Origin of the sequence: Mycobacterium sp. 852002-40037_SCH5390672 (genome assembly GCF_001665875.1) — a bacterium.
Taxonomy (GTDB): domain Bacteria; phylum Actinomycetota; class Actinomycetes; order Mycobacteriales; family Mycobacteriaceae; genus Mycobacterium.
This window is the reverse complement of sequence record NZ_LZTA01000047.1, coordinates 1-57,138: the sequence shown is the minus strand read 5'-3', so window position 1 is coordinate 57,138 and position 57,138 is coordinate 1. Positions and strand designations below refer to the sequence as shown.

Here is a 57,138-nt window from a genome sequence, read left to right as displayed (position 1 = left end):
TGGCCGGTGAGTGCCTCCGCACCGGCCAGCACCAGCGCGAATATTAGCCAAAGCACCGCGGCGTGCATGCGGCAAGAATACGCGTGATCCGCCTTTGCCGGGCAAAACAACTACACTGCGTGATCGTGTGGTGTCCCAGTGTTTCGCTGTCCGTGTGGGCCAATGCCTGGCTCGCCGGAAAGGCCGCGCCCGACGACGTCTTGGACGCGTTATCCGTTTGGGCGCCAAAGCAATCGGTGACCGCGTATGATGCCGTCGCCGCGGGGCACACGGGGCTGCCCTGGCCCGATGTCCATGACGCCGGAACGGTCACACTGCTACAGACATTGCGTGCCGCGATTGGGCGGACGACGCCGACGTCCGGTGGGACCGGCTTGATGCGCGGGACGATCAACGTGATTTTGCCGGTACCCGGCGATGTGCGCGGGCTGGCCCCCGGAACGCAGTTCGAGCGGGACGCCCTGGCCGCCGGTGAGGCGGTCATCATCGCAAATCCCCGCAACTCCGCCAGTGCCGTCGGCCTGGTGCCCGAATTCTCCTATCAGGACGACGAGGATGGGCCCGAGGACTACGAGACACGGCTGGCGGAGTTGTGCGCGCTGACGTGGACGGTGTACTCGCTGCCCGGCGCACCGGTGCTGGACCATCACGAGCTCGGCGATGCCGAATACACGCTGCGGTCGGCCGTGCGCTCGGCCGCCGACGCACTGGGCGCCATCGGGCTGGGAGCCGCGGCGGCCGACGTGGACGACCCGCGTGGACTGGTCGAGCAACTCCTGGAATCCGCACGGCAACATCGCATTCCCGACCACGCGCCGACGCGCGCGCTGCGGGTGCTGGAGAACGCCGCGCACGTCGACGCGATCATCGCGGTCAGCGCGGGGCTGAGTCGATCCGACTCTCCGGACCGTTTCACCGCGCCCGTCGCCGCCGGCCTGGAACCGCTGGGAACGCAATCATCCTCGGAGGCCCGCATCGCCAGCGATGCGCTGCGACCACTGACCGCCGTGGTGCGTTCGGCGCGGATGGCGGCCGTGACCGCGATCCTGCATTCGGCCTGGGGCGACTAATCCTGTTGGCGGCCCGCCGCGCAGTGCGGTGGCACGCATGGCGCACCGTTGACGCTGGCAAGGCAACCGGGCACGGGATCGGTTCCGGCCACCCGATCGGGCGTCCGGCCGTATCGCAGCTCGTCGATCAGGTCGGCGGCCAACTGCGCGAAATGCGGATGGGCGTTGGGCGTCGAGGCCCGCACCATTGCCACGCCCGCCGCCTCGGCCTGGGATGCCAACTCGTTGTCGAGATCCCACACCACCTCGATGTGATCGGCCACAAACCCGATCGGGCAGACGATGACGGCCTTGGTGCCGGCCTCGGCCAGGGTGGCCAAGTGGTCGGCAACGTCGGGCTGTAGCCACGGAACCTGGGGCGGTCCCGAGCGGGACTGCCACGTCAGGTCGTAGTCGGAGTACCCGGCGGCGGTCGCCACAAGGCTTGCGGCATAGGCGACTTGGCGGCTGTACAGCCGGGGCCCCAGACGGTCGTCGGCGGCCGCGGGGATGGAATGCGCGGTGAACACCAGACGCGCACCGGCTTGCTGCTCGGCGGTCAGGGCGCCCGAGGCCGCGCCGATGGTGTCGGCGAAAATCTGCACGAACCGCGGATGGTCGAAATAGGGCCGCAGCTTGACCAATTCGGACGCATCCGGTCCGGCCGCCTCGCGCGCCCGGGCGATATCCTCGACGTACTGCGTGCAGCTGGAATAGCCGCTCCACGCCGACGTGGTGAATACCGCTGCCCGACGAATTCCGTTGTCCCGCATCGTGGCGACGGTGTCTTCGACGTAGGGCTCCCAGTTGCGGTTGCCGAAATAGACCGGGAGGCCCAGGCCGCGGCCTTCGAGCTCGGCGCGCAACTGCTCAATCAGCGCCAGGTTGATCCGGTTGATTGGTGACACCCCACCGAAATGCAGGTAGTGCTCGGCGACGTCATCGAGTCGTTCCGGCGGCACGTTACGGCCCCGCGTGACGTTCTCCAAGAATGGCCGAACCTGCTCGGGGCCTTCCGGCCCACCGAAGGACAGCAGCAGGACGGCGTCGAATTCCATTGCCGTTTACAGCAATTGGGTGCTTGCGCCGCCGTCGGCGTAGATGATGGTCCCCGTCGTCGCCGGCAGCCAATCCGAGAGCAGCGCGCACACCGTCTTGGCGACCGGCGTCGGGTCCTTCATGTTCCAGCCGATGGGGGCGCGCTGGTCCCAGCCCTCTTCGAGCAGCTGCATCTGCGCGCCGGCCTCTTCGCCGAGCGCACCGCCCACGATGGCGCTCATGGCCAGCGTGCGGATAGGGCCCGCGGCAACGAGATTGGAGCGTACGCCGAACTTGCCCGCCTCGCGCGCCACGAAACGGTTGACCGATTCCAGCGCGCTCTTGGCCACCGTCATCCAGTTGTAGGCCGGCATGGCCCGGCTGGGGTCGAAGTCCATGCCCACGATGGAGCCGCCGGGATTCATGATCGGCAGCGTCGCCTTGGCCAGCGAGGCATACGAGTACGCCGAGATGTGAATGCCTTTGGAGACATCCTCATACGGCGCGTCGAAGAACGGGTTGATGCCCATCCCCGTCTGCGGCATGAAGCCGATCGAGTGCACCACACCGTCGAGCTTGTTGCCCTCGCCGATCTCGGCCGTCACCCGCTCGGCGAGTGAGTCCAGGTGCTTTTCGTTCTGCACGTCGAGTTCGATCAGCGGCGCCTTCTCCGGCAACCGGTCGGCGATGCGCTGAATCAGGCGCAACCGGTCGAACCCGGTCAGCACCAGCTGCGCACCCGCCTCCTGGGCCGCCTTGGCGATGTGAAACGCAATCGACGAATCGGTGATGATCCCCGAGATCAGAATCCGTTTGCCGTCGAGCAGTCCTGCCATGTCCGTCCTTAAGTCTGGTTGAAGTCCTTGTGTCCTGGTTGAAGTCAGTGACCCATGCCCATGCCGCCGTCGACCGGGATGACCGCACCGGAGATGTAACTCGCATCCTCGGACGCCAGGAAGCTGACCACCCCGGCGACCTCGGCGGCCGTGCCGACCCGCTTCGCGGGGATGAACTCCAGTGCGCCCTCCTGGATCCGCTCATCCAGCGCGCGGGTCATGTCGGTGTCGATGTAGCCGGGGGCGACCACATTGGCGGTCACGTTGGCCTTGGACAGCTCCCGGGCGATCGAGCGGGCCATGCCGATCACCCCGGCCTTGGAGGCAGCGTAGTTGGCCTGGTTGCCGATACCCCAGGTGCCCGACACCGAACCGATGAAGATCAACCGGCCGAACCGCTTTCGCTGCATGCTGCGCGAAGCGCGCTGGACCACCCGGAATGCCCCGGTGAGGTTGGCGTCGATGACCTTCTCGAATCTCTCCTCGGTCATCCGGATGAGAAACGCGTCCGCGGAGACGCCGGCGTTGGACACCACCACCTCGACCGGGCCCTGGTGCTCTTCGACCGCTTTGAAGGCACGGTCAACGGCGTCGCTGTCGGTGACGTCACACTCGACGCCGAACAACCCCTCGGGCGCCCCCGATCCGCGGTGCGTGACGGCGACCTTGTGGCCGTCGGCGGCCAGCCGCTGCGCGATCGCCAGCCCGATGCCCCGGTTTCCGCCCGTGACCAGGACTGAACGGGATACGAATGCCGGTTTGCCGCCGTTGGTGGCGGGCTCGGAGATGTTCTCGGTGGCTGCGTCAGTCACCCGGCCAACTTATCGCCTCGGCCCGCAACGGCCGAAACCTCCCCCGTTTAGCGCCGCGAGCGTAACCAGGAGGCGATTTCCGGACCGCATTTCCGCAGCGGGCTTACGCTCGCGGGCCCTGTCGGTGTGGGTTTGCACACTCTCCTCATGACGGACCCCTTCTTAGGCAGTGAAGCCCTGGCCGTCGGCGCTTTGACTCCATATGAGCTGCGCAGTCGATATGCAGCGCTGCACAAAGACGTATACGTGCGCAGAGACCTCGAGTTGACAGCGGTATTGCGGGCGAAGGCCTGCTGGCTGCGGTCTCGACGCCGCGGCATACTTGCCGGCTTTTCCGCCTCAGCGCTGCACGGCTCGAAATGGATCGACCCGACGCTGCCCGCCGCGATCATCGACACCAACCGGTGCCCCACGGCGGGCGTGCAAGTCTGGGAAGAGCGCATCGAGTCCGACGAGATTACGGTCGTCGACGGCATGCGAGTCACCACACCGGCCCGAACGGCGCTCGATTTGTCCAGGCGATGCCAGCGGGGTGCCGCGGTCGCTGCGATCGACGCCCTCGTGCAGGCAACCGATCTGAAAATGGCTGACGTCGAATTGTTGGCCGAGCGATATCGGGGGCGCCGGGGCATGAAGAATTCTCGCGCCGCTCTCGAACTAGTTGACGATGGAGCGCAATCTCCCAAGGAGACCTGGCTGCGCCTGCTGTTGATTACAGCGGGCTTTCCGCCTCCCCAGACACAGATCGCGGTGCGCAACGAATGGGGTTGGGCCGAAGCATATTTGGACATGGGCTGGAAGGACATCAAGGTAGCCGTCGAGTATGACGGCGACCATCATCGGGCCAGTCGTGCCCAGTATGTCAAAGACATCCGCCGGCTCGAGATGCTCGAGCGTTACGGCTGGATCGTCGTCCGGGTCATCGCCGAGGACCGTCCCGACGACATCATCCGCCGAGTGCGCGAGGCACGCGCTTCGCGAGCGTAAGTGCACTGCGAAACTTCGGGCCGAAATTCGCAGTGTGCTTACGCTCGCGGGCGATAGCGGGGCCTAGGTCGGCAAGCGCCGGTTGATCAGCAACGCCGCCAGTGCCGCCAGCGCCAACACCAGCGCACCCAGCCGCACCCATCCCACGCTGGCGTCGCCCTTGATCGTCTCGTATCCGATCTGCTGCTGCAGCGTCGCGTACACCGACTTCAGTTCCTGCAATGACGCTGCGCTGTAGGCGTTCCCACCGGAAAGCTGGGCCACCTTCTTCAGCGTCTCGTCGTCGACGGGCACCGGCTGGCGCTGGTCGTTGATCTCCACGAAGCCGTACGGGGTGCCGAACGAGATGGTCGAGATCGGCACGCCCTGGTCCTTGGCGGTGCGCGCGGCGGTGAAGGCGCCCTTCGGGTTGTCCGGATTGGTCGGCATCGTCTCCTTGCCGTCGGAGAACAACACGATGCGCGCCGGCGGCGGTTTGTCGCCGCCGCCGATCACCGCGCCGACCGTCGCGATGGCCTGCAGGGCGGTGAAGATGCCCTCCCCGGTGGCGGTGCGGTCGGCGAACTGCAGCTTGTCCAGCGCGGCCTTGGTCGACTCCCGGCTGGTCGTCGGGGATACCAACACCGTCGCGGTCCCCGCGTAGGCGATCAGCCCGAGATTGATGCCCGGGGTGAGTTCGTCGGCGAACTGCTTTGCGGCGTCCTGCGCCGCCGCCATCCGGTTGGGCGCGACATCGGTGGCCCGCATGGACTGCGAGACGTCGATGACGAGCATCACCACCGCGCGGTTGCGGGGAATCCGGACGTCGTTGGTCGGGCCGGCCATCGCGATGGTGAACAGCACCAGCGAGGCCACGAGCAGGATCGCCGGGACGTGACGCCAGGTCGAAGGCCGTTTGGGGGCCACGCTTTCCAGCAGCTCCATGTTGGCGAACCGCAGCATGCGCCGCTGGCGCGCCAACTGCATCAGGATGTAGAGCGCGGCCAGCCCGAAGACGACTAGCAAGAACAGGAAGAACCACGAATGTTCGAAGCCCGACAACGACATTGGGCCCAGTAGGGGCAGTGTCACTGCCGCCCTGCCAATGCACCGCGCCGACGGGATTCCACAAACCGCACGATGTCGGCGATCCAGTCACGGTCGGTGCGCAGCGTCAGTATCGGGGCCCCGCAGCTGCGGATGGTGCGCGCCACATCGGCGCGGTGCGCCGCGGCGGCCTTGGCGAAATCGTCACGCAGCTGGGCGTCGATGGTGAACTCGCGGGTGACGCCGGACTCGGCGTCCTGCAGCACCACGTCGCCGATATCGGGCAGCTCCACGTCGCGCGGGTCGAGCACCTCGATGGCCAGCACCTCGTGCCGGGCGGCGACCGCCCGCAGCGGACGCATCCAGTTGATCGGCCCCAGGAAGTCGCTGATGATCACCGCCATGCCGCGGCGGCGTTCCGGCCGGCGCAGGGCGTCGATCGCCGTGGCCAGATCACCGCGCACCCCGACCGGGGCGCGGGGCGTGGTGGCGATGGTGCGCAACAGCGTCTGCTCGTGCTGACGCCCGGAGCGGGCCGGCACTCGCGTGATGTTGGCGCCGGTGGAGACGACCGCCCCCAGCCGGTTGCCGCCCCCGCTGTTGAGGAAGGTGATCGCGGCCGCGGCCGCCACCGCCAGGTCCCGTTTCTCGCAGCCCACGGTCCCGAAGTCCAGGCTGGCCGACATGTCGACCACCAGCCAGGTTTCCAGCTCGCGGTCGGCGATCATCTGCCGCACGTGCGGGTGCGTGGTGCGCGCGGTGACGGCCCAGTCCATCCGACGGACGTCGTCGCCGGGCTGATATTCGCGCGACTCCCCCGGCTCTGAGCCCGGCCCCGGAATCAGGCCGAGGTGATCGCCGTGCAGGACACCGTCGAGCTTGCGTTTGACGGTGAGCTCGAGGGTGCGCAGCGCCGCCGACAGCTTCGGGTCATCGATCTGACCCCGCTGCATCGATGGCGGATGAACAGAAGCCGCGCGCCGCCCGGCGGGGTTTGTGTCGGTCACCGACCGCTGGCCGCGCCGGCGGGCTGCATCACCGGGGGCACCGAATGACCTTGCTGCGGAACGGCATTCACCTGAGGCAGGGCCACCGTCTGCAGCACCCGGTTGATGACGATTTCCGGCGAGATCTCGTCGGCCAGGGCGTCGTAGGTGAGCACCAGCCGGTGGCGCAGCACGTCGGGGATGACGTCCACGACGTCTTGCGGGATCACATAGTCACGGCCGCGGACCAGCGCCAGCGACCGGGACGCGGCGATGATGCCCAGCGACGCGCGCGGCGAGGCCCCGAACGAGATCCACGTCTTGACGTCGTTCATGCCGAGCTGCTCGGGATGGCGGGTGGCGGTCACCACGCGCACCACGTAGTCGACCAGAGCGTGGTGGACGAAGCCGTTGGCCGCGATGTCCTGCAGCCGCAGCAGGTCGCCGGTGTTCAGGATCTGCTTGGGCTCCGGCGGGCGCACGCCCATCCGGTAGATGATCTCCCGCTCCTCCTCCGGTGACGGGTAGCCGACGTTGATCTTGAACAGGAAGCGGTCGCGCTGGGCTTCGGGCAGCGGGTACACACCCTCGTGCTCGATCGGGTTCTGCGTCGCCATCACCAGGAACGGGTTGGGCAGCGGGAACCTCTTGCCGCCGATCGAGACCTGGCGTTCCTGCATGACCTCCAGCAGCGCCGACTGCACCTTGGCCGGCGCACGGTTGATCTCGTCAGCGAGCAGGAAATTGGCGACCACCGGGCCGAGCTCGGTGTCGAACTCTTCCTTGCCCTGGCGGTAGATGCGGGTACCGATGATGTCGGTGGGCACCAGGTCGGGGGTGAACTGGATACGCGCGAACGTCCCGCCGACCACCTTGGCGAACGTCTCGACGGCCAGCGTCTTGGCCACACCGGGCACACCCTCGAGCAGCACGTGTCCCTTGGACAGCAGGCCGACCAGCATGCGCTCCACGAGCTGGTCCTGGCCGACGATGATCCGCTTGACCTCGAAGATGGCCCGTTCCAGGGTCTGAACCTCGGCGGCCAGTCCATTACCGCCGCCGGCCGGCGCTTCGTGAGCCGGGCCGGATTGGCCGCCCGGGCCGGAGTAACCGCTGGCGCCTGGCGGCGGCCCACCTACTGCTGTCATGAACTGCTACCTTCCACCGCTCAACGGACAAAGCTCAATCGGACACGACTGCTGACACGACCGATGTCGTGGGCCAGCGACGCGCCCGCGTCCAACTATTCCAGGCCCGCCGAATTACGTCGACGCTGGTGCACCCGCCGTGGGGGCCCGACCGTCCGGACGCACCCGGAGTCAGTACTCGATGATCCTGGTCAGGAACGGCGTCATGCCGGGCTTTCGAACCGGGCTGACCGTCACCTTGGCGGCGCTGCCCGATGCCTCCAGCATCTGGCCGTTGCCCAGGTACATGGTGACGTGCTGGCTACCGCCCGGGCCGTAGAAGATCAGGTCGCCGCGCCTGGCCTGATCCGGCGGGATGTGGCGCCCGGCGTTGTATTGGTCACCGGAGAACCGCGGGATCAGCACGCCGACCCCGGCGAAGCCGTAGCGCATCAGGCCCGAGCAGTCGAAGCCGTTGATGTTGGCGCCGTCGCCGACGCCCTTGCTGGGGCCGTCCAGCGAGCCGCCGCCCCACGAATAAGGCACTCCCATCTGGGAGCCCATCCGGCGAATCACGTACTCGATGGCCTGCCGGCCGTTTGCCCGCGGAATCTTGCCGCCGGGGTTGCTAGGAGAGCTCGCCGCGGCGGGAGGATCGCCACCGAGGTTGATCCCGAGCCCGCTCAAGAATTGCTTGCCCAGGTCCATCGTGGTCTGGGTGGCCTGGGCGGTGGCCTGCAGCGAGGCGTTGGCGACGGCGAGCGGGTCTCCCGGGGCGCCGGCACTGATCTGGGCCGGCAGGGTGGGGTCCCACTGGCCGGGGTCGGCCCCGGCAAGGGGAGCCGGCGCGGCCACAGAAAACATCAGCCCGGACACCACAGCGGTGATCCAGGCGAGGTTGATGAGGCGAAACCGATTGCGGCGCATGGCTGTCCGTTCAGTACTCACTCGATCACCATTCGATGTACCGGATCACGTAGGGCGTCATGCCGCTGGTTCGTACCGGGGCGACGCGAACCTTCAACCCGATGTCGGGAGCCTCGAGCATCTGGCCGTCGCCGAGGTAGATCGTCACGTGCTGGCTGCCGCCCGGGCCGTAGAAGATGACGTCGCCGCGCCGCATCTGGGAGGACGGGATCTTGCGACCCAGGTTGTACTGCGAACCCGAGTAGTGCGGCAGCTTGATGCCGACCCCGGCGAACGAATACAGGACCAGACCCGAACAGTCGAAGCCGGTGATGCCGGCCCCGGAGTCGATTCCCTTACTCGGCCCGGCCGCGTTGCCGCCACCCCAGGAGTAGGGCACACCGATCTGCGACATGCCGCGCCGGATCACGTACTCGGTGGCTTGGCGCCCGTAGACCCGGGGAATCCGTCCCCCGACCCCGCCGGAGCCCGCGTTGGTGATGCCGGTGTCGTCGGGCTTGAGGATCCCCATCTGCTGTAGGAAGTTGCGGCCCAGGCCGGCGGTCACCTGGGTCGAGGTGGCCGAGATGCCCAGCACCTGGTTGATCACCGCGATCGGGTCGCCGGGAACGTTGGCGCTGGGGATCATCGGCAACGTGGGGTCCCAGGCGCCGTCCCATTGCCGCCCCCCGGCCGACGGGACCGGGGCGCCCGGCGATCCGGTCTCCCACCGATCACCCGACGCCGATGCTCCGGACCCACCCGCACCCGTGGACCATTGGCGCGCGGCTTCGCGCTTGGCCGCCTCGAGCTTGACCTGAGCCTGGTCCCGTTCGGTGGCAAGGCGAATGATGTCTTCGCGTTGCTGATCGAACTTCTGCTTGGAGTTGGTCAGCGCCGCCACGGCGGTGTCCTGGCTGGACTTGGCGTCGGCGGCGGCCTTGTCGGCGTTCTGCTTGGCCAGCCGCGCCGCCGATTCCTTGTTCACCTGCTCGGTGCGGGCCTGCTGCAGCTTGGCCATCACGGTCTGCGAACTCGTGGTCAGGTTCTTGGCGGCGGCCTCGGTGGCGATGATGTCGTCGGGGCTGCTCGCCGTCAGGTAGCTGTTCGACGGCCCATTCATGTATGTGGCCGCGGCGAATGTGTCGAAGCGGTGCTGCGCCCCGGCGATGGCGATGTTGGCGTCTTTGACCGCCTGCTGGCTGGCGTCCAGATCGTGTTGGGCGGTGGCCGCGTTGTCCCGTGCGGTCTCCACGTCGACCAGGGCCTTGTTGACGCTTTCTTGCTCGGTCTGGATTTCGGCGCTCAGGTTCTGCAGCCGCTGGTTGGCCTTGGCGACGTTGGCGATGAGTGCGGCCAGGTTGTCGGCGGTGGGATCGGCCTCCGCGAGGCCGGGGGTTGCTATCAGAAAGGCGAGGCTCAAAACGGATGGGATGACGGGCCGCACCAGCCTTGCGACCGGTCGCGCAGAAGACCCCCAGCGTGTGCGTCTCATTCGACTCAGGTCTCCTACGGCTCAACACGACGGGTGGCGCCAGCCACAGATAGCCCGAAAGGCGCCAAAGACAACACCAGCATCGTTTGCACCGTACGTCACACGTGTGGGCGTGCAAACGCTCCACCGAAATCGCACTCTCTACGTGCGTTTAATGTGACCGAACGGTGACCTGGCCGGTTTGCCGCGAGAGGTCGTGACCGTTCCCCGGTGGAACCCGAAGGAACGAATGCCCGTGGTTAGACGGCGGTATTGGAGTCGCCGGCGGGGGTCGTTGCGCTGTCATCCGATGTTGCTGAGGGCTTACTACGCAACTGCAACCAGCGGGTGCCGACGGCCGCGGCGAAGACCGCGATCAACAGGAAAATCGTCAGGCCGGTCCACGGAAACTCGGGCGTGTCCAACTCATGCAAGAAATGCTGTGCGGAGACCACGGGGTTGCCCGTCTTGGCGATGTCCTCGCCGGCCTCGAGCGTGACGCGGGGGAATTGCGTGCTGTACGACCCGACGTAGCTCGGGCTGAGCGTCAGAACCGTCGCGTCGTGATAGTCCGCACCGACCACCGTCGAGATGTCGCGCAGCGGGGTGTCGTTCGGCGGGTTGTGGTCGAGCAGCACGATCTTGAGGTTGATGCCCTCGGCGTGCGCCTGGTTGACCACGTCGAGCAGTCCCGGCATCGCGTCCGGCGGGGCGCTGACTCCGGTGGCGGCGACCTGAGCCTTCACCACGGTCATGTCGACGTCGACCGGAATGTAGGCGGGCAGAAAAGGAACCGTTTGTGGCAGCGGTCCGACGAAAGAATCTTGCCCGGTCATTGTTTCCCTCCTGCGGCGGCGCGTCCCTCCTGCGGTGGTGCTAGAGGCACCGTACGCGATCGGCCCGCGCGCAGCGCTCGGTCATGGCGGCGCCGCCTGGCCGTGCGTTGTGTCTCGACGCGGATTGGTGCGCCAGTGGGGTTTAAAGCGGCGGCCGCGGCGACAAGACTGAAATCAGGAGTGCCTTCGTAATGCAGGACAAGCGTACTGTTAAAGTTGGCACCGCACCGCCGACACGGCCCGTCGCGGTGGGAGAACTAAAGACTCTGGGAGTTGAAGTGACTGATTCTGTGAATTCGTTCGGAGCCCGCGACAGCCTCGAGGTGGGCGACCAGAGTTACCAGATCTATCGTCTCGACGCCGTCCCCAACACCGAGAAACTGCCCTACAGCCTCAAAGTGCTGGCCGAGAACCTGCTGCGCAACGAGGACGGCAGCAATATCACCAAGGACCACATCGAGGCCATCGCGAACTGGGATCCCAAGGCGGAACCCAGCATTGAGATCCAGTACACGCCGGCGCGCGTCGTCATGCAGGACTTCACCGGCGTGCCGTGCATCGTCGACCTGGCCACCATGCGCGAGGCCATCGGCGACCTCGGCGGCAAGTCGGAAAAGGTCAACCCGCTCGCTCTCGCCGACCTGGTGATCGATCACTCGGTGATCGCCGACCTGTTCGGCACCGCAGACGCATTCGAGCGCAACGTCGAGATCGAGTACCAGCGCAACGGGGAGCGCTACCAATTCCTGCGCTGGGGCCAGGGCGCTTTCCAGGACTTCAAGGTGGTGCCCCCGGGCACCGGCATCGTGCACCAGGTCAACATCGAGTACCTGGCGCGCGTTGTGATGACCCGAGCGGATGACGCGGGAAATATGACCGCCTACCCCGACACCTGTGTGGGCACCGACTCGCACACCACGATGGTCAACGGCCTCGGGGTGCTCGGCTGGGGCGTCGGCGGCATCGAGGCCGAAGCCGCGATGCTGGGCCAGCCGGTGTCGATGCTGATTCCACGGGTCGTCGGCTTCAAGCTGACCGGTGAGATTCAGGCGGGTGTCACCGCCACCGACGTCGTGCTGACCGTCACCGAGATGCTGCGCAAGCACGGCGTCGTCGGTAAGTTCGTCGAGTTCTACGGCGAGGGCGTGGCCGAGGTGCCGTTGGCCAACCGCGCCACCCTGGGCAACATGAGTCCCGAATTCGGTTCCACCGCAGCCATTTTCCCGATCGACGAGGAGACCATCTCCTATCTGCGGTTCACCGGGCGCAACGAGGAGCAACTGGCGCTCGTGGAGGCCTACGCCAAAGAGCAAGGGCTGTGGCACAACCCGGAACACGAGCCCGCGTTCTCCGAGTACCTCGAGCTCGACCTCTCCACGGTGGTGCCCTCGATCGCCGGACCCAAGCGCCCGCAAGACCGGATCGCCTTGACGGCCGCCAAGTCCACCTTCCGTGAGCAGATCCTGAGCTACGTCGACGGCGACAAGGACGGCCAGCAGGGCTACTCGAAACTCGACGAGTCGGTCGAGGAGACCTTCCCGGCCAGCGATCCGGGCGCGGTGTCGAACGGACACGCTGACGACGCTCCCGAGGTGCATTCGGCGGCCGCGCATGCCAAGGGCCGCCCCAGCAGCCCGGTGACGGTGAAGTCCGACGAGCGTGGCGAGTTCGTGCTCGACCACGGCGCGGTGGTGATCGCCGCAATCACGTCGTGCACCAACACCTCCAACCCCGAGGTGATGCTCGGTGCGGCGCTGTTGGCCCGCAACGCCGTCGACAAGGGGTTGACGTCCAAGCCGTGGGTGAAGACCACGATGGCGCCCGGCTCCCAGGTGGTCAACGACTACTACGACAAGGCCGGCCTGTGGCCGTATTTGGAGAAGCTGGGCTTCTACCTGGTCGGCTACGGCTGCACCACCTGCATCGGCAACTCTGGCCCGCTGCCCGACGAGATCTCGAAGGCCATCAACGACAACGACCTATCGGTGACCGCCGTCCTTTCGGGTAACCGGAACTTCGAGGGCCGCATCAACCCCGACGTCAAGATGAACTACCTGGCGTCGCCACCGCTGGTGGTGGCCTACGCACTGGCCGGCACCATGGACTTCGATTTCGAAAAGCAGCCGCTCGGCAAGGACAAGGAAGGCAACGAGGTCTTCCTGAAAGACATTTGGCCGTCGCAGAAGGACGTCTCCGACACCATCGCGTCGGCGATCAACTCCGAGATGTTCACCAAGAACTACGCCGACGTGTTCAAGGGTGACGAGCGCTGGCGCAACCTACCAACGCCGAGCGGCAACACCTTTGAGTGGAACCCGGATTCGACCTATGTCCGCAAGCCCCCGTACTTCGAGGGCATGCCGGCCGAGCCGGAGCCGGTCTCCGACATCACCGGCGCCCGGGTGCTGGCGCTGCTGGGCGATTCGGTGACCACCGACCACATCTCCCCCGCCAGCAGCATCAAGCCGGGCACGCCGGCGGCGCAGTACCTCGACGAGCACGGCGTGGCGCGCAAGGACTACAACTCCTTCGGCTCCCGGCGTGGCAACCACGAGGTGATGATCCGCGGCACGTTCGCCAACATCCGGCTGCGCAACCAGCTGCTCGACGACGTCGCCGGCGGCTACACTCGCGACTTCACCCAGGAGGGCGGACCGCAGGCGTTCATCTACGACGCGGCGCAAAACTATGCGGCACAAGACATTCCGCTGGTGGTACTGGGTGGCAAGGAATACGGGTCGGGCTCGTCACGAGACTGGGCCGCCAAGGGCACGCGGCTGCTGGGCGTTCGCGCGGTGATCGCCGAGTCGTTCGAACGTATCCACCGCTCCAACCTGATCGGCATGGGCGTGATCCCGTTGCAGTTCCCGGACGGAAAATCGGCCACGGATCTGGGTCTCGACGGCACCGAGGTGTTCGACATCACCGGGATCGAAGAGCTCAACGACGGCAAGACGCCGAAGACGGTGCACGTTAAGGCAAGCAAGGATTCCGGCGGGGATGGCGGCAACGCAGTGGAGTTCGACGCGGTGGTACGCATCGACACCCCCGGTGAGGCCGACTACTACCGCAACGGCGGCATCCTGCAGTACGTGCTGCGCAACATGCTCAAATCGGGCTAACCCGAACCGATCCGATCACCCATGCCAAAGGTCAGCGAGGACCATCTGGCGGCGCGCCGCCGCCAGATCCTCGACGGCGCCCGCCGTTGCTTTGCCGAATACGGTTACGACAAAGCCACGGTGCGCCGGTTGGAAAAGGCGATCGGGATGTCGCGCGGCGCGATCTTCCACCACTACCGGGACAAGGACGCGCTGTTTTTCGCCCTCGCCCACGAGGACGCCGAGCGGATGGCCGACGTGGCTTCCCGCGAGGGACTGATCCAGGTGATGCGTGACATGCTGGCCGCGCCGGACCAATTCGACTGGCTGGCCACCAGATTGGAGATCGCGCGCAAGCTGCGCAACGATCCCGCGTTCAGCCGGGGATGGGCGGAGCGTTCCGCCGAGCTGGCGGCCGCGACCACCGACCGGCTGCGCCGGCAGAAGGAGGCACACCGAGTGCGCGACGACGTGCCCGGGGATGTACTGCAGTGCTATCTGGAATTGGTGCTCGACGGCCTGGTGGCGCGGTCGGCATCGGGCGAGGATCCGCAGCGCCTATCCGCGGTCCTTGACCTGGTGGAAAACTCGGTGCGCCGCAACGATTCTGAGAAGCGATCGTAACGTCACTGCGAACAAGGGGACGTGATTTCGCAGTGACGCTACGCCCGCGCGGCTTTGGCGGTCCGATTGGGGCCGCCGCGGCTGCGCATCGTGGTACCCGACTCCCGCAGCAGGCTGTGAATCGACCCATACGACCTGCCGGTCGTGGCCACCAGGCTGCGGATGCTGGCGCCGCCTTCGTAGGCGTGGCGCAGTTCGTCCAACAACTGGTCGCGTGCCTTGGCCGACCTTTGCAGTGTTCTTTTCATGGCTCCTCCGACGCCGGGACACGATCGCAAGCACCCAGAGTAAGAAGCCGCTGTCGGCCGCGGGCCGCTTTCGTCAAATCGCTTGCAGCGAAGTCAGGCGAGCTCGATGAGATCCCGGTATTCGTCGGACCAGAAGTCCTCGGTGCCGTCGGGCAACAGCACCACCCGCTGCGGGTCGAGGGCCTCGGCGGCACCGGGGTCGTGCGTCACCAAGACCACCGCCCCCTGGTAACTGCGCAGCGCGTCGAGCACCTGTTCGCGCGAGGCCGGGTCGAGGTTGTTCGTCGGCTCGTCGAGCAACAGCACGTTGGCGGTCGACGCCACCAAACCGGCCAGCGCGAGCCGCGTCTTCTCACCGCCGGAGAGCGTGCCCGCCGGCTGGTCGAGCTGAGGACCGCTGAACATGAACGCGCCCAGCAGGCCGCGCAGATCCTGTTCGCCGGAATCCGGTGCGGCGTGGCGGATGTTCTCCCACACGGTCGCATCGTTGTCGAGGGTGTCGTGTTCCTGGGCGAAGTAGCCGATCCGCAACCCGTGCCCCGGCTCGAGACCTCCGGTGTCGGGGGCCTCGGTGCCGGCCAGAATCCTCAGCAGGGTGGTCTTGCCGGCGCCGTTGAGGCCCAGCACCACCACCCGCGAGCCGCGGTCGATCGCCAGATCGACACCGGTGAACACTTCCAGCGATCCGTAGGACTTGCCCAGCCCGGTGGCCACCAGCGGGGTGCGCCCACACGGGGCAGGATTGGGGAACTTGATGCGGGCCACCTTGTCCGCCACCCGCTCGTCGTCGAGTGCGGCCATCATCCGGTCCGCGCGTCGCAACATGTTTTGGGCGGCAACGGCTTTGGTGGCTTTCGCGCCGAGCTTGGCGGCCTGTGAGCGCAGCGCGACGGCCTTGCGTTCGGCGTTCGCGCGTTCCCGGCGGCGGCGCTGCTCATCGGTGGCCCGCGCGTCGAGATACTTCTGCCAGGTCATGTTGTAGACGTCGACCTCACCGCGCACCGCGTCCAGGAACCACACCCGGTTCACGACGTCGGCGAGCAATTCGACGTTGTGGCTGATGATCACCAACCCGCCGGTGTGCCCGCGCAGGAAATCCCGCAGCCAGCCGATCGAGTCCGCGTCCAGGTGGTTGGTCGGCTCGTCGAGCAGCAGCGTGGTCGACGAACCCGACATTCCGGCGCCGCCCTCCGACGCGGCGAACAGGATGCGGGCCAATTCCACCCGGCGGCGCTGCCCGCCGGACAGGGTGCGCAGCTTCTGCGTCAGCACCCGTTCCGGCAGGCCGAGACTGGCGCAGATGCGGCTGGCTTCGCTTTCCGCACCGTAGCCGCCCAGGGCCACGAAACGCTCCTCCAGCTGCCCATACCGGCGGATCGCGCGGTCGCGGGCGTCGTCGTCGGCGACCTCGGCCATCAACGCCTGCTGCTTTTCCAGATCGGTCAGCAACACGTCGAGCCCGCGGGCCGACAGGACCCTGTCGCGGGCCAGCACATCGAGGTCGCCCTCTTTGGGATCCTGTGGCAGATAACCGATTTCACCGACGCGGTTGATCGCGCCGGCATAGGGTTCGGTCTCCCCCGCCAAGATGCGCAGGGTGGTGGTCTTACCGGCGCCGTTGCGGCCCACCAGCCCGATGCGGTCGCCGGGCTGCACGCGCAGGTCGGGACCGTCGGGTGAGAGCAGGATGCGCGCACCAGCGCGGACCTCGAGGTCCGTGGCCGTGATCACGATCGCTCTCCTTGTTGAAAAGACGCCTATTTGTCGTCGGTGAACACCGCTGGTCGTCGTTCTGCGCGCGCGGCAACCGCTTCTTCGAAGTTGGCGGTGAGCAGGCGGACGAATAGCTGTCCCAAGCCTTCGGCTTGCATGTGCCCTTCCAGGCTACCGGCGTCTAGTCCACTCCACAGCGTGCGCTTGGTCAACTCGATGCCCGGCCGCGAGAAGGCCGCCATCCGCGCGGCGATGGCGTAGCAGGTGTCCAGCAGCTGCTCGTCGGGCACCTGGCAGGACACCAGGCCGATGCGCTCGGCCTCCTCCGCGGTGACGTCGCGACCGGTCAGCATGATCTCGAACGCGCGTGACGATCCGATGGCCCGCGGCAGCAGATAGGACAGGCCCAGTTCGCTGGCGGTCAGCCCGTTGTTGATGCCGGCGGCGCGGAAGTACGCGCCGGTCGAGGCCACCCGGATGTCGGCGGCCAGGGCCAGGCACAACCCGCCGCCGATGGCGGGGCCGTTGACCGCGGCGATCACCGGTTGGTGCAACCGGCGCAGCGCCAGGATGACGTCGTCGAGGATCTCCATGGAGCGCAGCGCATAGGTGGGGCGGGTCAGCCCCTCGACGTGGGGCACCGAGCCCGCGGACTTGTGATCAGCGCCGGAGGAAAAACCCCGACCGGCCCCGGTCAGCACGACCACCCGCACCGAATTGTCGTAGGTGACCTTCTCCAGAGCCTCTTTCAGCGGAAGCATGACGTCGAACGCCATGGAGTTCATCCGCTCGGGCCGATTCAGGGTTATCAGTGCGACGCCGGGCCGCGGGTGATCTACCAATACCAAACTCACCCAAGCAACCTAGCGCGTGGCTAACTGTGGGTTCTGCGCGCAGCGCGGTGTGGGGCCTATTCGGCCGGGCCGGCCTCGGCCGCGTCGAGGTCGAATGCGCGGACTTGCTGCACCAGGTCCTCCAAGGCGGCCGGTGGCAGGGCGCCGGGCTGGTTGAACAGCAGTTTGCCCTTCTTGAAGGCCATCAGCGTGGGGATGGACCGGATCTGGGCGGCCGCCGCCAGCTGTTGTTCGGCCTCGGTGTCGACTTTGGCGTGCACGATGTCGGGGTGCTTCTCCGACGACGCCTGGAAAGTGGGACCGAACTGGCGGCACGGACCGCACCAGGACGCCCAGAAGTCGACGAGCACGATGTCGTTGCCCTCGATGATTTCGTTGAACTTCTCAGCGGTGAGATCAAGTGTTGTCACGTTTGCTGTAACGCCCGGTGCTGACGTGATGTTCCCCGATGCGCCGGGAGTTCGGAATACGGCTGTCGGCACACGGGATCACCACCGCTGCGCGGCGCCCGTCGCGGGGCGTCGCTGGTTACGGTTGCGTACGTTTTCCCGCGTCCGACAGACTGTGCCTGACGATCCATCGCCTCGAGGACCAGTGAGGGAATCGCGTTGGGCCACTACATCGCTAACGTCCGTGACCTCGAGTTCAACCTGTTTGAAGTTCTCGATGTCGGCGCTGTCCTGGGCACCGGCGGCTACAGCGACCTCGACGAGGACACGGTCCGAACGATATTGGCCGAAGCCGCTCGCCTTGCCGAAGGTCCGGTGGCCGATTCCTTCGCCTTCGCCGACCGCAATCCGCCGGTATTCGACCCGGCCGAGCACAAAATCAGCGTGCCCGACGAGTTGGCCAAGACGGTGGCGGCGCTCAAAAAGGCCGGCTGGTGGCGGCTGGGCATGGCCGAAGAGATCGGCGGCATGCCCGCACCGCCGCCGCTGGCGTGGGCGGTCAACGAAATGCTCATCTGCGCCAACCCTTCGGCGAATTTCTTTTGTCTGGGCCCGTTCATGTCGCAGGCGTTATACGTCGAGGGCAACGAGCGGCAGCGGCAGTGGGCCGCCGAAGGCGTGGAGCGGGGCTGGGCGGCCACCAGGGTTCTCACCGAACCCGACGCGGGCTCCGACGTCGGCGCCGGCCGCGCCAAGGCCGTCGAACAACCCGACGGCACTTGGCACATCGAGGGCGTGAAGCGCTTCATCTCCGGCGGCGACGTGGGCGATACCGCCGAGAACATCTTCCATTTGGTGCTCGCCCGCCCCGAGGGCGCCGGCCCGGGCACCAAGGGGCTGAGTCTGTTCTACGTGCCCAAATTCCTGTTCGACCCGGACACCTTCGAGCTCGGCCCCCGCAACGGTGTTTACGTCACCGGGGTGGAGCACAAGATGGGCATCAAGTCCTCCCCCACGTGCGAATTGACTTTTGGTGCAACGGATGTGCCCGCCGTCGGGTACTTGGTCGGCGATGTGCACCGGGGGATCGCGCAGATGTTCACCGTAATCGAGCAGGCGCGCATGACGATTGGCGTCAAAGCCGCCGGCACGCTGTCCACGGGTTACCTGAACGCGCTGGCCTTCGCCAAGGAGCGGGTGCAGGGTGCGGACCTGACGCAGATGTCCGACAAGACCGCGCCGCGGGTCACGATCATCCATCATCCCGACGTGCGTCGCAGTCTGATGACCCAGAAGGCGTACGCGGAGGGGCTGCGCGCGCTCTACATGTATGCCGCCGCTCATCAGGATGATGCAGTGGCCCAACATGTTTCGGGTGCCGATCACGAAATGGCGCACCGAATCGACGATCTGCTGCTACCGATCGTCAAAGGGGTGAGCTCCGAACGGGCCTACGAGGTGCTGACCGAGTCGCTGCAGACGCTGGGCGGTTCCGGATTCCTGGCCGACTATCCGCTCGAGCAGTACATCCGCGATTCCAAGATCGACTCGCTCTATGAGGGCACCACCGCCATCCAGGCTCTCGACTTCTTCTTCCGCAAGATCGTGCGCGACCGGGGTCAGGCCCTTCAGTTCTTGACGACTCAGATCACGGCGACTATCGACGACTGTGACGAGGCGCTCAAGCCGACCGCCCAGCTGGTGCAGACCGCGTACGACGACGTGACGGCGATGACGGCTGCGTTGACGGGCTACCTGATGTCAGCGGCGCAGCACGCAGGCGAGATTTACAAGGTGGGCCTGGGATCGGTGCGTTATCTGCTCGCGGTCGGCGATCTGCTGATCGGCTGGCGACTGTTGGCGCAGGCCGACATCGCGCAGCGCGCGCTGGCGGACGGCGCGGGAAACGACGAATCGTTCTATCGGGGCAAGGTCGCGACCGCGGGATTCTTCGCCAAGAACATGCTGCCGAGGCTGACCGCGCTGCGCGGGGTCATCGAGACCCTCGACGACGACATCATGAAGATGGCCGAAGAAGCCTTCTGAGCGCCGCTAAATACACAGGTTGGACACAGGTTAAACGGGTAATCCATGACGTTGGCTTTAACCGACGAATGGAGAAAACGTTGATGTCTGCCAGCTGTCACATGCCCCGGCTCACTCGCTTCGCGGTATTCGCCGTCGCGGGAGCCACCGCATTGTCCCTGTCCGCCTGCGGCTCCTCGAACAAATCCGGCCCCCCGTCAACCTCGACCTCAACCTCGACGTCAACCGTCACGTCGACGGCCACCTCGTCCACCCCCAACGCCGAAGCGCGGGTCAGCGGTCTGATCGCCTCGGTGGCGGGCAACTCCATTCAGGTCACCAAAGAAGACAACGCGACCGCCTCAGTGAACTTCACCTCGACCACCAAGATCACCGAGGCCGTCCCGGCCGGGCTGCCGGACGTCACCCCCGGCAGCTGCGTCAGCGTGAAGCCGGCGGAGGGATCGGCGCCCGGGCAGTCGGTCACCGCCGCGTCGGTGAAGATCAGCGAGTCCGTCAACGGCGCCTGCCCGAAGCCGCCGCAGTCAGCACCCGGCGGTTCCACCACCACGCCGCCCTCACTGCCACCGTCGCAGGCCCCCGCGAAGCCGGCCTGGGTCCGGGGCTCGGTGGCGTCGGTTTCCGGTAACACCATCAATCTCACCAACACCGATCCCAGCGGCAACACCACGCAAACGACCGTTACGGTCGACGAGAAGACCAAATACAGCAAGCAGTCGTCCGCGAACACCGACGCGATCACGCCGGGCAAATGCCTGGCCGCGCGCGGAACCCAGGACAACGGTGGCGCGCTGCAAGCGACGAGCATCAATCTACGACAGGCCGTCGACGGCAAATGCGGCAAGCCCAAGCAGCCTGGCCAGGGTCACTGACCCCGGCTCCGCTGACTGAGATTGTCGCCACTCCCGCCGGCGCGGCGTGAAAACCGCGCCCGGCGGGGGTATTTGCTCAGGACGGCGAAACGTTTGATCGGAGATGAGTTCTGTGCCTGCCCTATCGTTGAAGACCAGGCGGACGCAGATCGCGCTCGGCGCAGTCATTGCTTTCGTCGCGGTGTGCGTTGCCATGTGCGGCCCGTCGCACGACGCGTCGAACAGCAGCGCGCCACGTGCCGTCACGGCCGTCCCGCCCAGCGCGGCACCCAACGCGGTGCCACCCGCACCACCAGGGCCTCCGCCGCCACCGGTCGGCAAGGACTACGTCGAGGGCATGGTGCAGTCGAATTCGGGTGGCACGGTAGCGCTTCGGACGCGGACCGGCTCGGCGACGGTGGACTACACGCCGCAGACCAGGGTCGTCGATGTCACCCCGGCGAAGCTGACCGATGTGACGCCCGGCAGTTGCGTGAACGTCCGCGCGACCCCGCAGAGCGCGCCGCCCCCCGCTGCGATCACCGCGCAGGCGGTGACGGTCACCCAGTCCGCCGACGGCAAGTGCCCGCCCCCCGCCGGGTTTTACGGGACGGTCGCCTCGGTCACGGGCAACACCATCGCCGTCAACGGTCTGGGCCCCGGCGGCCCGGGCGCCTCCACCAACGTGACCGTCGCCGACTCGACCTCATACCAGCGGCAGACGCCGTCGGACACCCAGGCGATCACGAACGGTAAATGCATTGGGGCGCAGGGAATTCAAGACGGTGGCGTGCTGCACGCGACGATGATCAGTGTGGAGACATGCCCACCGATGGGGCACCCGCACCACCACCTGCACCTGCCTCACCTCCCCTTCCACCTCTAGTGGCGATCGCCAGCGCGGCGAAGCCGGGCGCAGCGGGTCGCCACCATCTGATCTAGTGGCGATCGCCAGCGCGGCGAAGCCGGGCGCAGCGGGTCGCCACCTGTTTTGCGAAACGAAAATTGTTAGCTATCGATCTGAAACCAGCACCGATTTCGGGCCGCGGCGCGTATCCTGACCAGTATGGTCAAGACCAAGACCTGTGTGCATTGCGGCCACACGTTCGATCCGACCGCCCGACGGCGTGACCTATCCGATCCGGACTGGCTTCCGGCCGCAACGGCCTACTGTTCACATGAATGCAGTGACCGCTTCCATTGCGATATTGGGCATTGCTGCTCGACCCACGTCAAAGAGAAGGCTCAGCGCGAAGCCGCCATGGCGGCGCCGCACGAAACGTAGACCGGTCGCCATCAGGTCTCTTTGCTGAGCCGTTCCTCCTCCCAGTTCAATTCGCCCCGCGTTCTGGCCAAAGCCGGCAACCTTCGGCGCAATAGCGGGCACCGACGTGTACTACATAATCCGCAGTCGGCGGCGCGTACTGTGCCGGATGCTACGTCTGCGGATCCCGCGGGGCCTCGTGCCGGGGCTGATACAGCAGTGCACGAACCAGCGGGCGCGGACCGACGGACCGAAGCATCTGGCTGGCCGGACGGACCCGTACCCGCTTCGGCCACCAGAACCAGCGTCCCATCACCGTCATGATCGACGGCGTGATGAGCGATCGGACGACGAAGGTGTCGAACAACAGGCCAATGCCGATCGTCGTGCCGAATTGGCCGATCGCCCGCAGATCGCTGGTGATCATCGTGCCCATGGTGACGGCGAACACGACACCGGCGGCAGTAACCACCGGGCCGGTAACACCCATGCCTCGGATGAGTCCTGTTTTCAGGCCGGCTCCGATCTCCTCCTCGATTCGGGACACCAGCATCAGGTTGTAATCAGATCCCACCGCCAAGAGCACGATCAACGCGAATTCAGTTGCTACCCAGTGCAACTGGAAATTACCAAGGTGCTGCCAGATCAGGGTCGAGAACCCGAAGGCGGCCCCTAGCGACATCACGATGGTGCCGACGATGACACCCGCTGCGACCAAAGCTCGGGTGACGATCACCATGATGATGAAGATGAGCACGATCGAGGCCACCCCGGCGATCATCAGGTCGTACTTGGCGCCGTTGGCGATGTCGTAAAACGTCGCGGCCGTGCCGCCCATGTAGATGTCGGCGTTCTCCAACGAGGTGAGTTTCAGCGCCTCCTTGGCCGCTTGGCGTTCCTGATCGACGGACGCGATTCCCTTCGTCGTCGCCGGGTCCACGGCGTGGGTGATGATGAAGCGAGCGGCTTTGCCGTCCGGCGACACCATCAAGCTCAACCCCAGCTGGAAGTCCGGGTTCTGGAAGATCTCGGGTGGCAGGTAAAAGAGGCTTTCCACCTGAGAGTCGTTGAAGGACTTGCCCATCACGGCGTTCGTGTCGGTCAGCCGGTCGAACTGATCGATCAGACTGTCGAACGAACTGTAGATGGTCAGCGTCGTATCCCGGATCGACTTCGAGACCGCGATATTCTCGGGAATAATCGCCAGCAATTCGCGCGTGGCCGCAGCCGTGTTGGTGAGATCGTGGGTGAGATGGTGGAACTTTTCGGCCAGCTGATCGAACCCGTCCAGCGCGTCGAAGAGCGATCGTAGCGACCAGCAGATCGGGATGTCGAAGCAGTGCTTCTCCCAATAGAAGTAACTGCGAATCGGTCTCCAGAAGTCGTCGAAATCCGCGATGTGGTCCCGGATCTCGTCCGTGATGGCCGCCGTCTCCCCCGTGGTTTTCGAGCTGTCGTCCGCAGCGTTCGCGAGCTTCTGGGTCACCGCGTACTGGCGCTCCAACAGGGCGATCTGGGTGTCAAGGAAACCGGTGATCTTCTTGATGTCGCCGACACGGGCCTTCAGGTAATCGAGGTTGCTGCGGATCGGCGCGCTTTGCACACTGAGCTGGAACGGAATGGATCCGTCTTGAATTGGCGGGCCGAGAGGTCTGGTGATGCTCTGTACCCGTTCGATGCCGGGCACCCGGAAAATGGCGCCGGCAATCTTGTCCAGGACCAGCATGTCTCGGGGATTGCGCAGATCGTGGTCCGATTCGATCATCAGAAGGTCAGGGTTCATACGGGCCTGGGTGAAGTGCTGATCGGCCGCGGTGTAGGCCTTCACCGACGCAGCGCTCTCCGGCAGGTAGTACAGGTCGTTGTAGCGCGGAGTGAAGCCCATCAGGCCCAGGGCGCCGACGATCGCCAGGATGACGGAGGTCGCGAGGATGGGCGCCGGCCACCGCACGATGGCCGTTGCCAGACGGCGCCACCGGGTGTAGTTGAACTCGCGTTTCGGGTCGAAAAGGCCGAAGCCGCTTGCGAAGACGATCAGCGCCGGCGTCAGCGTGACCCCGGCGGCCACCACCACCAACAGACCCACGGCGCACGGAAACGCCAGCGAACTGAAGTACGGCAGCCGGGTGAATTTCAGACAGGCCAACGCCCCGACGATCGTCAAACCTGAGCCCAGCACCACCTTGGTGACACCGGCGAAGGTGTCGTAGTAGGCGGCTTCGCGGTCCAGCCCCCGTTCGCGGCCCTCCTGGTAGCGGCCGACCATGAAGATCGCATAGTCGGTGCCCGCCGCGATGGCCAGTGCCGTCAGCAAGTTGACGGCGAAGGTCGAGAGCCCCATGATGCCGGTTTCGCCCAGCAGCGCGACTACGCCGCGGCCAGTGGCCAGTCCGACGAACAGGATGACCATCGTCAGCAGCACCGTGCCGATGGATCGGTAGACGAACATCAGCATGATCGCGATGATGATGATGGTGATGATCGTCATCTTGGCCAGGCTCGCGTCGCCGACGACGATCGTGTCGGCGGTCAAGGCTCCCTGACCGGCGACGTAGGCCTTCACTCCGGCCGGCGGCTTGGAGTCCGCGACTATTTTGCGAACCGCGGCAACCGATTTGTCGCCGACGGCTCCGCCCTGGTCACCGCGCAGGTTGACCTGGACATAGGCGGCCTTGTGGTCGTAGCTCTCGACACCCGAGGACGTGAATCGCTGTCCCCAGAAATTCAGCGCATGCTCGACGTGTTCGTGGTCCTGCTGCAGCTTCTTGACCAGATCGTCGTAATACCGGTGCGCGTCCTGCCCGAGTGGTTTGTCACCGACCAGGGTCACCAGGACGAGGTTGTCGGAGTCGTACTCCTTGAATTTCTCCCCGATGTGCTTCATCCCGGTCACCGAAGGCGCATCGGATGGCGACAGCGGCACCGAGACCTCCTCGGCGACCTTCTCCAACTGCGGGACGAAGACGTTGACGCCGATCGCGATCAGCAGCCAGACCACGACGATCGGCAGCGCCAGGACGCGGATGGTGCGGGCCAGACGCGGTTTGCGCTCAACTTCGGTGCGCTGCGCGACGGGGATCTTGTCGGTGTCGCTCGTATCGTCGGTCACGCGGATTTGTCCAAGCAGGAAACCTGCGCGTCGCGGGTGTTGACCTGTTGTTGATCGACCAACTTGCCGTCGACGGTGATGCGGCAGCCGATGGAGGGACTGTCACCTTGGGCGACGACGTAGGCGAAGATGCCGGGCATCTCGGCGACGATCGTCTTCGACCACGGCAATGTGGTGAAGCTGGCCTTCTGCGGTAGTGACTCCGCATCCATCCAGTTGACGACGCCGGTAGTCCCGGGCGGTCCCAGGATTTCGTAGATGGCGGTCTTGGCCGCATACGGCGGGGTCGCATCCCGGGGATCGGGCTTGGACAGGCCGGGTCCTGGGAAAACGCCATTGAGTCGGATCACTGCAACGCCGCCGATGATCAGCGCCACGGCCACAACCAGCGGAACCCATGCCCGCTTGAGAAGTGTCAACACCGTGCCCCCCGATCAGGAATGCTCGACGGGCTGATATTAAGGCATCTCTTCGCATGCGCCACGGCTAGCCGAACGCCATAGCGGTCGAGTTGATTCCCGGGATGGCCACCAGATCGACGCTGCTGCAGCAGCAGCCAGACATCCTCATCTTTGCTGTGATGGTGTCGCTGCGCTTCATTCACCGCGACAACCTCGAATCCGAAGGCTACGGACGGTACCTGAGTCTGTTCACGAGTGCGGGTCCGGCGCGGCGCGAGGGGGAAATCGTCAGCGAGCACCAGTCATGGCATCCCACGACAAGATGGCGGTTCCCAGCGGGTGGAGACCTTTCGGGCATGCGGGATGGAAATTGCTGCATTGCAACGTCTTTCGTGGCGGCATAGAAAGACTCTGCACGCGAACCGCGATGGATCAGTGCCGTTGGTGCATCTGCCGCACCGCCCATTCGACATCTAGTGGCGCGCGCAGCGCGAAAAGCCTGACTCAGACGGTGAACCCGAGGGCGCGCAGCTGCTCGCGGCCGTCCTCGGTGATCTTGTCCGGACCCCACGGCGGGTTCCACACCCAGTTGATCCGCAGGTCGTCGACCAGACCGGCGCCCACCAGCGCGCTGCGTGACTGGTCTTCGATGACATCGGTCAGCGGGCAGGCCGCCGACGTCAGCGTCATGTCGATCAGGGCGACGGTTCCGTCGTCGCCCGCCTCGACGTTCAGCCCGTAGACGAGTCCCAGATCGACGACGTTGATGCCGAGTTCGGGGTCGACGACGTCACGCATCGCCTCCTCGAGGTCGGCAAGGAATTCGTCACCCTGTGCGGTGGCTTCGCTCATCTGTAACCTCCTGAAAGTCTGCTTCTTCGCCCGAATAAGCCTTGGCCAAAGCATCCTTGAACGCCATCCACCCCAACAGCGCACATTTCACGCGCGCAGGGTATTTGGCCACACCGGCGAAGGCGATCCCGTCACCCAGCACGTCCTCGTCACCCTCGACGGTGCCACGCGAGGACACCATCTCGGTGAACGCGGTGATGGTCTTGAGCGCCTCGCCGACGCTTTGACCGATCACCTGTTGGGTGAGCACCGAGGTCGCCGCCTGGCTGATCGAACAGCCCTGCCCGTCATAGGACACGTCGGCGACGGTGTCGCCGTCCTCGGACAGCGTGACCCGCAGGGTGACCTCGTCACCGCAGACGGGGTTGACGTGGAACACCTCGGCGCCGAATGGCTCCCGCAGCCCGCGGTGCTGCGGGTGCTTGTAGTGATCCAGGATCACGTCCTGGTACATCTGCTCGAGACGCAATGTCAGCCTCTCCCAAAGAAATCCAGAGCGCGGCGCACACCGGTGACCAAACGCTCGACCTCCTCGGTGGTGTTGTACACCCCGAAGGACGCCCGGGCGGTGGCCGCCAGGCCGAACCGGCGGTGCAGCGGCATGGCGCAGTGGTGACCGACCCGCACCGCGACACCCTCGTCGTCGAGCACCTGCCCGACGTCGTGTGCGTGGACGCCTTCGACGACGAAAGACACCGGCGAGGCGCGGTTCTCCGTGGATGCCGGGCCGACGATGCGCACGGCGTCGATACCGGACAGCCCGTCGATGGCGGCGGCGACCAGTTGATGTTCGTGGGCCTGCACGGCCTCCATGCCGATGGCGCCGAGATAGCGGGTGGCCGCACCCAAGCCGACCACCTGCGATGTCATCGGAGTGCCGGCCTCGAACCGCTGCGGGACAGGCGCGTAGGTGGACGCTTCCATGGTCACGGTCTCGATCATCGAGCCGCCGGTCAAAAACGGCGGCAACGCCGAGAGCACCTCGCGGCGCCCGTACAGGACACCGATACCGTTGGGGCCCAACATTTTATGCCCCGAGAACGCGGCGAAGTCGACGTCGAGCGCGTGGAAGTCGACGGGCTGGTGCGGCACCGACTGGCAGGCGTCCAGCACGGTCAGCGCGCCTACGGCCCTTGCCCGGCTGACTAGTTCGGCCACTGGGGCCACCGCGCCGGTGACATTCGAATGATGGGTGAAGGCGACGACTTTGACGCGTTCGTCGAGTTCCAGGGAGTCGAGGTCGATGCGCCCGTCGTCGGTGACGCCGTACCAGCGCAGGGTGGCGCCGGTGCGTCGCGAGAGTTCCTGCCACGGAACCAGATTGGCGTGGTGCTCGAGCTCGGTGGTGACGATGACGTCACCCGGTCCGACGGCACGCCCGAAACGCTTGTCTCCCAGCACATATGAGACCAGGTTGAGCGCCTCGGTGGCGTTCTTGGTGAACACCAGCTCTTGCGCGTCGGCACCCACGAATGCCGCGATGTCGGTACGCCCCTGCTCGTAGGCGTCGGTGGCCTCTTCCATCAGCTGGTGCGCGCCGCGGTGCACGGCGCCGTTGGACGTCAGCAAGAACTCCCGCTCGGCGTCGAGTACCTGCAGCGGCCGCTGCGACGTCGCGCCGGAATCCAGGTAGGCCAGCGGGTTTCCGCTGCGCATGACCCGCTTGAGGATCGGGAAGTCGGCACGGATGGCCGCGACATCCAGGGGTGAAACCGCCGCCGAAGGTGTAGCCATGTCAGGCCCCGGTTGCCGCCGCTTGGGTGAAGCGGACGTAGCCGTTCTGCTCGAGTTCGTCGGCCAGCTCAGGACCGCCGGACTCCGCGATGCGCCCGCCGACGAACACGTGCACGTATTCGGGGTGGATGTAGCGCAGGATGCGGGTGTAGTGCGTGATCAGCAGGACGCCGCCCCGCACCGGCTGGCCGGTGCCGTCGTCCCAGCCGGCCTCGGCGTAGCGGTTCACGCCCTCGCTGACCACTCGCAGCGCGTCGACGTCGAGTCCGGAATCGGTCTCGTCGAGGATGGCGATCTTGGGCTTGAGCAGTTCCAGCTGCAGGATCTCGTGGCGCTTCTTCTCGCCCCCGGAGAAACCTTCGTTGACGCTGCGCTCGGCGAAGGCCGGGTCGATTTCCAGCGAACCCATCGCCGTCTTGACCTCTTTGACCCAGTGCCGCAATTTGGGGGCCTCACCGCGCACGGCCGTCGCCGCCGAGCGCAGGAAGTTGGACACCGAGACGCCGGGCACCTCGACGGGATACTGCATGGCCAAAAAGATTCCGGCCCGGGCGCGCTCGTCGATGCTCATCGCCAGCACGTCCTCGCCGTCCAGGGTGATGGAGCCCGAAGTCACCGTGTACTTGGGGTGGCCGGCGATGGCATATGACAGCGTCGACTTGCCCGAACCGTTGGGGCCCATCAGGGCGTGGGTCTCACCGGATTTCACCGTCAGGTCGACGCCCTTGAGAATGGGGATCTCGCGTTCGGAGTCGGCGGCGTTCGGGTTTACGACGCTGACGTGCAGGTCTTTGATTTCCAGAGTGGTCATGAGGCTGTTGTTTCCGTCTTTTCCGTTAAGGCCAGTTCGTGTTCGATGGCTGCGGTCAGGCGTTCGCGTATCTCGGGCACCGCGATCTTGGAGATGATTTCGGCGAAGAAGCCGCGGATCACCAGGCGGCGCGCCTGCTCCTCGGGGATGCCGCGGGAGCGTAGGTAGAACAGTTGCTCGTCGTCGAAACGGCCGGTGGCACTGGCGTGTCCGGCGCCGACGATCTCGCCCGTCTCGATCTCCAGGTTGGGCACCGAGTCCGCGCGTGCCCCGTCGGTGAGCACCAGGTTGCGGTTCACCTCGAAGGTGTCGGTGCCGGCGGCTTCGGCGCGGATCAACACGTCGCCGATCCAGACGGTGTGCGCGTCGGGCAGCGCGGATTCCGGATCGCCTTGCAGCGCACCCTTGTACAGCACATTGGACTTGCAGTCGGGCTGGGCGTGATCCACCAGCAGCCGCGACTCCAGGTGCTGCCCGTCGTCGGCGAAGTACAGGCCCAGCAGCTCGGCGTCCCCGCCCGGGGCGGTATACCGCACGTTGGCGGTCATCCGCACCACCTCGCCACCGAGCGTGACGGCGACGTGGCGCAGCACCGCGTCCTTGCCCAGCTTGGCGTGCTGCATGCTGACGTGCACGGCGTCGTCGGCCCAGTCGGCAAGCCACACCACGGTGAGCCGGGCGGCGTCGTCGACGACGAATTCGACGTTGTCGGCCAAGGTCCCGCTGCCCCGGTGGTCGATGACGACGACCGCCTCGGCGAGCTCGGATACCCGAATCTGCAAGTGCCCGTAGGCCACCGCGCCCGCACCGGGACCGGTGACGGTGACGCCGATCGGCTCGGCGATGCGGGTGTCGCGCTCAACGGTGACCAAGGTCGCCGAGTTGAACGACGAAAACGCTTGCGCCGCAACACGGTCGGTCGGCACGCCACCCTGTCCGAGGCGCTCGTCACCGCGGCGCACGGTCTCCACCCGCAGGCCGGGCTGCTCACTGACGCTGATCTCGGCCTTGCCGGTGGCGCGCGCCGAGCCGTCGTGCAGGCCACGCAGCCGGCGCAACGGGGTGAACCGCCAGATTTCGTCACGGCCGTGCGGGACCTCGAACGCGTCCACATCGAACGAGGAGAACAGCTCCCCCTTATTCAATGCAGCAAGCGAACTCCCCTTCGACGGCTTCTCCAGAGCTGAGGTCAGATTGTCGCCGGTCATCCGACGGCGCCCTCCATCTGCAACTCGATCAGCCGGTTGAGCTCCAGCGCATACTCCATCGGCAGTTCCTTGGCGATCGGCTCGACGAAGCCGCGCACCACCATGGCCATCGCCTCGTCCTCGGTCAGGCCGCGGCTCATCAGGTAGAACAGCTGGTTCTCGCTGACCTTGGACACGGTGGCCTCGTGGCCCATGGTGACGTCGTCCTCGCGGATGTCGACGTAGGGGTAGGTGTCGCTGCGGCTGATCGTATCGACCAGCAGCGCATCACATTTCACGCTGGAACGCGATCCGTGCGCACCCTTGTTCACCTGCACCAGGCCTCGGTAGGAGGTGCGGCCGCCGCCGCGGGCCACCGACTTGGACACGATGTTGCTCGACGTGTTCGGCGCCAGGTGCAGCATCTTCGCACCGGTGTCCTGGTGCTGGTCTTCGCCGGCGAAGGCGACCGAGAGCACCTCACCCTTGGCGTGCTCGCCGGTCATCCAGACCGCCGGGTACTTCATGGTGACCTTCGATCCGATGTTGCCGTCGATCCACTCCATGGTGGCACCGGCTTCGGCGCGGGCCCGCTTGGTGACCAGGTTGTAGACGTTGTTCGACCAGTTCTGGATGGTCGTATAGCGAACGCGCGCATTGGGTTTCACGATGATCTCGACCACCGCCGAGTGCAGCGAATCCGACTTGTAGATGGGAGCGGTACAGCCCTCGACGTAGTGCACGTAGGAGCCCTCATCCGCGATGATCAGCGTCCGCTCGAACTGACCCATGTTCTCGGTGTTGATCCGGAAGTAAGCCTGCAGCGGGATGTCGACGTGCACGCCCTTCGGCACGTAGATGAACGAGCCGCCGCTCCACACCGCGGTGTTCAGCGCGGAGAACTTGTTGTCCCCGGCCGGGATCACGGTGCCGAAATACTGCTGGAAGATCTCCGGGTGCTCCCGCAACGCCGTGTCGGTGTCCTGGAAGATGACGCCCTGCTGTTCCAGATCTTCACGGATCGAGTGGTAGACGACCTCCGACTCGTACTGGGCCGCGACACCGGAGACCAGCCGCTGCTTCTCGGCCTCCGGGATGCCCAGCTTGTCGTAGGTGTTCTTGATGTCGGCGGGCAGATCGTCCCACGTCGCCGCCTGCTTCTCGCTGGAGCGCACGAAGTATTTGATGTTCTCGAAGTCGATGCCGTCGAGGTTGGAACCCCACCCCGGCATGGGCTTGCGATCGAAGATGCGCAGCGCCTTGAGCCTGGTCTGCAGCATCCACTCGGGCTCGTTCTTCTTCGCCGAGATGTCGCGGACCACGGCCTCGGACAGGCCGCGCTGGGCGCTGGCCCCGGCGACGTCGGAGTCCGCCCAGCCGTAGCCGTACCGCCCCAGGGAGGCGATCGCCTCTTCCTGGGTCAGCGGCGCGGTCGCCGTCTTGCTGGCCTCGGGTGTGAGTGTCATCGAGACGCTCCTTTGATGCTCGTGGTGTCGGTCATGTGGCGCCGCTCCTCCTCATCGCTGCGCTCTGCATCGTCGACGGCGCGGCGCGGGCTGGCCGCCGTGCTGGATGCCTGAGTCAGGGGTACGTGCGTGGTGCAGGCGCAATCGCCGTTGACGATGGTCGCCAACCGCTGGACGTGGGTCCCCAGCACCTCGGCCATGGCCTGCTGTTCGGCGTCGCACAGCTCGGGGAATTCCTCGGCGACGTGGGACACCGGGCAGTGGTGCTGACAGATCTGCACGCCGTGAATCGGCCCACCGACCTGCGTGGTGGTGGTGACGTAGCCGGCCTTGGTCAGCGCGGTGGCGATCCGGTCGGCGGCGGCTTCGACGTCGCTGTCCGCCGCGCTGTCGGCGGCGGGAACGTCGGCCAGAATGGCGTCGATCCGTTGCCGGGCGAACGCCTGCACCGCCTCTTCACCACCGATCTCACGGAGTTGCCGCATGGCCGCCGCCGCCAGGTCGTCGTAGGCGTGGTCGAGCTTCGCCCGCCCGGCCGCGGTGAGCCGATAGCGCTTGGCGGGACGCCCGCGTCCCACCTGCTGCCACGCCGCGGGCGCCGTGGACTCGGCATCGCCGGCCTCGATCAGGGCGTCGAGGTGGCGTCGCACACCGGCGGCCGCCAGGCCCAACCGGTCACCGATCTCGACGGCGGTGATCGATCCGGATTCCAGCAGCAGTCGCACGATCGCGCGGCGGGTGTGGCCATCCGAGGTACCGTCGACGGCGCCGGTACCGGCGACGCCGACCCCAGCGGCCCCATCGAGGCTGGTTCGGATTTTCACAACACCAGTGTGACGCAATTCCGGGGATCGGTCCACCAAGGGTCCCCTGTCCTGGCGTTGCGCTGCTCACACCAACGGCGAGGCGCTGACCCTTTCCATCCGGCGGCTACGCTGCTCTGATGGCAGCCCGCCACCACACGCTGAGCTCGTCGATCGCGAGTCTGCACGGCGACGAGCAAACAGTGGGCTCGCCGCTGAACGATACCGAGCTCACCGCGCTGCGCCGCACCCGCCTGTTCGGCGCCGCCGGCACCATGGTGATGGCGATCGGCGCGCTGGGCGCCGGCGCCCGGCCCGTGGTGCAGGACCCCACCTTCGGGGTGCGGCTGCTCAACCTGCCGTCGCGGATCCAGACCGTGTCGTTGACCATGACCACGACGGGCGCGGTCATGATGGCGCTGGCATGGTTGATGCTGGGCCGGTTCGCGCTGGGAAACCGGCGGATGTCGCGCGGCGACCTGGACCGCACCCTGCTGCTGTGGGTGCTGCCGCTGTTGATCGCCCCGCCGATGTACAGCAAGGACGTCTACTCCTATCTGGCGCAAAGCCAGATCTCCCTGGAGGGGCTTGACCCCTACCGGGTGGGCCCGGCCTCGGGGCTCGGCCTGTCCCACATCTTCACGCTGTCGGTGCCGACGCTCTGGCGTGAGACGCCCGCACCCTATGGGCCGCTGTTCTTGTGGATCGGGCGCGGCATCTCGGCGATCACCGGGGAGAACATCGTCGCCGCGGTGCTGTGTCACCGGTTGGTGGAGCTGCTGGGGGTGGGACTGATCGTGTGGGCGACACCGCGGCTGGCCCGGCGCTGCGGGGTCGTGGAGGTCAGCGCGCTGTGGCTGGGTGCGGCCAATCCGCTGCTGATCATGCATCTGGTGGCAGGCGCGCACAACGAGGCGCTGATGCTGGGGCTGATGCTGGCCGGGGCGGAATTCGCGTTGCGCGGCATCGATGCACCGCGCCTGCTGCCCGCGTCGTGGAAGCGATTTGGCCCGGACTGGGAACCGCTGGGGATGCTGGCGGCCGGCGCTGTGCTGATCGTGTTGTCGTCGCAGGTGAAGCTGCCGTCGCTGCTGGCGCTGGGCTTCGTCACGATGGCGCTGGCCTACCGCTTCGGTGGCACCGTGCGCGCCCTGCTGCTGGCGGGCGGCGGCATGGCGGCGTTGTCGCTGGCGGTGATGGCGCTGGTGGGGTGGGCCAGCGGCCTCGGATTCGGCTGGATCTACACGCTGGGCACCGCCAACGTGGTGCGCAGCTGGATGTCGCCGCCGACGTTGCTGGCGCTGGGCACCGGGCAGGTGGGCATCCTGCTTGGCCTGGGCGATCACACCACCGCGGTGCTGGGGCTGACCCGTGCGATCGGCGTGCTGATCATCACGGTGATGGTCGCCTGGTTGCTGCTGGCCGTCTTGCGCGGCCGGCTACACCCGATCGGCGGACTGGGTGTCGCGCTGGGCATCACGGTGCTGCTGTTTCCCGTCGTGCAGCCCTGGTATCTGCTGTGGGCCATCATCCCGCTGGCCGCCTGGGCGACCCGTACCGGCTTCCGCGTGGCAGCCATCGTCATCAGCCTGGTCGTCGGGATCTTCGGCCCGACGGCCAACGGCGACCGGTTCGCGCTGTTCCAGATCATCGACGCCACCGTGGCCAGCACCGTCATCGTGGTGGTACTCATCGCGTTGACCTACACCCGCCTGCCGTGGCGTCGCCCGCCGGTCGAGGGCAACGAATCGAACGGCCAACCGGGCATCGACACGGCGGCACCGCCGAAGACTCCGCCGACCCCCCGACCGGCCCCGGCGCGTGACGCCTACGCTGATTCCACGTGAGCTCGGCCTGTCCCGTCCGCGAATCGCGCGAATCCCCTGACACAGTGGTGCGGCTGCGCGGGGTCACCAAGAAATACGGATCCGGCGCGACCGCCATCGAAGCCGTCTCCAACCTCGATCTCGAAGTGCACGCCGCCGAGGTGCTGGCCCTGCTCGGCCCCAACGGCGCGGGGAAGACGACGACGGTCGAGATGTGCGAGGGCTTCGTCCGCCCGGACGCCGGCACCATCGAGGTGCTCGGCCTGGACCCGATCGCCGACAACACCCGGCTGCGGGCACGTATCGGGGTGATGCTGCAGGGCGGCGGCGGCTACCCCGCGGCCCGCGCGGGAGAAATGCTCAACCTGGTGGCCGCCTACGCCGCCGACCCGCTGGACCCCGCGTGGCTGCTGGACACGCTGGGCCTCACCGACGCCGCGCGGACCACCTATCGCCGGCTCTCCGGCGGCCAGCAGCAACGGCTGGCGCTGGCGTGTGCGCTGGTCGGCCGCCCCGAGCTGGTGTTCCTCGACGAGCCCACCGCGGGCATGGACGCCCACGCCCGCCTGCTGGTGTGGGAACTGATCGACGCCCTGCGCCGCGACGGTGTGACGGTGGTGCTGACCACGCATCAGCTCAAGGAAGCCGAGGAACTCGCCGACCGGCTGGTGATCATCGACCACGGGGCGACGGTGGCCTCGGGCACGCCGGCGGAGCTGATGCGCAGCGGGGCCAAGGACCAGTTGCGGTTCAGCGCACCGCCGCGCCTCGATCTGTCCCTGCTGTCCTCGGCCCTGCCGGAGGACTACAAAGCCACCGAGGTGACGCCGGGCGAGTACCTGGTCGAGGGTCACGTCGACCCCCAGGTGCTGGCGACCGTCACGGCCTGGTGCGCGCGGATCGACGTGCTGGCCACCGACATGCGCGTCGAGCAACGCAGCCTCGAGGATGTGTTCCTCGACCTCACCGGCAGGAAGTTACGGCCTTGACGGACAACAAGACTGGATCGAGCGTCTTCCCCCAGGGCACCTTCGCTCCCGACCCGCGGCCCAGCGCGGTGCCGAAAATGCTTGCCGCGCAGTTCGGTTTGGAGCTCAAGCTGCTGCTGCGCAACGGCGAACAGCTGCTGCTGACCATGTTCATCCCGATCACGCTGCTGGTCGGGCTCACGCTGCTGCCACTCGGCTCGTTCGGCCAGCACCGCGCGGCCACCTTCACCCCGGTCATCATGGCGCTGGCGGTGATCTCGACGGCGTTCACCGGGCAGGCGATCGCGGTGGCCTTCGACCGGCGCTACGGCGCGCTCAAGCGGCTGGGGGCCACCCCGCTTCCGGTGTGGGGCATCATCGCGGGCAAGTCTCTGGCCGTGGTCACGGTGGTGTTCTTGCAGGCAATTCTGTTGGGCGCCATTGGTTTTGCGCTCGGCTGGCGACCCGCGCCGGCGGCCCTGGCCCTGGGTGGGGCGGTCATCGCGCTGGGCACCGTGGTCTTCGCCGCCCTGGGACTGCTGCTCGGCGGGACGCTGCGCGCGGAGATCGTGCTCGCGGTCGCCAACCTGATGTGGTTCGTCTTCGCCGGCCTGGGCGCGCTGACCCTGGAAACCGGGATAACCCCGACGGCGGTCAAGCTGGCGGCACGGCTGACCCCGTCGGGCGCGCTCACCGAGGCGCTCTCGCAGGCCATGACCATGTCGGTGGACTGGTTCGGGGTCATCGTTCTGCTGGCGTGGGGCGCGGTGGGCGCACTGAGCGCGCTGCGCTGGTTCCGCTTCACCTGACGGGTCGGGCGGGCTCGCGACCGCCGTACTACAAGCCGTAGTTTCGGTGGCTTAGGATCGGGCCGTGCTTGGACGAATGCTGTTGCGGTTGGTGGACCTGCTCCCCCATCCCAGTCTGGGCGTCCAGCGCCTCATCGCTGTGGCCGTCATCCTGACCCAGGGCGGTATCGCCGTCACCGGCGCGATCGTCCGTGTCACCGCCTCGGGGCTGGGCTGCCCCACCTGGCCGCAGTGCTTTCCGGGCAGCTTCGTTCCGGTGGCCCACGCCGAGGTGCCGCGCATCCACCAGGCGGTCGAATTCGGCAATCGGATGGTCACCTTCGCCGTGGTGATCACCGCGGCGCTGGCCGTGCTGGCCGTGACCCGGGCGCGGCGACGGCGCGAGGTGCTGGTCTATGCCTGGCTGATGCCGGTGTCCACCGTCGTGCAGGCGGTGATCGGCGGCATCACCGTGCGCACCGGCCTGCTGTGGTGGACGGTTGCCATCCACCTGCTGACATCGATGACGATGGTGTGGCTGTCGGTGCTGCTCTACATCAAGATCGGCGAGCCCGACGATGGAGTGGTTCGCGAGCGGCTGGTCAGGCCGCTGCGCGCGCTGACCGTGCTGTCCGGCCTGAACCTGGCCGCGGTGCTGGTCACGGGCACGCTGGTGACGGCCGCCGGTCCGCACGCGGGTGATCGCAGCCCCACCCGGACGGTGCCGCGGCTGAAGGTCGAGGTCGACACCCTGGTGCACGTGCACTCCTCGTTGCTGATCGCCTACCTGGCGCTGCTGGTGGGGCTGGGCTTCGGGTTGCTGGCGGTGCGTGCCGCCCGGCCCGTCCTGTTGCGGCTGGCGGTGCTGCTGGTGCTGGTGTTCGCCCAAGCCGCCGTCGGCACCGCGCAGTACTACACCGGGGTTCCCGCGGTGTTGGTCGCCCTGCACGTGGCCGGGGCCGCGGCGTGCACCGCGGCCACCGCGGCGCTATGGGCGTCCATGCGAGAGCGGGCCGAGCCCGCGCCGCTCGCAGGCTGACTCCACCGCGACGGCGAACCGGCGCTGGGCGAGATCGCGGGCCGCGGGGTCCAACCGGTGCCAGCCCAGCGCCGGCGCAACCAGGTCGAGCCCTACCAGCCGATCGCCGGCCACGTCGGCACGCGCGTACAGCAGCTCTCGGGCGTCGACTGCAGCGCGGTCGGCGGCCGACGCGAGCGCGGCGTAGCCGAGGTCCCACGACTCGAACTCCGGCTCGACCGGCCAGGCGTGCGACTGCTGTCCGCCCAGGAAGATCAATGCCGCCTGGGCGCCGGACCGGGCCGGCGGCCCGTCAAGCACCGTGGGCACCCCGTCGTTGTCGAGGTCACGCAGATACCGCTCATCGAGGTTCCAAGCGACCGCATCGGGCGGGTTGAGCAGGTGGCGCACCCGCCGGATCCATGCCAGGAATTCGTTGCGCCGATCGGTTTCGTCCGGGGCAGCCCGCAGGATCACCAGATCGGCGTTGGCGGTTTCCGGATCGTCCCAGGACAGCCAGCGAGCGTGCAGACCACGCTGACGTAGCGCGGGCACCAGCCCCGCGTCGTCCGGGTCGCCGCCGGGGTGCGGCGGGCAACCCGCCAGCACGATGCGGGGGTGGAAGACGTCCGGGCGAGCGAGTTTCATGCCCGGGCATGATAAGCAGATGCACGCAATCGAAGTCAGCGAGACCGGCGGCCCCGAGGTGCTGCGCTACGTCGATACGTCACAGCCGGCGCCCGGACCGGGCGAGGTGTTGATCAAGGCCGAGGCCATCGGTGTCAACTACATCGACACCTATTTCCGCTCCGGCCAATACCCCCGCGAGCTGCCCTTCATCCTGGGCTCCGAATTGTGCGGCGCCGTCGAAGCCCTCGGTGACGGCGTCGACGGGTTCAGCGTCGGCGATCGTGTCGCCAGCGCCGCGGCTTCCGGCGGTTATGCCGAATATGCCACGGCCCCAGCGCATTTGACCGCCAAGCTGCCCGACGGCGTGACCGCCGCCGTCGGGGCCTCAGCCCTGCTGAAGGGTCTGACCGCCCATTACCTGCTCAAGTCGGTGTATCCGGTGCAGGCGGGCGACACGGTGCTGGTGCACGCCGGCGCCGGCGGTGTCGGCCTGATCCTGACGCAGTGGGCTCACCTGCTCGGCGCGCGGGTGATCACCACGGTCTCGACCCCGGAGAAGGAGCGGGTGTCCCGGCACGCCGGCGCCGACGAGGTGCTCCCCTACCCCGACGACGCGAACGAATTCGGCGAGCGGATTCGCTCGTTGACCGGCGGCGCCGGGGTGGCCGCGGTGTACGACGGCGTGGGCGCGACGACCTTCGACGCCAGCCTCGCCAGTCTCGCCGTCCGGGGCACGCTGGCGCTGTTCGGCGCGGCCAGCGGACCCGTGCCGCCGTTCGATCCGCAGCGTCTCAATGCCGCCGGTTCGGTGTTTTTGACCCGCCCGTCGCTGGCCCATTTCGTCCGCACCGGCCAGGAATTCAGTTGGCGGGCAGAGGAATTGTTCGCCGCGATCGCCGGGGGCGACATCACCGTCGAGGTCGGCGGACGCTACCCGCTGGCCGATGCCGCCCGCGCCCATCAGGATCTGCAGGGCCGCAAGACAGTTGGCTCCGTTGTGTTGGTGCCTTAACTGCCGACCGACAACAGCCCGGGATTAGCAGCCCGGCCCCGCGGTTCGGGGCGGATTCGGCAGACCGAGAACGGAGTTGAGACGGTAAGCACCACCGCGACCATGGAACACCGCCATCAGCAGCACCCCGACGAACAGGCCGGTGATGCCGGCGATCGCATGAGTGGGCAGATCGGCGCAGTAGCCGATCGCTACCGCCAGCGCTAATCCGGCAGTGCCCGCCACAGCGTTGCGCAGCGCGCCATTGCCCCAGACGTTCGGAAACTGTTCACCGACCAGGCCTTTGACGAAGTGCGGGACGGCGTTCGCGCCCATCAGACCCGCGAGAGCAGAAAGCAGCATTGTGAGCCACACGGCGAATTACCCCATTCAGTCAACAGTTGTAGGCCGAAAATACAACGCCGGTCGCACTCGAGTCAACAAACGTAGACTGAACACATGAGTGCCGGTCGCACCAGCCGCGCTGAGCAGCGTGAGCGCACGCAATCCCGGATCCTGTCGGCAGCACAGACGTTGTTCGCCGAGCTCGGCTACGACAGGGCCACTATCCGCGCGATCGCTACCGAGGCGGGAACCGATCCCGGGCTGGTGATGCGCTATTTCGGATCTAAAGAGAAGCTGTTCGCGCGGGTCGCGGGGTTTGAACAGGACCAGCAGGTGACGGGGGCACCCGAACAAGCCGCCGAACAGTTGCTGGCCGCCCTCGAGAACAAGCTCGCCGAGGAGCCGATCGATGCGCTGGCCGCGATCCGATCCATTTTCACCCACCCCGATGCCACCGGCGAAGTGCGATCAGCCATGGTCGCTCGTCAACGACAGGCTGCCCACCACATGGCCCCTGACGACGCAGAGCTGCGCGCCGGTCTCATCGGGGCACTCACTATCGGCGCAGTCATCGGGCGTCACTTGCTGCGATTGGACGGCCTGCGAGACGCTGCGCCGGAACGGATCACCGCGTTGTTGCGGACCGCCTTCCACGACATCGCCTATGGCACACCCGCAGACCGCTCCTGACCGCACACGCGTGCGACTGCGGGAAGAACAGGTCCGACGCTTTGCCCGCCTCCCAGCGACAATCCGGCCCCTGGCAACCGCACTCCAGCGGACGTTCACAAGTTGTCGCTGCGAGGTGGGCAAATATCGTGTCGTTCCGCCAAGAGATGCTTGGGACGGAATGCGTCAGAACAGGTGCGGCAGCCCGATGGCCGAGTCGATGGCCAACGCGCAGAACACCACCGCGAGATAGTTGTTCGACTGCAGGAACAGGCGCAGCGGCCTGACCGGCTCGCCGGCGCGGACCCCGGCGTACAGCTGATGGGCCATCGTCAGGAACCACACCCCGGCCACCAGGGCGACGGCCGCGTACAGCCAGCCGGTCGCCAGCGCCAGCGCCAGCGTGGCCAGCACCGTCAGCCAGGTGTAGATCAGGATCTGCTTGGTCACCTGACGCTCGGTCGCCACGGCCGGCAGCATCGGGACACCGGCCGCCTTGTAGTCGTCCTTGTAGCGCATCGCCAGTGCCCAGGTGTGCGGTGGCGTCCAGAAGAAAATAATCGCGAACATCACCAACGCCGGCCAGGCGATGGTGCCGGTGACGGCCGACCAGCCGATCATCACCGGCATGCAGCCGGCCGCGCCGCCCCACACCACGTTCTGCGAGGTGCGGCGCTTGAGCAGCAGTGTGTAAACGAATACGTAGAACGCGATCGTCGCCAGGGCGAGCAACCCGGACAGCAGGTTCGTCGTCCACCACAGCCAGAAGAACGAGGCCACCGTCAGCACCAGGCCGAGCACCAGGGCGTTGCGCGTGGGTACCGCGGCACGTGCCAGCGGCCGGCGGGCCGTGCGCTTCATCACCTTGTCGATGTCGGCGTCCGCCACGCAGTTGAGGGTGTTGGCGCCCCCGGCGGCCAGCATTCCGCCGATCAGCGTGTTGACGATCAGCAGCGGGTTCACCGTCCCGCGCTGGGCCAGCAGCATCGCCGGGATAGCGGTGACAAGCAGCAGTTCGATGACCCGTGGCTTGGTCAGCGCCAGATAAGCCAGCACCGTGCCTCGTATTCGGCTTGGCAATTGGCTCGGCGCGGCGCGCCCGCGAACGCTCACGCAATAACTCCTTGGGGTCGCAGCGGCGCGCAGCATCTACTACACACGATGGTAGACCGCGTTGAGGCGATGACCCGCCCGCGGGTCCATTACCGCAGATTTTTCCCGGATTCCCGAACTGAATGTTAAGCGCTTTCGACGGGCGCGTAATTTTCACACCTGCCGGTGGTGGGTACCCGAAATCCTGCGCTGCAAGAGCCGGTCCTCCCGCACTAGGGTGGGATTGATCAGCTCGATGACCCAAGGACTGAGTCTGTGACGACACTCGAAGAGATCTCTACGCTGACCCAACCGCACCTTCCCGACGATTGGTCCGAGCTCGACGCGGCCGCCGTCGACACCATTCGGGTGCTGGCCGCCGACGCGGTGCAAAAGGTGGGCAACGGCCATCCCGGGACGGCGATGAGCCTGGCGCCGCTGGCGTACACCCTGTTCCAACGGGCGATGCGCCACGACCCCAGCGACACCTATTGGCTGGGCCGCGACCGGTTCGTCCTGTCCTGCGGGCATAGCAGTCTGACGCTGTACATCCAGCTTTACCTGGGTGGTTTCGGCCTGGAACTGTCCGACATCGAGTCGCTGCGCACCTGGGGATCCAAGACGCCCGGGCACCCGGAGTTCAGGCACACCAAGGGCGTTGAGATCACCACCGGCCCGCTCGGGCAGGGCCTGGCGTCGGCGGTGGGCATGGCGATGGCCGCGCGCTACGAGCGCGGCCTGTTCGATCCCGACGCCCCCCCGGGCACCAGCCCGTTCGACCACTTCGTCTACGTGATCGCCTCCGACGGCGACATGGAAGAGGGCGTCACCTCGGAAGCGTCGTCCCTGGCGGCCGTCCAGCAGCTGGGCAACCTCATCGTCTTCTACGACCACAACGAGATTTCCATCGAGGACGACACCAACATCGCGCTGTGTGAGGACACCGCCGCGCGGTACCGCGCCTACGGCTGGCACGTGCAGGAGATCGAGGGCGGCGAGAACGTCGTCGCGATCGAGGAGGCCATCGCCAACGCGAAGGCGGCCACCGACCGGCCGTCATTCATCTCGCTGCGCACCATCATCGGCTACCCCGCACCCAAGTTGATGAACACCGGCAAGGCGCACGGCGCGGCTCTGGGCGACGAAGAAGTAGCCGCCGTCAAGGAGATCCTCGGCTTCGACCCGGACAAGACGTTCGAGGTGCGCGACGAGGTGATCGCCCACACCCGCAAGCTGGTGGATCGTGGCAAGGAAGCGCACGAGAAGTGGCAGGCGGATTTCGACGCCTGGGCGCAGGGGCAACCCGAACGCAAGGCACTGCTGGACCGGTTGACGGCCGAGGAGCTGCCCGACGGGTGGGACGCCGACCTGCCGCACTGGGAACCCGGTTCCGACCCGATCGCCACCCGCAAGGCCTCCAACGAGGTGCTCAACACGGTGGGGCCGAAACTGCCGGAGCTCTGGGGCGGTTCGGCCGATCTGGCGGGCAGCACCAACACCACCATCAAGGGCGCCGATTCCTTTGGTCCGCCATCGATTTCGACCAAGGACTACACGGCGCACTGGTACGGCCGCACGCTGCACTTCGGTGTTCGTGAGCACGCGATGGGCGCCATTCTGTCCGGCATCGTGCTGCACGGCCCGACCCGGGCCTACGGTGCCACCTTCCTGCAGTTCTCCGACTACATGCGGCCCGCGGTGCGGCTGGCCTCGCTGATGGACATCGACACCATCTACGTGTGGACCCATGACTCCATCGGACTCGGCGAGGACGGCCCGACCCATCAGCCGATCGAGCACCTTGCGGCGCTGCGGGCCATCCCGAACCTTTCGGTGCTGCGCCCGGCCGATGCCAACGAGACGGCCTACGCCTGGCGTACGGTCCTGGCCCGCGGCAACGGCAGCGGCCCCGTCGGGCTGATCCTGACCCGCCAGAATGTGCCGGTGCTCGAGGGGACCAGCGCCGACGGTGTCGCCCGGGGCGGCTACATCCTGGGCTCGGACGGCGAGGATGCCGGCCAAGACCCCGACGTGGTGCTGATCGCCACCGGCTCGGAGGTCCAGCTCGCGGTCGATGCGCAGAAGTTGTTGGCGGACAAGGACATTGTGGCGCGGGTGGTTTCCATGCCGTGCGTCGAATGGTTCGAGTCGCAGCCCGAGGACTACCGCGACAGCGTGCTGCCGCCGACCGTGTCGGCCCGGGTCGCCGTCGAGGCGGGCGTCGCGCAATCCTGGCACAAGCTGGTCGGCGACACCGGCAGGATCGTTTCGATCGAGCATTACGGCGAATCCGCCGATTACAAAACGTTGTTCCGTGAATTCGGTTTCACCGCAGAAGCCGTCGCGGCCGCCGCGGAACAGGTAGTGGATAACTGAGAGAGGGCAATTCACATGACTCAGAACCCTAACCTCGCGGCGCTGTCCGCCGCGGGAGTATCGGTTTGGCTGGATGACTTGTCGCGCCAGCGGCTGCAGTCCGGGAACCTGCAGGAGCTGATCGACACCAAAAGCGTTGTCGGCGTGACCACCAACCCGTCGATCTTCCAGAAGGCGCTCGCCGAGGGCGACGCCTACGAGGGTCAGATCGCCGAGCTGGCCGAGCGCGGCGCCGATGTCGACGCCACCATCCGCACCGTCACCACCGACGACGTGCGCAACGCGTGCGACGTGCTCAAGCGGGAGTGGGAGGCCTCGGACGGCGTCGACGGACGGGTGTCCATCGAGGTGGACCCGCGCCTGGCGGCCGAGACCGACAAGACCGTCGCGCAGGCCGTCGAACTGTGGAAGATCGTCGACCGGCCGAACCTGTTCATCAAGATTCCGGCGACCAAGGCCGGCGTTCCGGCGATCACCGCCGTTCTCGCGGAAGGCATTTCGGTCAACGTGACGTTGATCTTCTCCGTCGAGCGGCACCGTCAGGTGATGGACGCCTACCTAGCGGGCCTGGAGAAGGCCCGCGAGGCGGGGCATGACCTGTCCAAGATCCATTCCGTCGCATCGTTTTTCGTGTCCCGGGTGGACACCGAGGTCGACAAGCGGCTGGAGAAGATCGGGTCGGAGGATGCGAAGGCGCTGCTGGGCAAGGCCGGGGTGGCCAACGCGCGGCTGGCCTACGCCGCCTACCAGGAGGTCTTCGAGGGCGGCGATCGCTTTGAGTCGCTCAAGGCCGACGGCGTCCGGGTTCAGCGTCCGCTGTGGGCGTCCACGGGCGTCAAGAACCCCGACTACTCCGACACCCTCTACGTCACCGAGCTGGTGGCGCCCAACACGGTGAACACCATGCCGGAAAAGACGATTGACGCCGTCGCCGACCACGGCGAGATCAAGGGCGACACAATCACCGGCACCGCAGGCGATGCCCAGGGGGTGTTCGACAAGCTGGAGCAGATCGGCATCGACCTGACCGACGTCTTCAAGGTGCTGGAGAACGAGGGCGTGGAGAAGTTCGTGGATTCCTGGACCGAGCTGCTGGAGGAGACACAGAAACAGCTGGGCTCCGCCTCCAAATGAGCCCAGCCCGCACCGCGCAACAATGGCATAACCCGTTACGGGACAAGCGCGACAAGCGGCTCCCGCGGATCGCGGGGCCGTGCGGGATGGTGATCTTCGGCGTCACCGGCGACCTGGCCCGCAAGAAGGTCATGCCGGCCATCTACGACCTGGCCAATCGCGGGCTGTTGCCGCCCAGCTTCTCATTGGTGGGCTTCGCCCGCCGGGATTGGAGCACCCAGGATTTCGGCAAGGTGGTGCACGAGGCCGTCAAGGAACACTGCCGCACGCCCTTCCGGCAGGAAAACTGGGATCGGCTGGCCGAGGGATTCCGTTTCGTCCCAGGCGCTTTCGATGACGATGAGGCGTTCGGCCGGCTGGCCGAGACCCTGGACAAGCTGGACGCCGAGCGCGGCACCGGCGGCAACCACGCCTTCTATCTGGCCATCCCACCCAAATCCTTCCCGGTGGTGTGCGAGCAGTTGCACAGGTCGGGTTTGGCGCGCCCGCAGGGTGAGCGGTGGAGCCGGGTGGTGATCGAGAAGCCGTTCGGTCATGACCTGGAAAGCGCGCAAGCCCTGAACAAGTCCGTCAATGCCGTCTTTCCGGAGGAGTCCGTCTTCCGGATCGACCATTACCTGGGCAAGGAGACGGTCCGCAACATCCTGGCGCTGCGGTTCGCCAATCAGTTGTTCGACCCGATCTGGAACGCGCACTACGTGGATCACGTGCAGATCACCATGGCCGAGGACATCGGTCTGGGCGGCCGGGCGGGCTATTACGACGGCATCGGCGCCGCGCGCGACGTTATCCAGAACCACCTGATGCAGCTGCTGGCGCTGACCGCGATGGAGGAACCGGTCAGCTTCAGTCCGTCGGCGCTGCAAGCCGAGAAGATCAAGGTGCTCTCGGCAACCCACCTCGCCGAGCCCCTCGACGAGACCACCAGCCGCGGCCAGTACACGGCGGGCTGGCAGGGCGGTGAGAAGGTCGTCGGGCTGCTCGACGAAGAAGGATTCGCCAAAGACTCGACGACCGAGACGTTCGCCGCCATCACGCTCGAGGTGGACACCCGCCGCTGGGCCGGTGTGCCCTTCTACCTGCGAACCGGAAAACGCCTGGGCCGCAGGGTGACCGAGATCGCCCTGGTCTTCAAGCGGGCACCGCACCTGCCGTTCGATGCGACCATGACCGACGAGCTGGGCACCAACGCCATGGTGATCCGGGTGCAGCCCGACGAAGGCATCACGCTGCGGTTCGGCTCCAAGGTGCCTGGCACCGCGATGGAAGTCCGCGACGTCAACATGGACTTCTCCTACGGCTCGGCGTTCGCCGAGGAATCGCCCGAGGCCTACGAACAGTTGATCCTCGACGTGCTGCTGGGCGAGCCGTCCCTGTTCCCGGTCAACGAAGAGGTCGAATTGGCTTGGGACATCCTCGATCCCGTGCTCAATAACTGGGCCGCCAGCGGCAAACCCGAACCGTACGAGGCTGGCACCTGGGGTCCGGACTCGGCCTTCGAGATGTTGCACCGCACCGACCGGGAATGGCGGCGGCCCTGATGATCATTGATATGCCGGACGCCACCACCACGGCGGTCAACAAGCGACTCGACGAACTGCGGGAAAGGGTCGGTGCCGTCGCGATGGGCCGGGTGCTGACCCTGATCATCGCGCCGGACAGCGAGGAGATCTTCGAAGAGTCGCTGAAAGCGGCCAACAACGCCAGCCATGAACACCCCAGCCGGATCATCGTGACGATGAGGGGCAATCCGTACGCGGACAAGCCACGCCTGGATGCGCAGTTGCGCGCCGGCGGCGACACCGGCGCCAGCGAAGTCGTGGTGCTGCGGCTGTCCGGGGCGCTGTCCGGCCACGCCGCCAGCGTGGTCACCCCCTTCCTGCTGCCCGACATCCCGGTGGTGATCTGGTGGCCCGATGTCGCACCGGCGGTCCCCGCGCAAGACCCGTTGGGACGGTTGGCCATTCGGCGCATCACCGACGCGACCAACGGCGTCGACCCGTTGGCGGCCATCAAGAGCCGGCTGCCCGGATACACCGCGGGTGACACCGACCTCGCCTGGGCGCGCATCACCTATTGGCGCGCGCTGCTCACCTCGGCCGTCGACCTGACGCCGCACGAGCCCATCGAGTCGGCGCTGGTGTCCGGGCTGGCGACCGAACCCGCCCTGGACGTCCTGGCGGGGTGGCTGGCCAGCCGGATCGACGGTCCGGTGCGCCGGGCGGTCGGTGAACTCAAGATCGAACTGGTGCGCAAGAGCGAGACCATCGTCTTGAGCCGGCCGCAGGAAGGCAGGACCGCCACGTTGAGCCGGACGTCGCGGCCGGACGCCCTACTCCCCTTGGCGCGCAGGGAAACCGGTGAGTGCCTCGCCGAAGACCTGCGTCGCCTTGATCCCGACGAGATTTACCAATCAGCGCTCGAAGGCATCGAGAAAGTGCAATACGTGTGAGCACCAGCATCGAAATTTTCCCGGATAGCCAGACCATGGTCGAAGCCGCCGCCACGCGACTGACCGACACCATCGCGAAGGCCGTGGCGGCGCGGGGCCAAGCGCTCATCGTGCTGACCGGCGGCGGCAACGGCATCGGGCTGCTGCAGTCGCTGGTGGGACGTGAGATCGACTGGGGATGCGTGCATCTGTTCTGGGGCGACGAGCGCTACGTCCCGGAGGACGACGACGAGCGCAACGACAAGCAGGCACGGGCCGCGCTGCTCTCCCACGTCGACATACCGTCGCGCCAGGTGCATCCGATGCCGGCAAGTGACGGCGAGTTCGGCAATGATCTCGCCGCCGCGGCGCTGGCCTACGAGCAGTTGCTGGCCGCCAACGCCGCTCCCGGACAGCAAGTTCCGAATTTCGATGTACACCTGCTGGGCATGGGCCCCGAGGGACACATCAACTCACTGTTCCCCGACACCCCGGCCGTGCTCGAAACCACCCGCATGGTGGTGCCGGTCGACGACTCCCCCAAGCCGCCGCCGCAACGAATCACCTTGACGCTGCCCGCCATTGCACGTTCGCGTGAAGTCTGGCTGATGGTCTCCGGCGGTGGCAAGGCCGAGGCGGTGGCCGCGGCGATCGGTGGCGCCGCACCGGTCTCGGTGCCGGCGGCCGGGGCGGTCGGGCTAGAGACCACGCTGTGGCTGCTCGACGAGGACGCCGCGGCCAAGCTGCCGTCGCGGACCGGAGAGCAAAGCTAGCCGTCGCGCACGCACTTGGCGTGACGAACTTCTGAAATGCGATAGCGCATCCGCTAGCGCTTTCGAGGTGGTGGATGCCTTCGGGCTCCCGTCCTGCCCGGCCGGGTCATAATGACGGTCATGGCAGACAGAACCGTGCGCGGGGGGCAAGAGCGAAGCCGGATCAAGACGCTCACCCAGGCCGCGTTGAACGCCGACAAAACCGTTGAGCAGGTCGAAGACGTCCTCGACGGGTTGAGCAACACCATGAAGGAGCTCAGCAGTTCACTTTCAGCCCTGAACGCCACGGTGGAACGCCTGGAGGCCGGTCTGGATCACCTGGACGGCACCATGACCAGCCTGGACGATCTGGCCAAGCGGCTGATCGTGCTGGTCGAACCGGTGGAAGCCATCGTTGCGCGGGTCGACGACATGGTGAGGGTGGGCGAGACCATGATGTCTCCGCTGGCCATCACCGAACATGCGGTGCGCGGCCTGGTGGACAGGCTGCGCAACCGGACCGTGCAGTAGGCGCTCGGCAGGACCTGATGGCCACGCTGCTGCTGCATCACTGCGCCTTCGCCGCTCATCGGACCGCTCCCGGCCATCCGGAGCGCCCGGACCGCTACCGCGCCGTGGAAGCGGCGCTGAGCCGGCCGCGGTTTGACACTCTGCTGCGGGAGGAGGCCGAGCCCGCCGAGCTCGCGGCGACGCGCTACGTGCACTCCAATCGCTATGTGGACGCGCTGGAAGCCGCGCGACCCGAGGACGGCTACGTCTACCTCGACGGCGGCGACACCATGATGGAGCCCTCGACCTGGGAGACGGCACTGCGCGGGGTGGGCGCCACGCTGCAGGCCGTGGACAGGGTCCTCACCGGTGACGCCCAGAACGCGTTCGTCGCGTGCCGGCCGCCGGGTCATCACGCCGAGACCGAGCGCGCCATGGGCTTCTGCCTGTTCAACAACATCAGCATCGGCGCGCGTCATGCACAACTCAAACACGGGCTGATACGGGTCGCCATCGTCGATTTCGACGTCCATCACGGCAACGGCACCCAGCAGATCTTCTACTCGGACCCCAGCGTGCTCTACGCGTCCACGCATCAGATGCCGCTGTTCCCCGGTACCGGTGCGGCACGAGAAACCGGAGTCGGCAACATCTTCAATGCGCCGCTGGCACCCGGTGACGGCGGCGCCGAACTGCGCGCCGCCTTTCAGGACCGGATAGTGCCTGCGTTGCAGTCGTTTTCGCCCGAGTTGATCATCGTGTCCGCCGGCTTCGACGCCCACGAGCGTGATCCGCTCGGCTCGCTGACCATGACGGCCGCCGACTTCGCTTGGGTCACCAGGGAATTGATGACGGCAGCCGAAAACCTGTGCGACGGTAGGTTGGTGGCGGTGCTCGAAGGCGGTTATGACCTGCAAGGCCTCACCGATTCGGTCACCGCGCACGTCGGCGAGTTGCTGAAAGGCTGATCTAACTCGCCTTCTGGTGCATCTCGGGGTACGGACCGCCTACCGGGGTCGCCGCCCCCAGGATCTCATCGATGGCCACGAGATCGCCTTCGGACAGGGCGACGTCGGCCGCGCGGGAACTCTCCTGCAGGTAGCGCAGGTGCTGGGCTCCGACGATGGCGACGTGCACGCCCGGCTGCGCGATGACCCGCGCGATGGCCAGCTGGCTGATCGTCACGCCCAGGCCTGCGGCCAGACCCTCAAGCCGCGCAACGACTTCCAGGTTGCGCAGGTAGCCGTCGCCGCTGAAAACGTCGCTCTTACCGCGCCAATCCCCGGCGGCGAAACTGGTGTCGGCCTTCATCGTTCCGGTCAGCAGACCGTGCGCCAGCGGCCCGTACACCATCACGCCGATGTCGTGTTCGCGGGAATACGGTAGCAGCTCGTCTTCGATATCGCGGCGAAACAAATGGTAGGGCGGCTGCACCACCTCCACGGGAAGAGTCTCGGAGAACTCCCGCACCTGCGCGGCGTCGTAGTTCGACACACCCACATGCCGAATCTTGCCTTCCGACACCAGTTCTGCGAGCGCGCCGGCGGTCTCGGATGCCGGGGTGCCGGGATCGGGCCAGTGCACGAGATAGACGTCGATGTGGTCGATGCCCAACGCGTTCAGGCTGGACTCCACGCCTTGCCGCAACCATTCCGGGCTGCCGTCGCGAACCAGCCCGTGGTCGGTGGCACGCAACCCGCCTTTGGTGGCGATCACCACCTCGTCCCGCGATTTTTTGAGATCGTCGCGAAGAGCCTTTCCCAGAAGGCGTTCGGACGCGCCGAACCCGTATTGCTGGGCGGTGTCGAAGAAGTTGATCCCCAGATCGCGGGCGCTGCGGATCATGGCGATCGCGGCGTCCTCGTCGGAATGGCCCCAGTCACTGCAGAACTCCCAGGTACCGAAGGCCAATCGGGAAACCTCAAGCCCCGTCTTGCCGAATGTGATGGTCTTCAATGCCAACCCTCCCCGTTGCATAGACGTGCATTGCGTTTACGGCCGGTCCGGCCAAGCCCCCGACTCAACCATAACCGCCGCCGAAGCCACGGCCCGCAACGTCGATGCTCAGCGCGGGAAGTAGCGGCTGTCGTTGTCAACCGAATCGAAAATGTCCAGTGCGTGCTGGAACGGCCCGGACGTGATCCGTTGATCGGTCGCATACGAGTGGTCGAGTTGGAACACGACACACAGCAACAGACCCAGCAGAACCGCGACCGTGCTCGACACGATGACGTGCCCGACGGTACTGCCCAGCCGCAGGAAACCCGTAAAGGCAACCAGCACAACAGCACCGAAGATCAGACCCGCCCACATCAGGGCGGGTATCCGAGGCTTGGTGCCCACGATTCGCTCGTTACGGTCGGAAGCCAACTCGCTCAACTGGTTGAGGAATTGCTGATTGATCGGCTTCGCCGCGATATTGGGCTGTTGACGGCCCACCGTGCGATACATCCGGGTGATCGCGGCGCGCGCGCCGTCGTTGTTCTGCTTGTTCCACTCGGGGCCCGCGACCGCGCTCGCGTACTTGCGCAGCAGCACCTGAATGTCGGTGCGCTCCGGTTCGGGCATGGCGACCGTTTGCCGATACATCGTCGTCAGTGCCGACGCCTCACCGGAGACGACCACCTGGGTGGATGAGAAGTGATCCCACGTGGTCACCACGGTGAAGCCCAGCAGGGCACCGTAAAGGAAGCCGACGACGGTGAGAAACGAGGCGATCGCCGGATTCTGATCCTTGCCATACCGCTGCATCGGCAGGATGCGATTTCCCAGCCAGATGGAACCCACAGCGATCGCGATCGCCACGGCGATGACCGAAACCAGAAATAGCCACAGGGGTAGTCCGGATCCGCTCACTGGTCTCCTTGGTCGACGTCGCGTCAATCAGGGTATTCGCGACCGGGCCGGCCCGGTGACCGATTCGCGGGTTATCAGCCGCTGTTTCGCAGGGCGCTGGCGAGCCCGTTCATCGTCAGCAAAATGCCACGCTGCACCAATTCGTCGTCGTCGCCGGAACGGTAGCGGCGCAGCAACTCCACCTGCAGGTGGTTGAGCGGCTCGAGGTATGGAAAGCGGTTGAACACCGAACGCGCCAGCGCCGGGTTGTCGGCGAGCAGGTTGTCCTGGCCGGTGATGAGCTTGTGCATGGCGATGGTTCGCCGGTGCTCGTCGACGATCTTGTCGAATACCCGGTGCCGCAATTCCTCGTCGTCCACCAATTCGGCGTAGCGCGCCGCCAGGCCGAGGTCGCTTTTGGCCAGCACCTGGGCCAGGTTCGACAGCACGCTGCGGAAAAACGGCCAGCGTTGGTACAAGTCGTGCAGGATGTCCACCCGCTCGCTTTCGCTTTCCGGGCCCCCCGCGATCCACTGCTGGAATGCCGACCCGGTGCCGTACCAGCCGGGCAGCATGACCCGCGACTGGCTCCACGCCAGCACCCACGGGATAGCTCGCAGATCCGAGATGGACTGGGTGGGTTTGCGTGAGGTGGGCCGGCTACCGATGTTCAGTGAGCCGATCTCGCTGACCGGCGTGGAGGCCATGAAATAGTCGACGAAACCCGGTGTGTCATGGACTAGTTCGGCGTAGGCGCGCTGCGCCAGCACGGCCACCTCGTCGAGCACCGCGTACGCCGGTTCCGCGGCGTCACCCAGGCCCTCCACATCCAGCAACGTGGATTCCAGCGTGGCGGCCAGCAGGCTCTCCAGATTGCGTTGCGCGGCTTGCGGTTCGGCGTATTTCGCGGCGATCACCTCGCCCTGCTCGGTGAGCCGCAGCGAACCGTTCACGGCTCCGGGCGGCTGCGCCAGGATGGCTTCGTAGCTCGGGCCGCCACCGCGGCCGACGGTGCCGCCGCGACCGTGGAAGAGCCGCAACCGGATTCCGGTTTTACGGGCCACTTCGACCAGGGCCAGTTCGGCCCGGTAGACCGCCCAGCTGGAGGCCAGATACCCGCCGTCCTTGTTGGAGTCGGAATACCCGAGCATCACTTCCTGGCTGTCGTCGCGCGCGGCCACCAGCGCGCGGTAAATGGGGAGTTCGAGCATGGCGTGCAGGATCGCGGCGCCGTTGTACAGGTCGTCGATGGTCTCGAACAGCGGTGAGATGCCCACCGGGCAGTAAGGCGCGTCCCCGGACGCGTCGATCAGTCCCGCCTCTTTCAGCAGGATCGCAGCCTCGAGGACGTCGGAGACCGAGCGGCACATGGAGATCACGTAGTTGGGCACGGCGGCCGGTCCGTAGCGCTTGATGGCATGCGCGGCCGCACGCATCACGCCCAGCTCTTTGTGGGCCAGCTCGGACAGTTCCGCGTTGTCGCCGACCAGCGGCCGGCGGGTGCCCAGCTCGGCGGCCAACAGCTCGACCCGCTCGTCTTCGGGCAGCGAACCGTAGTCGGGATGCACCCCGGACCACGCCAGCAGCTCGGCGACGACTTCCTCGTGCACGTCGGAGTTTTGCCGCATATCCAGGCCGCACAGATGAAACCCGAAGACCCGCACGCCTTCTCGCAGCAGCGCCACGCGGTCGTCGGCCAGCAGTGCGCTGCCGTGCGCGCGCAGCGACGCATCGATGGTGTCCAGGTCGGACTGCAGTTCGGCCGGGGCGCCATAGGGCGCCAATCCCAGGTCCAGCTCGTGTTGCGGACGCCGGTCCAGGATTTCGGCACTTGTCGCGGTGAGGCGGGCGCGGATCACCCGCACCGCGCGCCGGTACGGCTCGTCGGCGCGGGCCTTCTCCCCGCAGCCCTCGGCCAGCTCGGTCAGCTCGGGGGTGACCGCGACCAGGCGCGCTGACATCGACAGCTCCTGCTCCAGGGCGGTCAGTTCGGACAGGTAGTGCGCCAGCGCCGTGAATGCCGCGCTGCCGGTGGCCTGGCGCACCACGTCGGCGGTCACGTTCGGATTGCCGTCGCGGTCCCCGCCGATCCAGGAGCCGGGCTGCAGCATCGGCTGGTTCAGCAGGTCGGCGTCGGGCCAGCGTGTCCGCAGGGCGTCGCGCACCTCCGCGTTGACCTGCGGGATCACCGTGAAGAATGCGGCGGCGTAGTACCGCAGCCCCACCTCGATCTCATCGGTGATCTGCAACCGGGACAACCGGATCAGCGCGGTCTGCCACAGCGTGAGGACCTGGCGGCGCAATTCGAGTTCGATGTTGCGCCCGTCGTCGGTTTCTTCGTGTCCCTCGGCGTGCAGCCGCATCAGTTCGGTGATCCGGTGCTGGGTGACGAACACGGTGCGCCGACGGGTCTCGGTGGGGTGTGCGGTGATCACCGGGGCCACGACGGCGCCCTTCAGCGCGTCGGCGACGGTGGCCGAATCCAGTTGCGCCCGGTCGAGTTTGGCGTAGGTCGCGGCCAGGCTGCTGTCCTGCGGGGCTTCGCCGGCGGCGACGTGAATCGCCCGGCGGCGCTCCCGGTGGATGTCTTCGGCGACGTTGGCGAGCAACGCGAAGTGGCTGAACGCCCGAATGACCGGAATCGCCCGGTGGATGTCGATGCCATCGAACATCCGCGCCAGCTCGACCCGGTCGATCTCGGAGCGCCGCACCCGAAACGACTCCACCCGGGCACGTTCGACGAGCTCGAACACCTCGTGCCCGTTCTGCTCGCGCACCGTGTCGCCCAGAATGGTGCCCAGCAGCCTGATGTCGGCGCGCATCGGCTCCGTCGCCTCACGACCCACCAGGGTGCGCTGTACGGCGCCAATCGGTTCCAGCGTGCCCTCGGATGCCTCAACCATAGGACCCAGTATCGACGCGGATGTCAGCATCCGCCCGTCGGGGATCACCCGCGGCCGCGAATCACCGTGGCGCCCAGTACGTCAGATCACCGTGATCGGGAAGGAATCACCACCCGATTGAGCGCGTTGGTTGCGGACATGTCCGCCGGAATCATTGTCATGGCCCGTCCCGATGCCCCCAATCTGGTCGATGACGTGATCGCCCAAGCCAACCGAGCCCATGAGCTCGGGGTAGCGCACGTGTGGCTGCCCCAACAGCAGAATTACGACGCAATCGCGCTCGCCGCGCTCGTCGGAGCCGCCGTGCCCGGGCTGGGCGTGGGCACCTCGGTGGTGCCGATCAACCCCCGTCACCCGCTGATCATGGCCTCATTGGCGCAAACGGCGCAGGCCGCCGCGCACGGTCACTTCAGCCTTGGGCTGGGACTGGGTGCCCGCCACATGGAACGCCGGGCCTTCGGCACCGAATGGCCCGACACCATCACCCGGCTGCGCGAGCACCTGACGATCCTGGCGTCGGTGTTCAACACCGGCGGCGTCGACTTTCACGGCAGTGAACTGCGCGCCAGTCCCACCTGGCCGGTGCAGGTCCCCGGCGGCACACCGATCCCGGTGTACGTGGCGGCGATGGGCCCCAAGGCGTTGCGAGTCACCGGCGAACTGGCCAACGGGACACTGCCCAACCTGGCCGGGCCCCGGACTATCGGAGAATTCATCGTGCCCGAAATCACCATGGCGGCAGCCGAGGCGGGCCGCCCGGCACCGCGCATCATCGCCGCGGTGCCCGTGCTGTTGTCCGACGATGTCGAGGGCGCTCGCACCGCCGCCGCGCAACAGCTGAGCTTCTACGAGACCATCCCGTCGTATCGCAACGTGATCGCCCGGGAAGGCCTCGCCAGTGTCGTCGACCTCGCGGCGATCGGACCCGAGGAATCTGTCGCACGCCAGTTACGCCGCTACCGTGACGCCGGAGCCACCGATGTCGTGCTCAATCCGCTGGACCGCTCCAACTCAGTCGACCGCGAAGCATTATGGAGACTGACCGCCGCACTGTGAACGCGCGGTTGGATCGCGTGGGATCACCCATCCGTGCGGTCAGCGGTACTTGATCATCAGCGCGATGCCGATGATGCACACCAGCCAGATGGCGGTGAGGAAATACGTCAGCCGGTCCAGGTTCTTTTCCACCACCGTGGATCCGGACAGGCTCGACTGCACGCCCCCACCGAACAGCGTGGACAGGCCGCCACCCTTGGCGCGGTGCAGCAGCACCAGCAGCACCACCAGGATGCTGGTGACGACCAGGGTGATCTGCAAAGCCAACTGCATGACGGCTAGCCTACCGGGGCCGATGGGTTCTCAGGGCAGGGGCCCACCGGCGGCGATCGCCGCCAGCGTGGCGAACTGCTCGCCGTCCAGGGACGCACCGCCGACCAGGCCACCGTCGATGTCATCGCGGGCGATCAGCTCGCCGATGTTCTTGGCGTTCACCGATCCGCCGTAGAGCACCCGGACCGAGTCGGCGATCTGCGATGACGCCAGCGCGCCCAGTTCCTTGCGGATCGCCGCGCACACCTCTTGGGCGTCGCCCGCGCTGGCGACCCGTCCGGTGCCGATCGCCCATACCGGTTCGTAGGCGATGACGACCTTGCCGATCTGTTCGGCGGACAGCCCGGCGAGCGAACCGCGCAGCTGCTCTTCACAGTGGCCGACGTGATTGCCCGCCTCGCGGACGTCGAGGTGCTCGCCGATGCAGACGATCGGGGTCAGTTCGTGCTTGAGTGCCGCCGCGGCCTTGGCGGCCACCACCGCGTCGTCCTCGTGGTGGTAGGTCCGCCGCTCGGAGTGCCCGACGACGACGAACGTGCAACCCAGCTTGGCCAGGAAGGCACCGCTGATGTCGCCGGTGTAGGCACCCGAATCGTGCTGGGACAGGTCCTGCCCGCCGTAGGTCAGCCGCAGCTTGTCACCGTCGACCAGGGTTTGCACGCTGCGCAGATCCGTGAACGGGGGCAGAACCGTGACGTCCACCTTGTCGTAGTACTTGTCCGGCAACGCGAACGCGATCTTTTGCACCAGCGCAATGGCCTCGAAGTGGTTGAGGTTCATCTTCCAGTTGCCGGCGATCAGCGGTTTGCGGCTCACGACTCTGGGCCTCCCTAGTTGTGGTCGGGCTGGGGTCGGCTCAACACCTCGATACCCGGAAGCGTCTTGCCCTCAAGGTATTCCAGCGACGCTCCCCCACCGGTGGAGATGTGCGAGAAGTCGCCCTCCGGGATGCCCAGCGCGCGCACCGCGGCCGCGGAGTCCCCGCCGCCCACCACACTGAACGCGCCCTTGCCGGTGGCCGCGGCGATCGCTTGGGCGACGCCCTTGGTGCCCGCGGCATAGGTCGGGAACTCGAAGACGCCCATCGGCCCGTTCCAGAAGACGGTCTCGGCGTTGGACAACAACGTGGTGAACCGCTTGACCGATCCCGGCCCGATGTCCAGGCCCATCAGGTCGTCCGGGATGGCGTCGGCCGCAACGGTCTGCGGTGTTGCGTCGGCGGCGAACTTGTCGGCCACCACGATGTCCACCGGCAGCCGCAACACGTCGACGTAGGTGTCCAAAAGCCTGCGGCAGGTATCCACCATCTCGGTCTCCAGCAGGGATTTGCCAACCGAGAATCCTTGCGCGGCAAGGAAAGTGAAGCACATGCCGCCGCCGATGACGATGCTGTCGGCCTTGGTGGCCAATGACTCGATGACGCCGAGCTTGTCGGACACCTTCGACCCACCGAGCACCACCGCATAGGGGCGTTTGGTGGAGCTGGTCAACTGCTCCAGCACCTGGATCTCCTCGGCCACCAGGGTGCCGGCGTAGTGCGGCAGCAGGGTGGCGATGTCGTACACGGAGGCCTGTTTGCGGTGCACCACGCCGAAGCCATCGGAGACGAAAGCGCCTGTCGGACCGACCAATTCGGCCAGCTGCTTTGCCAGCGCCAGGCGCTCGCCGTCGTCCTTGCTGGTTTCGCGGGCGTCGAAGCGGATGTTCTCCAGCAGCAGGACGTCGCCGTCGGTCAGCCCCTCGGCGCGGGCCAGCGCGTCGGTGCCGACGCTGAAGGCGCTGGTCGAGGCGGGCGCCAGGGTGGTGATCACCGCGCACCTCGGCCGGCCCAAGGGCGGAGCCGACCCGAAGCTGTCGCTGGCGCCCGTCGCCGCGGCGCTCGGTGAGCAGCTGGGCCGGCACGTCCAGCTGGCCGGCTCCGAGCAGTCCCGAGTCGTCGGCACCGACGCGCTGGCCCGCGCCGAGGGGCTGACCGACGGCGACGTCCTGCTGCTGGAGAACATCCGCTTCG

The 57,138-nt window shown here is 66.7% G+C and carries 55 protein-coding genes and 1 pseudogene (1 of these 56 only partly in view); 24 read left to right on the top strand and 32 right to left on the bottom strand.

The features are described from left to right. Positions 1 to 68: the 5' portion of an NfeD family protein gene (locus A5782_RS08500; RefSeq protein WP_067097844.1), read on the bottom strand. It extends 370 nt beyond the left edge of the window; the window shows 68 of its 438 coding nt (coding positions 1–68); its start codon is at positions 66 to 68; its stop codon lies beyond the left edge, outside the window. Positions 69 to 125: 57 nt separating this feature from the next. Between A5782_RS08500 and A5782_RS08495 the strand changes: the two genes are divergently transcribed. Then, the gene (locus A5782_RS08495; protein ID WP_067097870.1) at positions 126 to 1,070 is read left to right on the top strand and encodes a hypothetical protein; all 945 of its coding nucleotides are present in this window, start codon (positions 126 to 128) and stop codon (positions 1,068 to 1,070) included. Here A5782_RS08495 and A5782_RS08490 read toward each other — a convergent pair. From A5782_RS08490 to fabG1, 3 genes are read right to left on the bottom strand one after another with little or no spacing between them, the layout of a single operon-like run. Further along, complete coding sequence (locus A5782_RS08490) at positions 1,067 to 2,107, bottom strand: ferrochelatase (RefSeq protein ID WP_067097841.1); 1,041 nt, start codon at positions 2,105 to 2,107, stop codon at positions 1,067 to 1,069. The genes A5782_RS08495 and A5782_RS08490 overlap by 4 nt on opposite strands. Positions 2,108 to 2,113: 6 nt before the next feature. Next, complete coding sequence (gene inhA, locus A5782_RS08485; protein ID WP_067097838.1) at positions 2,114 to 2,923, bottom strand: NADH-dependent enoyl-ACP reductase InhA; 810 nt, start codon at positions 2,921 to 2,923, stop codon at positions 2,114 to 2,116. 44 nt (positions 2,924 to 2,967) lie between these two features. Next, the gene (fabG1, locus tag A5782_RS08480; protein ID WP_067097836.1) at positions 2,968 to 3,735 is read right to left on the bottom strand and encodes a 3-oxoacyl-ACP reductase FabG1; all 768 of its coding nucleotides are present in this window, start codon (positions 3,733 to 3,735) and stop codon (positions 2,968 to 2,970) included. A 147-nt stretch (positions 3,736 to 3,882) separates the two neighbouring features. Between fabG1 and A5782_RS08475 the strand changes: the two genes are divergently transcribed. Next, positions 3,883 to 4,722 (top strand): hypothetical protein, encoded by an 840-nt coding sequence (locus tag A5782_RS08475; protein ID WP_067097833.1) that lies wholly within the window; start codon positions 3,883 to 3,885, stop codon positions 4,720 to 4,722. Between the two features lie 63 nt (positions 4,723 to 4,785). Here A5782_RS08475 and A5782_RS08470 read toward each other — a convergent pair whose 3' ends face one another. The 6 genes from A5782_RS08470 to A5782_RS08445 form a co-directional block, all read right to left on the bottom strand. After that, positions 4,786 to 5,793 (bottom strand): VWA domain-containing protein, encoded by a 1,008-nt coding sequence (locus A5782_RS08470; protein WP_067097830.1) that lies wholly within the window; start codon positions 5,791 to 5,793, stop codon positions 4,786 to 4,788. Beyond that, positions 5,790 to 6,701 carry a DUF58 domain-containing protein gene (locus A5782_RS08465; protein ID WP_067097827.1) on the bottom strand — a complete coding sequence of 304 codons (912 nt, stop codon included), beginning with the start codon at positions 6,699 to 6,701 and terminating at the stop codon, positions 5,790 to 5,792. The genes A5782_RS08470 and A5782_RS08465 overlap by 4 nt, the downstream gene beginning before the upstream one ends. A gap of 50 nt (positions 6,702 to 6,751) precedes the next feature. Continuing rightward, positions 6,752 to 7,882 carry a MoxR family ATPase gene (locus A5782_RS08460; RefSeq protein ID WP_067097824.1) on the bottom strand — a complete coding sequence of 377 codons (1,131 nt, stop codon included), beginning with the start codon at positions 7,880 to 7,882 and terminating at the stop codon, positions 6,752 to 6,754. Between the two features lie 171 nt (positions 7,883 to 8,053). Then, positions 8,054 to 8,788, bottom strand: a complete 735-nt coding sequence (ripB, locus tag A5782_RS08455) for an NlpC/P60 family peptidoglycan endopeptidase RipB (protein ID WP_067097821.1) — start codon at positions 8,786 to 8,788, stop codon at positions 8,054 to 8,056. Positions 8,789 to 8,813: 25 nt separating this feature from the next. Further along, positions 8,814 to 10,262 (bottom strand): NlpC/P60 family peptidoglycan endopeptidase RipA, encoded by a 1,449-nt coding sequence (gene ripA / locus A5782_RS08450; protein WP_067097818.1) that lies wholly within the window; start codon positions 10,260 to 10,262, stop codon positions 8,814 to 8,816. A 239-nt stretch (positions 10,263 to 10,501) separates the two neighbouring features. Beyond that, positions 10,502 to 11,077, bottom strand: coding sequence for a DUF6676 family protein (locus tag A5782_RS08445; protein ID WP_067097814.1), 576 nt, complete (start codon positions 11,075 to 11,077; stop codon positions 10,502 to 10,504). A gap of 278 nt (positions 11,078 to 11,355) precedes the next feature. On the opposite strand from A5782_RS08445, the gene A5782_RS08440 reads away from it, so the two are divergent. Then, complete coding sequence (locus A5782_RS08440) at positions 11,356 to 14,199, top strand: aconitate hydratase (protein WP_067097811.1); 2,844 nt, start codon at positions 11,356 to 11,358, stop codon at positions 14,197 to 14,199. A gap of 21 nt (positions 14,200 to 14,220) precedes the next feature. After that, positions 14,221 to 14,802, top strand: a complete 582-nt coding sequence (locus tag A5782_RS08435; protein ID WP_067097808.1) for a TetR/AcrR family transcriptional regulator — start codon at positions 14,221 to 14,223, stop codon at positions 14,800 to 14,802. A 38-nt stretch (positions 14,803 to 14,840) separates the two neighbouring features. Here A5782_RS08435 and A5782_RS08430 read toward each other — a convergent pair whose 3' ends face one another. From A5782_RS08430 to trxA, 4 genes are all read right to left on the bottom strand, one after another. Further along, positions 14,841 to 15,050 carry a helix-turn-helix domain-containing protein gene (locus tag A5782_RS08430; RefSeq protein ID WP_369815604.1) on the bottom strand — a complete coding sequence of 70 codons (210 nt, stop codon included), beginning with the start codon at positions 15,048 to 15,050 and terminating at the stop codon, positions 14,841 to 14,843. 93 nt (positions 15,051 to 15,143) lie between these two features. Continuing rightward, on the bottom strand, positions 15,144 to 16,781 hold the full coding sequence (locus tag A5782_RS08425) for an ABC-F family ATP-binding cassette domain-containing protein (protein ID WP_067097805.1): 1,638 nt from the start codon (positions 16,779 to 16,781) through the stop codon (positions 15,144 to 15,146). A 26-nt stretch (positions 16,782 to 16,807) separates the two neighbouring features. Beyond that, a complete protein-coding gene (locus tag A5782_RS08420; protein ID WP_067097802.1) occupies positions 16,808 to 17,617 on the bottom strand; it encodes an enoyl-CoA hydratase in 810 nt (269 codons plus the stop codon). A 56-nt stretch (positions 17,618 to 17,673) separates the two neighbouring features. Then, positions 17,674 to 18,027, bottom strand: a complete 354-nt coding sequence (trxA, locus tag A5782_RS08415; RefSeq protein WP_067097799.1) for a thioredoxin — start codon at positions 18,025 to 18,027, stop codon at positions 17,674 to 17,676. Between the two features lie 198 nt (positions 18,028 to 18,225). Here trxA and A5782_RS08410 point away from each other — a divergent pair, with 198 nt between their 5' ends. From A5782_RS08410 to A5782_RS08390, 4 genes are all read left to right on the top strand, one after another. Continuing rightward, positions 18,226 to 20,052, top strand: a complete 1,827-nt coding sequence (locus A5782_RS08410; RefSeq protein ID WP_067097796.1) for an acyl-CoA dehydrogenase — start codon at positions 18,226 to 18,228, stop codon at positions 20,050 to 20,052. An 83-nt stretch (positions 20,053 to 20,135) separates the two neighbouring features. Then, positions 20,136 to 20,924, top strand: coding sequence for a DUF5666 domain-containing protein (locus A5782_RS08400; protein WP_197694157.1), 789 nt, complete (start codon positions 20,136 to 20,138; stop codon positions 20,922 to 20,924). 127 nt (positions 20,925 to 21,051) lie between these two features. After that, a complete protein-coding gene (locus tag A5782_RS08395) occupies positions 21,052 to 21,789 on the top strand; it encodes a DUF5666 domain-containing protein (RefSeq protein WP_067097786.1) in 738 nt (245 codons plus the stop codon). 180 nt (positions 21,790 to 21,969) lie between these two features. Then, positions 21,970 to 22,188 carry a ferric uptake regulation protein gene (locus A5782_RS08390; RefSeq protein WP_067097784.1) on the top strand — a complete coding sequence of 73 codons (219 nt, stop codon included), beginning with the start codon at positions 21,970 to 21,972 and terminating at the stop codon, positions 22,186 to 22,188. Between the two features lie 151 nt (positions 22,189 to 22,339). On the opposite strand, the gene A5782_RS08385 is transcribed toward A5782_RS08390, so the two are convergent. Beyond that, positions 22,340 to 25,276 (bottom strand): RND family transporter, encoded by a 2,937-nt coding sequence (locus tag A5782_RS08385; protein ID WP_067097781.1) that lies wholly within the window; start codon positions 25,274 to 25,276, stop codon positions 22,340 to 22,342. Then, entirely contained in the window at positions 25,273 to 25,695 is a 423-nt protein-coding gene (locus tag A5782_RS08380) for an MmpS family transport accessory protein (protein WP_197694159.1), read from the bottom strand. The genes A5782_RS08385 and A5782_RS08380 overlap by 4 nt, the downstream gene beginning before the upstream one ends. A 104-nt stretch (positions 25,696 to 25,799) precedes the next feature. Here A5782_RS08380 and A5782_RS26740 point away from each other — a divergent pair, with 104 nt between their 5' ends. Beyond that, on the top strand, positions 25,800 to 26,081 hold the full coding sequence (locus tag A5782_RS26740; protein WP_067097775.1) for a hypothetical protein: 282 nt from the start codon (positions 25,800 to 25,802) through the stop codon (positions 26,079 to 26,081). Positions 26,082 to 26,181: 100 nt separating this feature from the next. Here A5782_RS26740 and A5782_RS08370 read toward each other — a convergent pair whose 3' ends face one another. The 7 genes from A5782_RS08370 to A5782_RS08340 are packed head-to-tail and all read right to left on the bottom strand — an operon-like array spanning position 26,182 to position 32,551. After that, the gene (locus A5782_RS08370) at positions 26,182 to 26,529 is read right to left on the bottom strand and encodes a metal-sulfur cluster assembly factor (protein ID WP_067097772.1); all 348 of its coding nucleotides are present in this window, start codon (positions 26,527 to 26,529) and stop codon (positions 26,182 to 26,184) included. Beyond that, entirely contained in the window at positions 26,504 to 27,004 is a 501-nt protein-coding gene (gene sufU, locus A5782_RS08365) for a Fe-S cluster assembly sulfur transfer protein SufU (RefSeq protein ID WP_156623857.1), read from the bottom strand. Before sufU ends, A5782_RS08370 begins: the two co-directional genes overlap by 26 nt. Further along, positions 27,001 to 28,263 carry a cysteine desulfurase gene (locus A5782_RS08360; protein ID WP_067097766.1) on the bottom strand — a complete coding sequence of 421 codons (1,263 nt, stop codon included), beginning with the start codon at positions 28,261 to 28,263 and terminating at the stop codon, positions 27,001 to 27,003. The genes sufU and A5782_RS08360 overlap by 4 nt, the downstream gene beginning before the upstream one ends. A gap of 1 nt (position 28,264) precedes the next feature. Further along, positions 28,265 to 29,074 (bottom strand): Fe-S cluster assembly ATPase SufC, encoded by an 810-nt coding sequence (gene sufC / locus A5782_RS08355; protein WP_067097763.1) that lies wholly within the window; start codon positions 29,072 to 29,074, stop codon positions 28,265 to 28,267. Next, positions 29,071 to 30,282: a Fe-S cluster assembly protein SufD gene (sufD, locus tag A5782_RS08350; RefSeq protein ID WP_067097760.1), complete on the bottom strand. Its 1,212-nt coding sequence runs from the start codon at positions 30,280 to 30,282 to the stop codon at positions 29,071 to 29,073. Before sufD ends, sufC begins: the two co-directional genes overlap by 4 nt. Continuing rightward, positions 30,279 to 31,727, bottom strand: a complete 1,449-nt coding sequence (sufB, locus tag A5782_RS08345) for a Fe-S cluster assembly protein SufB (protein WP_067097757.1) — start codon at positions 31,725 to 31,727, stop codon at positions 30,279 to 30,281. Before sufB ends, sufD begins: the two co-directional genes overlap by 4 nt. Further along, positions 31,724 to 32,551, bottom strand: coding sequence for a metalloregulator ArsR/SmtB family transcription factor (locus A5782_RS08340; RefSeq protein WP_067097754.1), 828 nt, complete (start codon positions 32,549 to 32,551; stop codon positions 31,724 to 31,726). Before A5782_RS08340 ends, sufB begins: the two co-directional genes overlap by 4 nt. A gap of 119 nt (positions 32,552 to 32,670) precedes the next feature. On the opposite strand from A5782_RS08340, the gene mptB reads away from it, so the two are divergent. The 4 genes from mptB to A5782_RS08320 all read left to right on the top strand — a co-directional run bounded on the left by mptB (position 32,671) and on the right by A5782_RS08320 (position 37,151). After that, positions 32,671 to 34,377: a polyprenol phosphomannose-dependent alpha 1,6 mannosyltransferase MptB gene (gene mptB / locus A5782_RS08335; protein WP_067097751.1), complete on the top strand. Its 1,707-nt coding sequence runs from the start codon at positions 32,671 to 32,673 to the stop codon at positions 34,375 to 34,377. Then, on the top strand, positions 34,374 to 35,345 hold the full coding sequence (locus A5782_RS08330; RefSeq protein WP_197694156.1) for an ABC transporter ATP-binding protein: 972 nt from the start codon (positions 34,374 to 34,376) through the stop codon (positions 35,343 to 35,345). Before mptB ends, A5782_RS08330 begins: the two co-directional genes overlap by 4 nt. A 77-nt stretch (positions 35,346 to 35,422) precedes the next feature. Next, positions 35,423 to 36,133, top strand: a complete 711-nt coding sequence (locus A5782_RS08325) for an ABC transporter permease (protein ID WP_231986627.1) — start codon at positions 35,423 to 35,425, stop codon at positions 36,131 to 36,133. 76 nt (positions 36,134 to 36,209) lie between these two features. Next, positions 36,210 to 37,151: a heme A synthase gene (locus A5782_RS08320; protein ID WP_197694158.1), complete on the top strand. Its 942-nt coding sequence runs from the start codon at positions 36,210 to 36,212 to the stop codon at positions 37,149 to 37,151. Here A5782_RS08320 and A5782_RS08315 read toward each other — a convergent pair. After that, positions 37,101 to 37,778 carry a hypothetical protein gene (locus tag A5782_RS08315; RefSeq protein WP_067097742.1) on the bottom strand — a complete coding sequence of 226 codons (678 nt, stop codon included), beginning with the start codon at positions 37,776 to 37,778 and terminating at the stop codon, positions 37,101 to 37,103. The genes A5782_RS08320 and A5782_RS08315 overlap by 51 nt on opposite strands. Positions 37,779 to 37,797: 19 nt before the next feature. Between A5782_RS08315 and A5782_RS08310 the strand changes: the two genes are divergently transcribed. Then, complete coding sequence (locus tag A5782_RS08310) at positions 37,798 to 38,772, top strand: quinone oxidoreductase (RefSeq protein ID WP_067097861.1); 975 nt, start codon at positions 37,798 to 37,800, stop codon at positions 38,770 to 38,772. 24 nt (positions 38,773 to 38,796) lie between these two features. Here the strand turns inward: A5782_RS08310 and A5782_RS08305 are convergent, their stop codons facing one another. After that, positions 38,797 to 39,114: a hypothetical protein gene (locus tag A5782_RS08305; RefSeq protein ID WP_067097739.1), complete on the bottom strand. Its 318-nt coding sequence runs from the start codon at positions 39,112 to 39,114 to the stop codon at positions 38,797 to 38,799. A gap of 96 nt (positions 39,115 to 39,210) precedes the next feature. Between A5782_RS08305 and A5782_RS08300 the strand changes: the two genes are divergently transcribed. Next, entirely contained in the window at positions 39,211 to 39,786 is a 576-nt protein-coding gene (locus A5782_RS08300) for a TetR/AcrR family transcriptional regulator (RefSeq protein ID WP_067097737.1), read from the top strand. A 165-nt stretch (positions 39,787 to 39,951) separates the two neighbouring features. Here A5782_RS08300 and A5782_RS08295 read toward each other — a convergent pair whose 3' ends face one another. Continuing rightward, positions 39,952 to 40,878 carry a heme o synthase gene (locus A5782_RS08295; protein WP_067097733.1) on the bottom strand — a complete coding sequence of 309 codons (927 nt, stop codon included), beginning with the start codon at positions 40,876 to 40,878 and terminating at the stop codon, positions 39,952 to 39,954. 255 nt (positions 40,879 to 41,133) lie between these two features. Here A5782_RS08295 and tkt point away from each other — a divergent pair, with 255 nt between their 5' ends. From tkt to A5782_RS08260, 7 genes are all read left to right on the top strand, one after another. Next, entirely contained in the window at positions 41,134 to 43,233 is a 2,100-nt protein-coding gene (gene tkt / locus A5782_RS08290; protein WP_067097730.1) for a transketolase, read from the top strand. Positions 43,234 to 43,248: 15 nt separating this feature from the next. Next, positions 43,249 to 44,367, top strand: coding sequence for a transaldolase (tal, locus tag A5782_RS08285; protein WP_067097727.1), 1,119 nt, complete (start codon positions 43,249 to 43,251; stop codon positions 44,365 to 44,367). Continuing rightward, positions 44,364 to 45,908, top strand: coding sequence for a glucose-6-phosphate dehydrogenase (gene zwf, locus A5782_RS08280; protein WP_067097724.1), 1,545 nt, complete (start codon positions 44,364 to 44,366; stop codon positions 45,906 to 45,908). The genes tal and zwf overlap by 4 nt, the downstream gene beginning before the upstream one ends. Next, positions 45,908 to 46,819, top strand: coding sequence for a glucose-6-phosphate dehydrogenase assembly protein OpcA (gene opcA / locus A5782_RS08275; protein ID WP_067097858.1), 912 nt, complete (start codon positions 45,908 to 45,910; stop codon positions 46,817 to 46,819). The genes zwf and opcA overlap by 1 nt, the downstream gene beginning before the upstream one ends. Further along, positions 46,816 to 47,571 carry a 6-phosphogluconolactonase gene (pgl, locus tag A5782_RS08270; RefSeq protein ID WP_067097722.1) on the top strand — a complete coding sequence of 252 codons (756 nt, stop codon included), beginning with the start codon at positions 46,816 to 46,818 and terminating at the stop codon, positions 47,569 to 47,571. The genes opcA and pgl overlap by 4 nt, the downstream gene beginning before the upstream one ends. Before the next feature lie 111 nt (positions 47,572 to 47,682). Continuing rightward, a complete protein-coding gene (locus tag A5782_RS08265) occupies positions 47,683 to 48,081 on the top strand; it encodes an ATPase (protein WP_067097719.1) in 399 nt (132 codons plus the stop codon). 17 nt (positions 48,082 to 48,098) lie between these two features. Beyond that, a complete protein-coding gene (locus A5782_RS08260) occupies positions 48,099 to 49,028 on the top strand; it encodes a histone deacetylase family protein (protein ID WP_067097717.1) in 930 nt (309 codons plus the stop codon). A 1-nt stretch (position 49,029) separates the two neighbouring features. Here A5782_RS08260 and A5782_RS08255 read toward each other — a convergent pair whose 3' ends face one another. From A5782_RS08255 to ppc, 3 genes are all read right to left on the bottom strand, one after another. Then, the gene (locus A5782_RS08255; RefSeq protein ID WP_067097714.1) at positions 49,030 to 50,016 is read right to left on the bottom strand and encodes an aldo/keto reductase; all 987 of its coding nucleotides are present in this window, start codon (positions 50,014 to 50,016) and stop codon (positions 49,030 to 49,032) included. Between the two features lie 108 nt (positions 50,017 to 50,124). Further along, the gene (locus tag A5782_RS08250) at positions 50,125 to 50,916 is read right to left on the bottom strand and encodes a DUF4239 domain-containing protein (protein WP_067097712.1); all 792 of its coding nucleotides are present in this window, start codon (positions 50,914 to 50,916) and stop codon (positions 50,125 to 50,127) included. A 74-nt stretch (positions 50,917 to 50,990) separates the two neighbouring features. Next, entirely contained in the window at positions 50,991 to 53,798 is a 2,808-nt protein-coding gene (gene ppc / locus A5782_RS08245; RefSeq protein WP_067097709.1) for a phosphoenolpyruvate carboxylase, read from the bottom strand. Positions 53,799 to 53,936: 138 nt separating this feature from the next. On the opposite strand from ppc, the gene A5782_RS08240 reads away from it, so the two are divergent. Continuing rightward, positions 53,937 to 54,854, top strand: coding sequence for an LLM class F420-dependent oxidoreductase (locus A5782_RS08240; protein ID WP_067097706.1), 918 nt, complete (start codon positions 53,937 to 53,939; stop codon positions 54,852 to 54,854). Between the two features lie 39 nt (positions 54,855 to 54,893). On the opposite strand, the gene secG is transcribed toward A5782_RS08240, so the two are convergent. The 3 genes and pseudogenes from secG to pgk (A5782_RS08225) form a co-directional block, all read right to left on the bottom strand. Continuing rightward, positions 54,894 to 55,127 carry a preprotein translocase subunit SecG gene (secG, locus tag A5782_RS08235; RefSeq protein ID WP_067097704.1) on the bottom strand — a complete coding sequence of 78 codons (234 nt, stop codon included), beginning with the start codon at positions 55,125 to 55,127 and terminating at the stop codon, positions 54,894 to 54,896. A 30-nt stretch (positions 55,128 to 55,157) separates the two neighbouring features. Then, positions 55,158 to 55,943: a triose-phosphate isomerase gene (tpiA, locus tag A5782_RS08230; protein WP_067097701.1), complete on the bottom strand. Its 786-nt coding sequence runs from the start codon at positions 55,941 to 55,943 to the stop codon at positions 55,158 to 55,160. Between the two features lie 14 nt (positions 55,944 to 55,957). After that, positions 55,958 to 56,896 (bottom strand): annotated as a pseudogene (gene pgk, locus A5782_RS08225) (phosphoglycerate kinase); the annotation flags it as partial. Between pgk (A5782_RS08225) and pgk (A5782_RS08220) the strand changes: the two are divergent. Next, a partial coding sequence (gene pgk, locus A5782_RS08220; RefSeq protein ID WP_082942843.1) for a phosphoglycerate kinase occupies positions 56,829 to 57,138 on the top strand: 310 nt, incomplete at its 3' end. The pseudogene pgk (A5782_RS08225) and the gene pgk (A5782_RS08220) overlap by 68 nt on opposite strands.

Excerpts from the sequence above, each read along its gene's own strand:
- A5782_RS08240 (WP_067097706.1), top strand. The coding sequence starts at position 53,937 with ATGTCCGCCGGAATCATTGTCATGGCCCGTCCCGATGCCCCCAATCTG.
- A5782_RS08430 (WP_369815604.1), bottom strand. The coding sequence starts at position 15,050 with ATGAAAAGAACACTGCAAAGGTCGGCCAAGGCACGCGACCAGTTGTTG.
- A5782_RS26740 (WP_067097775.1), top strand. The coding sequence starts at position 25,800 with ATGGCCACCAGATCGACGCTGCTGCAGCAGCAGCCAGACATCCTCATC.
- A5782_RS08320 (WP_197694158.1), top strand. The coding sequence starts at position 36,210 with ATGCTGTTGCGGTTGGTGGACCTGCTCCCCCATCCCAGTCTGGGCGTC.
- A5782_RS08460 (WP_067097824.1), bottom strand. The coding sequence starts at position 7,882 with ATGACAGCAGTAGGTGGGCCGCCGCCAGGCGCCAGCGGTTACTCCGGC.
- ppc (WP_067097709.1), bottom strand. The coding sequence starts at position 53,798 with ATGGTTGAGGCATCCGAGGGCACGCTGGAACCGATTGGCGCCGTACAG.
- tal (WP_067097727.1), top strand. The coding sequence starts at position 43,249 with ATGACTCAGAACCCTAACCTCGCGGCGCTGTCCGCCGCGGGAGTATCG.
- A5782_RS08400 (WP_197694157.1), top strand. The coding sequence starts at position 20,136 with ATGTCTGCCAGCTGTCACATGCCCCGGCTCACTCGCTTCGCGGTATTC.
- A5782_RS08315 (WP_067097742.1), bottom strand. The coding sequence starts at position 37,778 with ATGAAACTCGCTCGCCCGGACGTCTTCCACCCCCGCATCGTGCTGGCG.
- A5782_RS08310 (WP_067097861.1), top strand. The coding sequence starts at position 37,798 with ATGCACGCAATCGAAGTCAGCGAGACCGGCGGCCCCGAGGTGCTGCGC.
- A5782_RS08390 (WP_067097784.1), top strand. The coding sequence starts at position 21,970 with ATGGTCAAGACCAAGACCTGTGTGCATTGCGGCCACACGTTCGATCCG.
- inhA (WP_067097838.1), bottom strand. The coding sequence starts at position 2,923 with ATGGCAGGACTGCTCGACGGCAAACGGATTCTGATCTCGGGGATCATC.
- A5782_RS08445 (WP_067097814.1), bottom strand. The coding sequence starts at position 11,077 with ATGACCGGGCAAGATTCTTTCGTCGGACCGCTGCCACAAACGGTTCCT.
- secG (WP_067097704.1), bottom strand. The coding sequence starts at position 55,127 with ATGCAGTTGGCTTTGCAGATCACCCTGGTCGTCACCAGCATCCTGGTG.
- A5782_RS08260 (WP_067097717.1), top strand. The coding sequence starts at position 48,099 with ATGGCCACGCTGCTGCTGCATCACTGCGCCTTCGCCGCTCATCGGACC.
- A5782_RS08490 (WP_067097841.1), bottom strand. The coding sequence starts at position 2,107 with ATGGAATTCGACGCCGTCCTGCTGCTGTCCTTCGGTGGGCCGGAAGGC.
- zwf (WP_067097724.1), top strand. The coding sequence starts at position 44,364 with ATGAGCCCAGCCCGCACCGCGCAACAATGGCATAACCCGTTACGGGAC.
- A5782_RS08435 (WP_067097808.1), top strand. The coding sequence starts at position 14,221 with ATGCCAAAGGTCAGCGAGGACCATCTGGCGGCGCGCCGCCGCCAGATC.
- A5782_RS08300 (WP_067097737.1), top strand. The coding sequence starts at position 39,211 with ATGAGTGCCGGTCGCACCAGCCGCGCTGAGCAGCGTGAGCGCACGCAA.
- opcA (WP_067097858.1), top strand. The coding sequence starts at position 45,908 with ATGATCATTGATATGCCGGACGCCACCACCACGGCGGTCAACAAGCGA.
- A5782_RS08475 (WP_067097833.1), top strand. The coding sequence starts at position 3,883 with ATGACGGACCCCTTCTTAGGCAGTGAAGCCCTGGCCGTCGGCGCTTTG.
- sufB (WP_067097757.1), bottom strand. The coding sequence starts at position 31,727 with ATGACACTCACACCCGAGGCCAGCAAGACGGCGACCGCGCCGCTGACC.
- ripA (WP_067097818.1), bottom strand. The coding sequence starts at position 10,262 with ATGAGACGCACACGCTGGGGGTCTTCTGCGCGACCGGTCGCAAGGCTG.
- A5782_RS08265 (WP_067097719.1), top strand. The coding sequence starts at position 47,683 with ATGACGGTCATGGCAGACAGAACCGTGCGCGGGGGGCAAGAGCGAAGC.
- A5782_RS08465 (WP_067097827.1), bottom strand. The coding sequence starts at position 6,701 with ATGCAGCGGGGTCAGATCGATGACCCGAAGCTGTCGGCGGCGCTGCGC.
- A5782_RS08325 (WP_231986627.1), top strand. The coding sequence starts at position 35,423 with ATGCTTGCCGCGCAGTTCGGTTTGGAGCTCAAGCTGCTGCTGCGCAAC.
- A5782_RS08360 (WP_067097766.1), bottom strand. The coding sequence starts at position 28,263 with ATGGCTACACCTTCGGCGGCGGTTTCACCCCTGGATGTCGCGGCCATC.
- A5782_RS08305 (WP_067097739.1), bottom strand. The coding sequence starts at position 39,114 with ATGCTGCTTTCTGCTCTCGCGGGTCTGATGGGCGCGAACGCCGTCCCG.
- sufC (WP_067097763.1), bottom strand. The coding sequence starts at position 29,074 with ATGACCACTCTGGAAATCAAAGACCTGCACGTCAGCGTCGTAAACCCG.
- sufD (WP_067097760.1), bottom strand. The coding sequence starts at position 30,282 with ATGACCGGCGACAATCTGACCTCAGCTCTGGAGAAGCCGTCGAAGGGG.
- mptB (WP_067097751.1), top strand. The coding sequence starts at position 32,671 with ATGGCAGCCCGCCACCACACGCTGAGCTCGTCGATCGCGAGTCTGCAC.
- ripB (WP_067097821.1), bottom strand. The coding sequence starts at position 8,788 with ATGCGCCGCAATCGGTTTCGCCTCATCAACCTCGCCTGGATCACCGCT.
- A5782_RS08370 (WP_067097772.1), bottom strand. The coding sequence starts at position 26,529 with ATGAGCGAAGCCACCGCACAGGGTGACGAATTCCTTGCCGACCTCGAG.